Source organism: Caulobacter sp. HMWF025 (assembly GCF_003060965.1).
Lineage (GTDB): Bacteria > Pseudomonadota > Alphaproteobacteria > Caulobacterales > Caulobacteraceae > Caulobacter.
Window position 1 is genome coordinate 1 of record NZ_QAII01000052.1, and the last position, 52,945, is coordinate 52,945.

Consider the following 52,945-nt stretch of genomic DNA (forward strand, 5'->3'; position numbering starts at 1 on the left):
GGACGCGAATCCCGATGTCTCCCGCGAGGGTTGGGGCTCAATGCTGGAGGGGGGCGCGGGAGTCAAGCGCGGGGCCGGATTTGCGGTCCAAAGCCAGGCCGTGTTGCCGTCAGAGGCCCCGCCGCTACGCCCCCCTGAGACAGATGGCCGCAGGGCAGGTTTCAGGCCCGTTAATCCTGTTTCCTTGAACTGCGAATTCCAGAGCTGCGGATTCGGCCATGAAACTCAGACTTCGAGATGCCTTGAATCTCTTTGCGGGTGCCTTGCTGCTGGGCTTTATCCTGGCCTCAGCAACTGCCGTATTCTCGCTGCTGGAGCTCCGGGTCGGTGGGCCGTTGTCGAAGAAGCAGGCCCACGCCTATGAGCTGCTGGCCGACATTCTGCCACCGCCGCTCTATCTGGTTGAGGCCATGCTGTCCGTGCACCATGGGGTCGAGGACCTTGGTCAGGCCAAGGTGACCCTGGACACCCTGGCTACCCTCAAGGCCCAGGATGAGCAGCGGCGGGACTATTGGCAGACGGTGGGTTTGCCGAAGGAAATCCTGGCGACGCTTGAACAATCCCAGGCTGAAGCCGACGCGTTCTGGAGCGTCGTGGATCAGAAGTACGCGCCGGCCCTGAAATCCGGCGACATAATTGCCGCCAACAGGTCCATTTCCGAACTCGAGCCGATCTATGTCCGGCACCGCAAGATCATCGACGGCCTCGCCATCATGGCCAACAAGGCCGCAGCCGATTCCGTTCTCGAAGCTGAACGCACCACGAAGATCGCCTTTGCTCTCCTGGCGGCGACGACCCTGATGATGCTGGTCCTCGTCGTGGCGGGCTCCAATGCCCTGCGCAATTTCGTTGTGATCCCTCTGTCGAAGGTGTCCGCCTATATGGGCCAGCTGGCTGCGGGGGACTTCAGCCAGGAAGTCCCGATGCAGGGGCGCGCCGACGAGGTGGGCGAAATGGCTAGATCGGTTGCAAACTTCAGAACGGCCTCGCTGGAACGCCAGGCCGCCAAACAGGCCGAGCAGTTGAAGCAGTTCCAGGATCAGGACTGGGCGGCCGAAATGGCCAGAACCGAGGAGCGCAACCTGCGTCAACAGGTCGTCAAACTCCTGGGGGGCGGGCTCCAGCAATTGGCAGAAGGCAATCTGACTCAGCGGATAACCGCAAAATTTCCTCGAGAATTCGAATGTTTGCGCGACGACTTCAACAGCTCGCTGGAAATACTTGAAGAGACGATGGGGCGGGTCCTGGACAGCACCAGCGCTGTTGACAGCGGCTCACGCGAGATTTCCTCGGCGTCTGATGATCTGGCCCGACGCACAGAGCAACAGGCCGCCAGCCTTGAGGAAACTGCCGCAGCACTGGACCAGGTCACCGCCACCGTCAGGCAGACCGCTGAAAACGCGGCTGAGGCCCAGAAGGCTACCTCAGTCAGTCGCACCATGGTCGGCAAGTCCAGCGCTGTCGCCAATGAGGCCATGACTGCGATGGAGCGGATCGATGCCTCTTCACGCCAGATCGGCCAGATCATCACCGTGATCGATGAGATCGCGTTCCAGACCAATCTTCTGGCGCTTAATGCCGGGGTCGAAGCCGCCCGGGCCGGTGAGGCGGGCCGCGGCTTTGCGGTCGTCGCCCAGGAAGTGCGCGCCCTGGCCCAGCGCTCGGCGGATGCGGCCAAGGAGATCAAGACCCTGGTCACCGAGTCCTCGGACAGTGTCCAGAGCGGCGTCGGGCTGGTGGTCCGGGTCGGCGAGGAACTCTCCGGGGTCGTCGATCATTTCGGACGGATCGAGGATCTGGTGAACACCATCGCTTCGGCCGCTCGGCACCAGGCGGTCGGCCTGGCCGAAATCAACAATGCTGTCGGCCAGATGGACCAGGTTACCCAGCAGAATGCCGCGATGGTCGAGCAAACGACCGCCGCCAGCCACAACCTCACCCGTGAAGCCAGTGAGCTCGGGGCCCTGATCCAGCGGTTCACGGTCAGCGACAGTGCCACTCATGACCGGGCAGCCTGACAGGTCTTCGACCCTGAGCGGCTTAGGCGCGGCCTGGCTGGCGTCTGCCGGCTACATCCGTTCCGGTGCCTCGATCCCCAGCAGGTCGAGGACCTGCTCGAGCTGCCGCAGCGTCGTCTGGGCAAGGTTCAGGCGCGAGGCGCGCATGGCCTCATCGTCGGCCCCCATGATCGGGCAGGCCGCATAGAACTTTGAGAAGGTCTGGGCCAGCTTGTAGGCGTGCTCGGCCAGGAAGTTGGGAGCCTTCTTGTCATAGGCCTCCGACAGCGCGCCTTCGAAGGCGTCCAGTAGCATGGCCAGATCCCGCTCGGCGGGTTCGCCGATGACGATCCGCCCGGCCTGTACCCCGGCCTCGGCCGCCCGGCGCAGGACGCTTTTGATGCGCACCGACTGGTACAGCAGATAGGGGCCCGTCTTGCCCTCGAAGCTGGTGAAGCGGTCGAGATCGAAGACATAGGAGGTGCCACGGAAGTTCTGCAGATCCGCAAACTTAAGCGCCGCGACCCCCACCTTGTGGGCGGTGTCCTCGAAGGCCTCCACCGACAGCTCTGTGCCGAGACCGGCTTCGCGCAGGCGCTCGCGGGCCTTTTCGCGGGCCATCTCGATGAGATCGTGCAGCTTCAGAACGCCGCCGGCGCGGGTTTTGAACGGCTTTCCGTCACTGCCGTTCATGGTGCCGAAGCCGATATGCTCCAGGCTGCCTGGCGTGGCATAGTCGGCCAGATAGGCGGCGCGGAACACCGTTTCGAAGTGATCGGCCTGGCGCTGGTCAACGCAGTACAGGATCAGGTGCGGGTCGAACGAACTGCGGCGATCCAGGATGGTCGCCAGATCGGTCGTGCCATACATGGCCGAGCCTTCCGACGAGACGACGAGCAGCGGCAGGACATCGCGTTTGTCATCTTCGCGGGCCACGCGGACGATCCGGGCACCCTGGTCCTCGACCAGCAGGCCCTTGGCCTCCAGCTGGTAGACCATCGGCGCAATCAGGTCCTGCACGTCGCTCTCGCCCTTCCAGAGGTCGAAATCGACGCCGAGGGCATGGAATTCGCGCTCGAGGGCCACCCGGCTGATGTTCACGAAGTGACGCCAAAGCAGGCGGTAGCCGAACCGGCCGTTCTGGAGTTCCGCCGTGGCCTTGCGAGCCCGTTCCTTGAACTCGGGGTCTTCCTTCTGCCGGGCCGAGGCTATCGGATAGATTCGGTCGAGGTCGGCCAGGCTTACCCGCTGGCCGAACTCGGCCATGACCTTGGCCTCGTCGGCCGTCGAGAAACCGCGCGGGGCTTCGATCAGGCGATCCAGCAGGGCACCGATGAAGGCGTCTTCTTCCATGATGGCACTGATCAGCAGGCCCATCTGAAAGCCCCAGTCACCGAAGTGGGCGTCGCCCACCACGTCGTCACCCCGGAAGCGATAGAGGCGCTTGATCGACTCGCCGATGATCGAAGCCCGCAGGTGGCCCACATGCATGGGCTTGGCCACATTGGGGCCGGCATAGTCGATCAGCACGCGGCGCGGCTCGTCGAGAAGCACCGCACCGGTGCGGGGATCGGCGGCGATTTCCCGCGTTCGGGCCGACAGGGCCTCGGCGCTGACACGCATGTTGATGAAGCCGACGCCGGCAATATCGACCGATGCCAGGCGCGGGTCGCCCTTCAGGTGCTCGACCACCTGGACAGCGATCTCGCGGGGATTGCGCTTGGCGCTCTTGGCGGCTGCAAGCGCCCCATTGCACTGGAAATCAGCCAGATCAGGCCGGTCGGACGCCGTCACGCGCCCGAACTCGGGAGACAGTCCGGCGGCCTGGAAAGCGGCCGCGGCCGCTTCACTCAGGGACCGCTTCAAATCGCTCATTGCTTGGTGGTAGTCCCTGGTTGGCCGGCCTGGGCGGTCTGGCCGGCGTTGACGCGGAAGCGCTTGCCGTCGCGATTGAAGGCCGCCATTTCCGGCGTCACGTCAAAGCCGACGAGCACTTCGAAATTGCCGCCGCTGACCTTGGCGTCGGCGCGCGGAATGGTGATGGTGTTGAGGACCTCGGTCGCGAAGACGCGGTCCTGACCGGCCGGAAAGGTGATCGGCAGGTCGAAATACTCCTTGGCGATCACGGCCTGGTTCCGCTCGGTCACTGCGACCCAGTAGCGGTAGGTGCGGTGGCTGTCGGTGGCCTGCGGACCCCGGCCCAGCTGGAACAGGATTTCCATGCGCATGCTGATCGGGTCGTCGCTCTTGTAGGCGCAGCCCGAGGAGATGCCCTGGATCTCGCCCGTATAGCCGACGGTCGTCGGGCTCTCGCGGCCGTCCTTGAATTCGACATAGCGGCTGGCGTCGTACAGCACCTTTACATAGGGGCAGGGGCCGGCATTGCGCAGTTGGGGCAGCGGAGCCTTGGGCTGGTTCCACTCTTCGTCGCGCTTCTTCTTCTTGCCAGCCTGTTCCTCATCCCCGCCGGCACCGCCGCCCTGGTCGCCGCGACCGCGCGATTGGGCATTGGCGCTCATCGCCGTTGCGGCGAGCGAGACGGCCATCAGGGCGCTGAGGGCAAGCGTGAGATTACGGCGCATGAAACGTCCGGTCAGAAAATGAAGAGCCAGTCGGGGCGCGTGCCCCAGGCGGCGTCATGCAGCCTGATAAAGGCATATGCGTGACGTCGCAATGTACAGACTGGGCGCGCTGACTCTGGCGCAGCGATCCCCGAACGCCTAGGTTCGGCCCATGAACGCTCCCGCTCCGGTCCGTCCCGCCCTCACCATCCTGCTGGCCAGCCCTCGAGGCTTCTGTGCCGGCGTGGATCGCGCCATCCAGATCGTCGAGCGCGCCATCGAAAAATTCGGTGCGCCGGTCTATGTGCGGCACGAGATCGTCCATAACCGCCATGTGGTTGACCGGCTGAAGGCCCTGGGCGCGATCTTCATCGAGGAGCTCAGCGAAGCCCCCGACGACCGCCCCATCGTCTTTTCAGCCCACGGCGTGCCCAAGTCGGTGCCGGCCGAGGCCAAGGCCCGGCAGATGATCTATCTGGATGCCACCTGCCCGCTGGTCTCCAAGGTGCATGTCGAGGCCCAGAAGCATTTCGACGCGGGGCGCGAGATTGTGCTGATCGGCCATGAGGGCCACCCGGAGGTCGTCGGCACCATGGGCCAGCTGCCGGAGGGGTCGGTGACTCTGATCGAGGACATTGACGATGCCCGCGTCTGGCAGCCGAAGGACGCCGCCAATGTGGCCTTCCTGACCCAGACCACCCTTTCGGTCGATGATACCGCCGAGATGGTCGATACCTTGAAGGCCCGCTTCCCCGGCATCGCCGCGCCGCATAAGGAAGACATCTGCTACGCCACGACCAACCGCCAGGACGCGGTCAAGAGCCTGGCCCGGGCTTCCGAGCTGGTGCTGGTGGTGGGTTCGCGCAACTCGTCCAACTCGGTGCGCCTGGCCGAGGTCGGCCTGAAGGCCGGGGCCCGCGACGCCCGCCTGATCGACGATGCGACCGGGCTGGACTGGTCTTGGTTTGAAGGCGTCTCCCGGGTCGGTCTGACCGCCGGGGCCTCGGCCCCCGAGGATCTGGTGCAAGGCGTCATCGACGCCATCGCCGCGCGGTTCGACGTCACGGTCGTGGACCTCGTCGAGGCCCGTGAGACCGTGACCTTCAAGCTGCCGAGGCTGCTGACGGCCTAGGACCTTCAGTGCCCTGCCTCGCCCCTGGTCAGAGGCAGGAGCGAACGGTGGGCTGCAGCGCTTGACTTTCTTCCAAATCGGTCGCTTATTTCCGTCATGACAGAAATTACTGACAGGTCTCTGCCTCTTGCGGTCGAGCAGATTGTCCTCCGCTGGGGAGACCTCGGCGGTCAATGGGGAGTCAATCGCTCGGTCGCCCAGATCCAGGCGCTGCTGTTTCTGAGCGAGAAGCCGCTCACGGCCGAGGATATTGCCACGACCCTGGGACTGGCCCGCTCCAATGTCTCGAACAGCCTCAAGGAATTGCTGGCCTGGAAACTGATCCACAGGGTTCCGGTCCTGGGCGACCGCCGGGATCACTATGAGGCGGAGACGGATCTCTGGCAGATGGCCTCAAGGGTCGCGCAAGGTCGCAAGGCCCGTGAAATCGACCCCATGGTGGCTGCCATCAACGACGCCGTGGCAGGCGTCGATGCGCAAGGCCCGGCGATCAGCCCTGAGGTCAAGGCGCGACTGAAGCGGATGCATGCCTTCGTCAACACGGTCGACCATTGGTACGAGCAGATGCTTGACGTCCCGCCTGAGACGCTGATGCGACTGATCCGGATGGGCTCAAAGGTCGTTGGCCTGCTGAAGTTTGTGAGCGGCAAGGACCGCAGCGACTAAAAATTTGTCCGCAAATTTCTTTCAATACGGAAATAACTGACGGAAACGAAGGAGTGCTGGGTGAAGTCGCAATCGCCATGGGCCGAAAGGCCTCGCAAACGTCTCAAGCACCGGGTTCTGTCCGGGTTTGCCCTCGCGCTCATCATCGCCTTGAGTGCCTTCCTGCTGCTCTCAGCCTCCCACGCCGGGTCTGTCTGGTTTGCCAGTCTCTGGTTCCTCGCCCTGCTGCCGGCTGTGCTTTGCGCCCTGATCTGCTACATCGGTGACCCGGACCAGACGCGTTCAGCGACCTTCTACTGGAATGTCCCCCTCGTCCTTTGCGCCCTGGTCTGTGTAGCCTCTGTTTTCGTCCTGCATGAGGGCGTCATCTGCCTCGTGATGCTCTCGCCGGTCTGGCTGGGCAGCGGCTGGGCAGGTGCATTTGTAATGCGTGCCCAACGGGGGCGCCGGGTCCGAGCGCTTGAGTCCAGCTTTTTGATCATTCCGCTGGTCGCGGCCATGGTCGAGGCGCAGATTCCCTTTCCACATGAGACGGTTACGCTCACCCGCAGCGTCCTGATCAACGCGCCGCCCGAGGCGATCTGGCCCTACGCCGTCTCCAGTCGCGACATCGATGTTCATGAAGGGCGCTGGACGGTTACGCATAACCTCATCGGCATGCCGAGGCCGCGGGAGTCCGTGATGGCTGGCACCGGTGTAGGGGCTGTGCGGACGGCCTACTGGGGCGAGCACGTCAATTTCCAGGAACGCATTGTCGCCTGGGAGCCGGGTCAGAAGCTGGGCTGGCGTTTCAACTTCACCAACAGCTCTGTCCAGGAATACACCGACAAGCATATCTCGCCGGACGGCCAGTTCCTGACGGTCGATTCCGGCGACTATCGCCTTCGTCCCGTCAATGCCGGTACGACTGAACTCACCCTGACGACCCGGTACATCGCCAAGACCCACGTCAATCCCTACGCCAAGCTGTGGGGTGAACTGATGATGGGCGACGTGCAGGAGAACGTGCTGACGATCATCAAGGACCGGGCAGAGCGTGCTTCGGAGGGGCAAACCTAGCCTCGCTCGCGGCTCCCGTCGCCCTCACCCTCTTGACCGCCAGCGCCCGCTCCCGCATCCCCCGGGCATGGCCGTCTATACCGACATCACCGACGAAGAACTGTCCGCCTTCCTGGCCGATTTCGACCTGGGGCAGGCGCTGGCGTTCAAGGGCATTGCCGAGGGGGTGGAGAACTCCAACTTCCTGCTGGAGACCGAGGGCGGCCGGTTCATCCTGACGGTCTATGAAAAGCGCGCCCGGCCCGAGGATCTGCCCTATTTCCTCAATCTGATGACCTGGCTGGCCCAGCGCGGCTATCCCAGCGCCCGGGCGATCGCCGACCGCAAGGGGGCGACCCTGAAGACCATTCGCGGCAAGCCCGCCGCCCTGGTCGAGTTCTTGCCCGGTCTGTCGATCCGCAAGCCCACCGCCGCCCATTGCCGCGAAGCCGGTGAGGGCCTGGCGCATCTGCATCTGGCCGGCGAAGGCTATGCGGGGCGCAGGGCCAACGACCTGGGCCAGGCGGCCTGGTCGCCGCTGTTTGCCAAACATCGTCAGGCCGCCGAGGGGCTAAAGCCCGGCCTTGCTGCCACAATCGACAAGGATCTGGCGCAACTGGCCCTGATGTGGCCGCGCAACCTGCCGTCGGGCACGATCCACGCCGACTATTTTCCCGACAATGTCTTCTTCAGGCCAGACGGCAAGTTCGCCGCCGCGATCGACTTCTATTTCGCCTGCGACGACGCCTATGCCTATGACATCGCGGTGATGCTGAATGCCTGGTGCTTCGAGACCGACGGCAGTTTCAACGTCACGGCCGCCCAGGCCCTGCTGGCCGGCTACCAGCGCCGTCGGCCGCTCAGCCCGGCCGAGAAGGACGCGCTGCCGATCCTGGCGCGGGGCGCGGCGATGCGCTTCTTCCTGACCCGTCTAGCGGACTGGGGCGCGACCCCGGCCGGTGCGCTGGTCAAGCCGAAGGATCCGCTGGAGTACGAGCGCAAGCTGGCCGTGCACCGTGAGGGCCTGGTGCTGTTCGCATGACGCCCAAGGTGACGGTCTTCACCGACGGGGCCTGCAAGGGCAATCCCGGCCCAGGTGGCTGGGGCGCGATCCTGATGTATGGCGACAAGAGCAAGGAAATCTGTGGCGGCGAAGGCCACACGACCAATAACCGCATGGAACTGATGGGGGCCATCATGGCCCTTGAGGCTCTGACCAAGCCCTGCAAGGTCGAGCTGCACACCGACAGCCAGTATGTGATGAAGGGCGTCACCCAGTGGATCCATGGCTGGAAGGACCGGGGCTGGAGAACCGCTGACAAGAGCCCCGTCAAGAATGACGACCTCTGGAAGCGTCTGGACACCGCCCGCAACCGGCACGAGGTCGACTGGCGCTGGGTCAAGGGCCATGCCGGTCACCCTCTTAATGAACGTGCCGACGAACTGGCCAACAAGGGCCTGCGCGACGCCAATTCAGGGACGCGCTGAGCTTTCCGGCCTGTCGCTATCCGGCGCTACAGGGGACTCCCAGTGCTGCAGGATCCGGTCGAGGCTGACCTCGATCCAGTCGGCCAGGCTACGGACCTTGGCGGCGACCTCAATCCCCAGCGGCGTCAGGCTGTACTCGACATGTGGCGGCACCACCTGGAAGGCGACGCGGCGGACAAAGCCGTCGCCTTCGAGTTGCTGCAGGGTCTGGGCCAGCATCCGCTCGCTGACCCCTGCGATACGCCGACGCAGAACGCTGAAGCGACAGGTGCCGCTCTCGAGCGTCATCAGCACCAGCACGCCCCAGCGGCTGGTCACATGATTCAGGACCTGCCGCGACGGGCAGGCGGCCGACATCAGATCCCCACGCGCCAGCTTGGACGACAACGGAACGGCCTCGGTCAGGGCAGGATTGGGAGAATTCTTCATACTTACATTTATGTACGTACTTACTAAAAGTAATCAATAGGCCCAGATGTCCTCCGTCACACTCACGGAGATCAAACATGACCATCGCCATTACCGGGGCCACCGGCCACCTGGGCCGCCGCGTCGTTGAGCATCTGAAGGCCCTGGTTCCCGCGGACCAGATCATTGCCCTGGTCCGGGACCCGGCCAAGGCGACCGACCTTGGCGTTGCCGTCCGCGCGGCGGACTATGGTCAGGCAGGCACGCTTCCGGCCGCCCTGGCCGGGGTTGAGACCCTGCTGCTGATCTCGGGCAGCGAGGTGGGGCAGCGCCTGCCGCAGCATCGCAATGTCATCGAGGCCGCCAAGGCCGCCGGTGTCGCCCGCATCGTCTATACGAGCATCCTGCGAGCCGACACCACGCCACTGATCCTCGGCGAAGAGCACCGCGCGACCGAGGCCCTGATCAAGGCCTCGGGCCTGACCTACACCCTACTGCGCAACGGCTGGTACACCGAGAACTATACGGCTTCGATCCCGGCCGCTCTCGGGGCCGGTGCCTTGATCGGCAGCGCCGGCGAAGGCCGAATTTCTGCCGCCACCCGGGATGACTATGCCGAGGCCGCTGCCCGGGTCGTTGCCAGCCCGGGGCATGAGAACCGGACCTATGAACTGGCCGGCGACGTTGCCTTCACCCTGGCCGACCTGGCCGCCGAGGTATCCCGCCAGACCGGCAAGGCGGTCCCCTATCAGAACCTGCCGGAGGCCGACTATGCCGGCATCCTGGCCGGCTTTGGCCTGCCCGCGGCCTTCGCCGATATCCTGGCCCAGTCTGATCTCTGCGCTTCGCGGGGCGCGCTGTTTGATGACGGCCGTCAACTGGCTGCCCTGATCGGCCGCCCGACGACGCCGCTGGCCCAGGCCGTGGCGGCGGCGCTCGCCTAGCGGGGGAGCCGCCCCACGAAGTTGTGGGCGGCCGACCGGCGCGCGTGAAAACTGCTCGCCAACCGGTGACCGGTTTGCAAAGTGGCCCGATGAACTTTGTCGGCTACTACCGCCTGCCGCCCGTGCGCGGGGTCTTCTTCAGTCCGGCCCAGGAGGAGCGTCTGCTGCTCCTGGGCTGTCAGGAGGTCTTCAGCGACCGGTGCCTGGCCGGCGGCGTCGTCCGCAGCGGTCTCGACCGGGCGCTGACGGCGCTCGAGCCAGGCGGGGTGCTGGCCGTGCCCAGCCTGCACGCCCTGGCGGGGGCGATGGTCGATCTGCTTGACGTGGTCCGGAGGCTGAGGGCGCTGAACCTCGATCTCGTCGTCGTACAACCGCCAATCGACACCCGCAGCGACGCCGGCTTCTTCGAGGCCTGTCAGATCCTGGCGACCTTCAACGGCGAGCGCAGTCTCGTACGCAACGCCGAGGCCACGATGATCGCCCGGGGTGCGCCCCGGGAAGAGCGCCGGGCGGTGGCGAACTCCGGCGAGACGGTCGCCGAGCCTGACCTCAGCTCTTCAGACGATAGCCTGTCCTGAAGATCCACCACACCGCCGTCAGACAGAGGGCCAGGAACAGGGCCGTCATGCCCAGGCTGATGCCGACTCCGACGTCGGAGACGCCGTAGAAGCTCCAGCGGAAACCGCTGACCAGATAGACCACCGGGTTGAACAGGGTGATCTTCTGCCAGATCGGCGGCAGCATGTTGATCGAATAGAAGCTGCCGCCCAGGAAGGTCAGGGGCGTGATGATCAGGGCCGGTACGATCTGCAGCTTCTGGAAGTTGTCGGCCCAGACCCCGATCACGAAGCCGAACAGGCTGAAGGACACCGCCGTCAGGACGAGGAACAGCGCCATCACGAACGGGTGGGCGATCTCGAACGGCACGAAGATCCGCGCCGTGGCCAGGATCAGCAGGCCCAGCAGCACCGACTTGGTGGCCGCGGCTCCGACATAGCCGATCACGGTCTCGATCCACGAGACCGGCGCGCTGAGCAGCTCATAGATCGTGCCGGCCCATTTGGGCATGTAGATGCCGAACGCGGCGTTGGAGATGCTCTCGCTCAGCAGGGACAGCATCACCAGACCCGGAATGATGAAGGCCCCGTAGCTGACGCCGTCGATGGCCTGCATGCGCGAGCCGATGGCCGAGCCGAACACGACGAAATAGAGCGAGGTCGAGATTACCGGGGCCAGGATGCTCTGGGCCAGGGTCCGGAACCAGCGGGCCAGCTCGAACCGGTAGATGGCGGAAATGGCATAGAGGTTCATGCGGCGTCCCTCACCAGGCTCACGAAGATGTCTTCCAGCGAGCTCTGGCTGGTGTGCAGGTCCTTGAAGTCGATCCCTTCAGCCCCGAGGCGGCGCAGCAGGTCGGCGATTCCGGTCTCTTCGGCCTGGGCGTCGAAGGTATAGATCAGCTCCTGGCCACCGGCGGCCAGCTCCAGCGGATAGCCAGCCAGGGCCTCGGGGATCGCCGCCAGCGGGGCCTGCAATTGCAGGGTCAGCTGCTTCTTGCCCAGCTTGCGCATCAGCACCGCCTTGTCCTCGACCAGGATGATCTCGCCCTTGCTGATCACCCCGATGCGGTCGGCCATCTCCTCGGCCTCCTCGATATAGTGGGTGGTCAGGATGATGGTGACGCCGCTGTCGCGCAGCGCCCGGACCATCTCCCACATGTCGCGGCGCAACTCGACATCGACCCCGGCGGTGGGCTCGTCGAGGAACAGGATGGCCGGCTCGTGGCTGAGCGCCTTGGCGATCATCACCCGGCGCTTCATGCCGCCCGACAGGGCTAGGATCTTGCTGTCCTTCTTGTCCCAGAGAGACAGGTCGCGAAGGATCTTCTCGATATGGGCGTCGTTCGGGGCCTTGCCGAACAGGCCGCGCGAAAAGCGTACCGTGGCCCAGACGGTCTCGAAGGCGTCGGTGTGCAGTTCCTGTGGCACGAGGCCGATCTTGCTGCGGGCGGCGCGATAGTCCTTCACCACGTCATGGCCGTCGGCCAGGATCGTGCCGGTGCTGGGGTTGACGATGCCGCAGATGATGCTGATCAGCGTGGTCTTTCCGGCACCATTAGGGCCCAGCAGGGCGAAGATCTCGCCCGGGCGGATCTCCAGATCCACCGTCTTCAGGGCCTGATGCCCGGACGCATAGGTCTTGGTCAGACCCGACACAGAGATGATGGACGTCACGAAGCCCCCTCGCATCGCCGCAGGCGAGTGACGCACGGCGTTCGCAGCCAATAGGCTCCTGGCGCTTGCAGCGCCAGTGACCTTCAGCAGGCGCGGACTGTCACGGTGGTACCGTCCAGAGCGGTCACGGCGATCCGCTGCCCCGGTGATGGTGGCGGGCCCTCGAGCCGGGCCTGCCATTCCTTACCGTCGACGAACACCCGGCCCCGATCGCCCTCGAAGGGAGCCAGGAGCTCACCCTCGCGGCCGATCAACTGGGCCAGGGGGTCATTGAGGTCCGGCGTGCCGCTGTCGAGCACCGGCTTCAGGAAGCGTCGGCTGAGCACGGTACTGGCGATGGTGCTGAGGGCAAACAGGATCACCTCGACCGGCGCGCCCATGGGCAGGAGCAGGGTCAGGACCCCGACCACGGCTGCGCAGGCTGCGGGCCAGAGCAGCCAGCCGCTGCCCGTGGCCAGCTCGATCGCCAGCAGGCCGGCTGCGATGATCAGCCAGACCCAGAAGGGATGGCTGGCATGGAACATCGCGAGGCTGTCCACCGTCTAGGCTCCCTTTGTGCCGCCGGTCGGCGTGTTGGTTCGCGCCGGAGTAGCGGGCTTGGGCTTCTCGGAGTCGGTGCCCAGGGTCTTGATCAGCTGGGCAACCCCGGCGACCGTCCCCGTCAGGCCGGCGAAATCGGCCGGGACAATCACGGTCTTGGCGTTGGGCGAGCGCGCGAGGTCGCCGAAGGCTTCGACGTACTTCTGGGCGATGAAATAGTTGATGGCGTTGACGTCGCCCTTTGAAATGGCTTCCGACACGAAGGCGGTGGCCTTCGCCTCGGCCTCGGCTTCGCGTTCGCGAGCCTCAGCGTCCCTGAAGGCGGCTTCCCGACGGCCTTCGGCCTGAAGGATGGCCGACTGCTTCTGACCTTCCGCCCGCGCGATTTGCGACTGCTTTTCGCCTTCGGCTTCAGTGATGACCGCACGCTTCTCGCGTTCGGCCTTCATCTGCCGGGCCATGGCATTGGTGATGTCCGGCGGCGGCGTCAGATCCTTGATCTCGATGCGGGCGACCTTCACGCCCCACGGGCCGGTCGCGTGATCGATGGTCGACAGCAGGCGGGTATTGATCGCGTCACGCTGGCTGAGCACCTCGTCCAGTTCCATCGAGCCGACGACGGTGCGCAGGTTGGTCTGGGCCAGCTGGGTGATGGCGTACATCAGGTTGTCGACCTTGTAGGCCGCCTGGGCGGCGTCCATCACCTGGATGAAGACGATGGCATCGACCTTCACCGACACGTTGTCCTTGGTGATGACCTCCTGCTGGGGCACGTCGAGGACCTGCTCCATCATATTCACCCGCCGACCGATGGCCTCGACAAAGGGCGTCAGGACGCTGATGCCCGGCTTCAGGGTGCGCGTGTAGCGACCGAAGCGCTCGACGGTGAATTCCCGGCCCTGCGGCACGATCTTGATGACGCTGATGACGAGAAAGCCCGCCAGGACCAGCAGGGCCAGCGGCACGAAAAACGAGGTCAAGAGACAGCTCCCTGTACAACCAACAAGCGCAGCCTAGTGCATAATGCCACCCGGCTGAAAGGGCTATCGGACAGGGGGCTGCCTCAGTGCGGGTCGGGTGACTCCGGAGGCGGGACGGCCGGAGTCGTCGGGCGCATCGAACGCGACAGGGTCAGCGCCAGGGCCTGTCCCTTGCGGGCCGCCACCTGTTCGGCCTTGCGGCTGGCGGCGTCGCAGACCGGGAACTCGCCCTGGCCCGCCGCAAAGCCGACATTGAAGCGGTCGCGCAGGAGAACATCGAAGGCCTGTTCGGCTTGCTCGACATCGGTCAGCCGGACCATACGCGAGCGCCAGAACTGGTCATCCGGGCCGCGGCAGGCCTGACGCAGGGCGTGGCTCTCGCCGAGTGTATAGGCCAGGTCCAGCAGCCGCTGACGGTCGTCCGGTGCGCGGTCCTGGGCCAGGACCGGCGTGACCGAGCAGGCAAGGATCAGAGAGAGGGCAACCAGGCGAAACATGGACCTGATCATCTCCTGCGGAGCACAGCTTGTCACGGCTTCGCGCGTCGAACGCGAAATCCAGGCGGCACCAGGGCCTGTTTCGCCTTGTGATCGCCCCCGATCGGCGCAAGGGTGGTGGTGTTGCAAGGAGGTCGATCATGACTGAAGTGCATTATGGCGTCGTTCGTTTCGGCGATCACTGGTCGATCGTCGGCGACAATCTCCGCTTTGGCCACTACGCCACCCGCTTTGAAGCCAGCGATGCGGCCCTGCGGCTGGCCGAACAATCCACTGGTATGGGCGTTCCCGTGCGGCTGCACGTGCAGGAGGACGATTTCATCCTGCCCAGCCCTACACTGCTCTACTGACCGGCACAGACCGCGCGCCTGTGCCGGTGCGAGACTTCAGTGATCGAGGGCTGCCATTCGACGGATCGAGACCTGGGCCTCGCTGACCAGCCGCGCGACGATCTCGGCGGCGGGAAGGACTTCATGGATGCCGCCGGCGCTCTGGCCCATGGCGAAGCAGGACTTGTCATTGTCCAGGCCCTCGATCTGGCCGCCGATGCCGCCCATCGCCCCGTTACGGATCGAGACCATGGCCTGCTGCGGGAACGACTGGATGTCGGAGGGACGGGATTCCCAGTCCTCGACATAGGGGTTCTTTTTCACGCGCATCGGCTTGCCCGAATAGCAGCGGGTACGGACGGTATCTTCGTCGGCCGCCGCGACCACGGCCTGGCGATAGAGGTCGCCGGCATGGGCCTCGTGGCTGGCGATGAAGCGGGTACCCATCCAGACGCCCTGAGCCCCGAGCGCCAGGGCGGCGGCGAGGCCGCGTCCGTCATGCAGGCCACCGGCCGCAACGACCGGGATCTTCACCGCCTCAACGGCCTGGGCCACCAGCGGCAGCGTGCCGACCAGCCCTGTATGGCCGCCGCCTTCGCCGCCCTGGCAGATCACGGCATCGCAGCCGGCCTGCTCGGCCTTGACCGCATGCTTTACGGCACCGCAGACCACCATGACCTTCAGGCCTGCGGCCTTGAGGCGGGCGATGATGGGCATGGGAACGCCGAGTCCGGCGATGAAGGCGCTGGCCCCCTCGGCGATGATGACCTCGACACTGTCGGTCAGGGCGTCGGGCGTGGCTGCCAGCAGGTCGACACCGAAGGGTCGGTCGGTCAGGGCCCGGACCTGACGCATCTGGTCGCGGATGAAGTCCGGCGTGGTGCCGGCCATGCCCAGCACGCCATAACCGCCGGCGTTAGAGACGGCGGCGGCCAGCGGCGCATAGGAGACCCCGCCCATACCGGCCAGCAGGATCGGATGCTCGATGTTCAGTAGATCGCAAAGCGGCGTATGCAGCGCCATGGAACCGTCCTCCCGTTATTTTTCAGGAGGTTGTGCGTCGGGCCCGGCGGCTGGCAAGCGTGCCGCGAGGGCAGGGGCGCTCAGACCCGGTCTGTGCGGACCGCCTCGGTGGTCGCTTCGGTCGTGAAGAAGCAGGCGGCCATAGCCGTCAGCATCATGGCGATCAGCGCCAGCATGCCGCGGGGGGGAGTCAGGCTGACGACGTCTTGCGGGGTCATCGGGTTCGTTTCCTCGAGAGGTGCCCGGATCTGACGTCCAGGCTACCTTCGAGGAAAGCTTCTCACCGGCCCTGCAAATGCGCAAGGCCCTTATTTCAATAGGGTTTTCTTCGACGATTGAGTCCAGAAATCAATCCGGACCCGTCGCGCCTAGAAGATCGAGTAGCCGCCGTCGATGACGATCGTGGTGCCCGAGTGATAGCTGGAGGCGTCCGAGGCCAGATAGACGGCCATGCCCCCAAAATCAGCGGGCTCGCCCCACCGCCGGGCTGGAACCCGCGGGATAACCTTCTCGGCAAAGGCCGAGTTGCCCTGGGCCCCGGCCGTCATGTCGGTGGCGATCCAGCCGGGCAGGATGGCGTTGGCCCGTACGCCGTAGCGGGCATGCTCGACCGCCACCGACTTGATCATCGAGATCACCGCGCCCTTGGTCGCCGCATAGGCCTCGTTGCGCGCTGCGCCCTCGATGGCGGCCAGCGACGCCACGCCGACCAGCGAGCCGCCCGGATCGCCGCTTTTGGCGCGATCGACCATGTGGCGGCAGGCTTCGCGCAGGGTGAAGAACACGCCGTCGAGATTGACCGCCAGAACCTTGCGGTAGGTTTCGGTGCTCATGTCGACGAACGAGGGCGAGCCGAAGCCGACGCCGGCATTGGCGAACACGCTGTCGACCCGCCCCATGGCGGCGACGGCCTCCTCCATGCCCTCGCGGACCTGGGCCTCGTCTGAGACGTCGACGGTCTGGGCCTTCACGCGAACGCCCAGGGCGGTCAGTTCGCCCTCTGCAGCCAGGTTGCGCTCGGGATTGGAGCCCCAGATGACGATGTCGGCCCCGGCCTGCGCCATCGCCTTGGCCATGCCCAGGCCGATGCCGCGATTGCCGCCGGTGACCAGGGCCACCTTGCCGGCCAGATTGAAGGGCGCGAATGCCATGACGTGTCTCCCCTGGACTTTGAACGCTTGTTTGAAGGAGAGGCGGTCAGGCGCGGAAGGTCAAGGGCGCCCGTGCGTCACTTCCAGAAGTGGAAGCTGGCCCAACCGGCCTGCATGGCATCCGGAGACACGCCCAGCAGGGCGGCAATCAGGGCGGCGAGGCCGAAGATCACATCGCTGACCCCTGGCACGAAGAAGATCACTCCAAACAGAACCAGGAAGCTGATGGCCTCGAACTTGGCCAGGCGCTCGGCAAGGGCGGTGGGCAGGAAAGGCCGGATCACGCCGTAGCCGTCGAGACCCGGAACCGGCAGAAGGTTCAGGACCAGGGCGCTGGCCTGCAGGAAGGCCAGCAGCGCGAGGGCCTGGTGCAGGGCCGGGGCGCCGGCCGTGAGCGGCATCAGGACCGCAATCGCGATCAGGACGACGAGGGTGCCCGCCGGCCCTGCCAGCGAGGCCAGGGCGCGCCAGCCTGGACTGCGCATCAGATCATTTCGCAGATAGACCGCGCCGCCCGGAAAGCCGATTCCCCCGAGCGCCAGAGCGACTAGCGGCAGGATCAGGGTCGTCGACAGGTCGGTGTATTTCAGGGGATCGAGGGTCAGGTAGCCCTTGTCGATGATCGTCGTATCTCCGGCCTTCCAGGCGACAAAGGCATGGCCAAATTCATGGATCCCGACGCTGAGCACCCAGGCGAGAGCCACAAAGGCGAAGGTCAGAAAGCCCGTCAGGCCGGTTGGGATGGTCAGTGTCCCGCCGAGGGCAATGACGGCCCCGATCAGGATCATGGCGTTGGGGCTGAGGCCCGCGCGGGGCTTGGGGGTGTCGAGTAGGGTCATGCGGCGAACCGGTCATAGGCTTGCTGGATCATCCGGCGGGTCTCGTCCCAGTCGACTAGGGCCATGGCCTCGTCGCGCGTCACGAAGCGGGCCTCGGCGGCATCGTCTCCGGCCACGGGGTCGCCCGAGATCCACCGGGCCGCATAGTCGATCAGCACGTAATGGCGGGTGATCTCGCCGGGCTTGCCATCCGGACCCGGGCGGGCTGGAAAAATGCCGTCGATCACGTCCAGCAGTCCGAGGAGTTCGGCCTCGACCCCGGTCTCTTCTTTCAGCTCTCGCAGGGCTGCGGCCGCGGTGGTTTCGCCCCATTCCATGCGGCCGCCCGGCAGGCTCCATTGCCCCAGTCGCGGCGGTGTTCCGCGCTTGATTAGTAGCACCTCGTCGCCGCGCAGGCAGACGACACCAACGGTCGGCACGGGAACGGGTGGGTTCGGGATAACCGGAGCAGCGAGCGTTTGGATCATGCCCCCAGATACCCTGAGGCCAAGGGTCAGGGGAAGCCGACCTTGAGATCAAGGGAGGATTTGACGCCGACGCTGTCGCCGCAATCGGCCAGCCAGGCCTCCGCCGCCTTGCGGCCCCGGTCCTTGAGGTCGGACAGAAAGCTCCACTCGGTATTGAACTTGCTCGACAGCGATAGATCGGCCAACGGCCCGTCGGCGGTGATGGCGTGCACCAGCATCCGGCGATACCGGCCCTTGGCGTTGTCCTTCAGGAGGCCCTCGTCGAGCAATTTCTGGACAAAGCCGATCGCCCGCAGTTCCGAGGCGAGGGAGGCGTTGAAGGTGATTTCGTTGAGCCGGTCCATGATCTCGCCCGGCGATTTGGGCGTTTCGTCCCGGACGAACGGATTGAGGCTGACCACGAGAATGTCGTCGGGGGTGTCGTCATAAAACAGGGGCCACAGGGGCGGATTGGCGAGAAAGCCGCCGTCCCAGTAGGGCTCGCCGTCGATCTCTACCGCCTGAAACACTTGCGGCAGGCAGGCTGAGGCCATGATGTGCTTTGCGGTCAGCTCGGTCTCGCGGAAGATCCTGGCCTTGCTCAGCCGGACCGCCGTGGCCGCGATATAGAGTTTCACCGGCGAGCGTTTACGGATGGCCGCAAAGTCTACAGTCGCCTCCAGGACGTCATGCAGGGGGTTCAGGTTGAACGGATTGAACTCGTAGGGGCTGAGGCTCATGGCCAGGGTCTCGGCCATCCGCCAGCCGGGTGTATTCTTCAGCCAGTCAGGGCCGGCGAAGGCCTTGGTCCAAATGCCGGAATCGCCGAACACATTCTGGCCGCCTGCCTGGTTTGTGGCACGCCAGAAGTCGTCCAGCGCCTTGCGCGCGCCGTCCCGACCGCCCTCAATCAGGCCATGGGCCAGGCAGACGGCGTTCATCGCGCCGGCCGAAGCGGCCGTGACGGCCTTGATCTCGAGGCTTTCGTCCTCCAGAAGCCGGTCGAGAATGCCCCATTCGAACGCGCCGTGAGCACCGCCGCCCTGCAAGGCGAGGCTGATGCCGCGCGGGCCGGCGGGCTTCTTCTTCAACGGGCCGATGGGCATGACCCGCTCCCTGGTTACTGGGCGGTCCAGCCGCCGTCGACCTGGAAGGCCGAGCCGTTGGCCGAGGCCCCGGCGTCGGAAACCAGATAGAGCAACAGTCCCGAAAGCTGGTCGAAGGTCACGAACTGCTTGGTCGGCTGGCTGGCCAGGATGACGTCCTTCATCACGGCTTCCTCGCTGATGCCGCGGGCCTTGGCCTGGTCGGCGATCTGGGCCTCGACCAGCGGCGTCTTCACGAAGCCCGGGCAGATGGCGTTGCAGGTGATGCCATGCTGGGCGACCTCGAGGGCCACGGTCTTGGTCAGGCCCAGAACGCCGTGCTTGGCGGCGACATAGGCGGACTTGAACGGCGAGGCGACCAGGGCATGGGCCGAGGCGATGTTGACGATCCGTCCCCGTCCCTGTGCCTTCATGATCGGCACGGCGGCCTTGGTGGCATGGAAGGCCGAGGTCAGGTTGATGGCGATGATCTGGTCCCACTTGTCGGTGGGAAAGTCCTCGATCGGCGCGACATGCTGGATGCCGGCATTATTGATCAGGATGTCCAGTTCACCGAACTCGGCCTTCGCGGCCAGGACCATGGCAGCGATCTGGTCCGGCTTGGTCATGTCGGCCCCGTTGTACAGGACCTCTACGCCGTGCTTCTCGGCCAGTTCGGAGCGAGTCCGCTCGATGGCGGTCATTTCGCCGAGGCCGTTCAGGACGATATTGACGCCCTGGGCCGCGAGCGCGTCGGCGAGGGCATGACCGATCCCGCTGGTCGAGCCCGTCACAATGGCAACCTGCCCCTGCAAACCGAAATCCACGGCCATGCGGCACGCTCCCTGATGATCCGACCCTGTCGATGCTGCAATGCAACATACAGCCCGCTCCGACGAAGGGCGAGCTTTTATAAATTCATCGATAGATGAATTCAGGGTTGCGGGCGAGCGAAAACCCAGTCGCTGCCCGTCGAGAGCTCGGGTCGGAACCGGTATCCGTCCAGATCGAAGCTCTTCATGTCTCCGGACCGCTCAAGCCGGTTGTCGATGATGAAGCGGGCCATGCGGCCGCGGGCCTTCTTGGCGAAGAAGCCCAGCACCTTGAGTGCACCGGCCTTCTCCTCCTTGAAGTGGCAGGTGATGACCGGAAGCTTCAGGGCCCGGGCGTCGACCGCGCCGAAATACTCCTGGCTCGCCAGGTTGATCAGGGCAGGATCGGCATGACCTTCGGCTGCGGCGTTCAGGGTCTTGGCGATGGTCTCGCCCCAGAAGTCATAGAGGTTGGCTCCGCGCTTGGTCTTGAGGCGCGTACCCATCTCCAGACGGTAAGGCTGCATCGCATCCAGGGGGCGCAGGACGCCATAGAGGCCCGAAAGGATCCGCAGGTGGTCTTGGGCCCAGTCCAGGGCGGGCCGGTCCAGTTCACGGGCCGCAAGCCCGGCATAGACGTCGCCATTGAAGGCGATGACGGCCTGCAGGCCTTCTTCCACTTCGGGGTCGAAGTGCTGGAACCGCTCCCGGTTCAGGACCGCCAGCTTCTCCGAGATGTGCATCAACCGGCGCAAATCGGCGACCGTCAGCTTGTGCGTCACCTTGGCCAGCTCGGCGATCCGGCCCTTGAGCTCCGGCGTCGTCAGCGGCAGCACCTGTTCGGGCGCGGTGAAGTCCAGAGACTTGGCGGGGGAGATGACCATCAGCATGGTCGGGGAGATAGAGCCTCGCGCGGGGCTTCGCCAGTGCGGGCGTCGCGAAACCCGCCCTCGCGGCCCCTGGGATCAGGCCTGCTCCAGGAAGCGGCCGATCCAGCCGGCGACGCGGTGACGGTCATTGGGGGCCTGCAGGCTGGCGATCGCGGCATCGGCCTGCGGATCGGTGTAGCGGCTCCCGCGCCGGGCCTCGATCAGGGCAGCGGCATAGGCCGGATCGAATTCGGGATGAACCTGCATGGAAATCGCGGCAGCCTGCCCGGCCGGAGCGTCATAGGCCAGAACCCCGAAAGGCGTGAAATCACTTCCGGCCAGCACGCGGGCCCCGGCCGGGAGCGCGACCACCTGGTCCTGGTGCGAAGCAGGAATGGCGATCGACCGATTGTCGTCCATCCAGGGGGCGGTCGTTGCGATGTCATATTGGTGCAGACCTACACCCCAGCCCTTGTCAGACTTGACCACCTGGCCGCCGAACGCCTGGGCCATGATCTGGTGTCCGAAACAGACCCCGACCAGCGGAACCCGCCCGCAGGCTGCGCGCAGAAGATCTGAAAGGGGCTCGATCCAGGGCAGGGGGTCATAGACCCCCGCCGAGGAGCCGGTGATGATCCAGGCGTCCTGCTCGCCGGGTGATTGCGGAAGCTGGCCGGCCTGGACGTCATAGGTGGCATAGGCATGGCCGGGACCCAGCAGGGTCTGGAACATGCCGCCGTAGCGGCCGAATTCGGGCTGCAGGGCGACGGGCGGTTCGCCGGTCTCGAGAAGGCCGATCCGCATTCCTAGTAGACCATGCCCTGGGCGACAGCCTTGAGGCGCTCGATAGCGCTGAACTTGTCCATGATGAAGTCCTGGTCGATCCACCAGATCTCGATCTCGCGCATCACCTCGCCAACCAGAGGACCCTTGGGCACACCGGCCTTCATCACTTCTTCGCCGGTCAGCGGGAAGGCCGGCGGCGTCCAGGTCTCGGCCTGGGCCAATAGAGCCCGCCATTGCGGCGCGGTCACAGGCCGACCCGAGCCGGCCCAGGCCAGCTTCACGCGGTCGCAGAAGGTCCGCAGACCCAGGGCGTAGACAGCCCGGCGGGCCTCGCGCGGGCTCATCCAGCTGACGATCCGGGGTGATGAGCCGACGGCATCCACCAGGCGGTCGCGGACATTGTTGGGCAGGCGCAGGCGCTCGGCCATCTGGCCGGCGACGGCCGGGTCAGCCGGGATCAGAGCTGCCAGCCGCAAGTCGGGATCGCTCTCGAAAAGCTGTTCGGTTTCGATGCCGACCAGACTGTCGAAACAGGCGAGCGACTTAACAAAGGGCAGGGCTGAGCCGAGCACGCCCGTGGCGGCCATCAGCCGCAGGGCAGGGCGGGGATCTTCGGCCGCCAGCAGCTTCATCAGCTCTTTCTGGGTGCGCTCGGCGGCACGCCCCGCGACCATGCCCTTCAGTGCCTTGCACGCTGTAAGGGCCTTCTGGTCGGGTTCGCCCCGGCCATACCAGGCATAGAAGCGGAAGAAGCGCAGTATCCGCAGATAGTCCTCACGAATCCGCGTCATCGGATCGCCGACGAAGACCACCCGCCCGGCCCGCGCGTCGGCCAGGCCCTCGCCGGTCGGATCATAGATCCGGCCTTCGGGGTCGGCATAGAGTGCGTTGAAACGGAAGTCGCGGCGCTGGGCGTCCTGTTCCCAGTCCTGGCTGAAGGCTACGACCGCCCGGCGTCCATCTGTCGACACGTCGCGTCGCAGCGTGGTGATCTCGTAGGGCTTGCCGCCGGCCAGGGCGGTTACCGTTCCGTGATCCACGCCGGTGGGGATCGCGCGCAGCCCGGCTTTCGACAGGGCGTCAATTACGGCGTCGGGCGTGAGGGTCGTCGCGATGTCGATATCGTCGATCGGCTTGCCCATGATGGTATTGCGCACACAGCCCCCCACAAAGCGGGCACAGCCGGGAAAGCCCTGGGCTTCGAGGGCGGCGATCACGGCTCGGGTTTCGGGCCACGCCATCCAGGGCGTCACGCCGATCGACTCACCCTGCAACGTCAAGCTTCACCCCCGGAACCGACCGCCCCGCAGGGCGGTCGGTATTGTTAGGCCATGATCAAGCCCTGTCGCCAGCCTCTTTTAAAGTCTTGTTCCCCCCTGATTGGGGGCTTGCGACACTGTCGAGCGTAGTACCGCTAGCATCATTCCCTTCCCTGGCCGGCGACCGGGAGGTCAGGATGCGGGGGCCGGATGAAGGCGGTCGTAGAGGGCCCGCAGCATGCCGGCCGTAGCCCCCCAGATGAAGCGGTCGTTCCAGGGCATGGCATAGAAATGCCGGCGCTCGCCGCTGGGCGTGTCCCTGTGCTGGCGCTGGTGATTCTGCGGGTTCATCAGGAAATCGAAAGGCGTCTCGAACACGTCGGCGACTTCTTCCGGACTGGGGACCAGGCTTGCCGCAGGATCGATGAAGCCCACCACCGGCGTCACGTGAAACCCGGTCACCGTCTGGTAGCCCTGTAACAGGCCCGCCAGGCTGACGAAGCCGGGATCCAGTCCGACCTCTTCCTCAGCCTCGCGCAGGGCGGTCACCCAGGGGGTCTCTCCCGGATCGCAGCGCCCGCCCGGAAAGGCGATCTGGCCGGTGTGGCTGCGCAGGGTGTCCGCACGACGGGTGAGCAGCACCGTCAGGCCTTCCTCCCGCTCGACCAGGCCCACCAGAACGGCGGCCGGTCGCAGGGCGTGGGGGTTCTCCATTCTGAGGCCCGGATTGAGGTCGAAGTCGGAGCGCACCGGGTCAGCGAGGCTCGGGTCATAGAGGTCGATCGGATCAAGCCGAGCCGTAATCCAGTCCCGGCGCGCCTGCGGGGTCACGCGACGACGGCCCCGGCTTCGGCGACGGGAAACCAGACGCCGTGCGAACTGACGCCGAATTCCTCGCCGGACGCCGTCTGGCGCGGCTCGGCCATTTCGACCAGCTCATAGAAGACCGGGCGGGCGATCAAGGCTTCGAGGCCCCGGCGGACATGCACATAGGGCCGCGGCTCGCCGGTCACCGGGTCGGTCTCGACCCGGATCCGGTCGTCCGGCCCCGCCTCGACCTCGTCACCGACATTGGTCGTGAAGCGCAGGACATCGCCGTCCCGATCCACCCGCACGGCGATGAACGGGGCATCCTCGACGCTGATCTTCATCTTCTCGACGGGTGTGACCAGGTGATAGCCGTCTGGGTCAAGCCGCAGCACGGTCGAGAACAGCCGCACCAGGGCCTCGCGGCCGATCGGTGAGCCTTCATGGAGCCAGACCCCGTCCTTGCGGATGCGGATGTCGATCTCGCCGCAATGGGGCGGGTTCCACAGATGTACCGGCGGCAGGCCACGCGCGCCGGCCACCCTGGCGGCGGCCATGACGCCATCCAGCCCGCTACGTGCGGAGTCTGAAATGGATGGATCTGCCTTGGGGGGAACGGCGGTCATGGCCTTCAGGTAGGCCATGCCACCGCCCTACTCAAGGCACCGATCGCCTCAGGGGATAGCGACCAGGCCCGAAAGGCCAAGGTCGCCGCCCTCGACGAGCGGCTTCAGCAGCACCCGGCGCGGGTCGACCGGTCCGGGCATCGTCACGCCTGCCGTGTGGGCGGCGGAAAAGCCGGCGCGGGTGAAATAGGGCGCATCACCGACCAGCAGCACGGCCTTCCAGCCCTCGGCATGGGCGGCGGCACAAGCGCTTTCCACCAGGGTCTGGCCGAGGCCCGCGCTGCGCTCATCAGGATCGACGGCCAGGGGGCCGAGGAAGGCTACAGGCGTGCCGCCGACCGTCACGGGCCACAGACGCACGCAGCCGACCGGGCGGCTCTCGCGCATGGCGACAAAAGAGCAGTCGTCAAGCAGGGTGTTGCCCTCGCGCAGGCGCTCGGAAACCTTGGCGAAGCGACCGGGACCGAAGACCCGGTCGATCAGGGTGGTGACGGCCCGCTCCATGGCCGGGGTCTCAAGGACCAGCACGGGCGCAGATAGGGGCAGGGCGGAGAGTCTGGAACTGGAGGTCATCGGCCTTCGGAGTGCGAAAGGGCATCGGGGGCTCCCGACGCGAAGGCGCGGGAGAGCGTCAGATCGTGGCGCGTTCGCGCGTCATTCGTCGTTGGCGTCGCATCGCCGAACCTCCAGAAGCTCGCGGGCCCTGTAGGGCCAAGGCTTGAAGAGGTCAACACCGTTGCGCACGCGGGACTGGTCTCTATGGTGCGACGCAATGTCTGATCTCCCCACAACGCCCGCCGAGCCCGTCCCGGACACCTCTAGCCGCGCCCTGTTGCGGGAGCGTGACTTCGTGCTGTTCTGGATCGAGCGGTTTGTCTCGACACTCGGAGTCCAGATCCAGTCGGTAGCGCTGGGCTGGCAGGTCTATGCCATCGCCCGGTTGACCCATTCGGTCGGCGAGTCGGCTTTCCTGGTCAGCATGATCGGTCTGGCCCAGTTCCTGCCGATGCTGCTTCTGACCCTGGTAGCCGGCGAGACGGCCGACCGCCGCAGCCGCAAGATCATCGTGGCGGTGACGTTGATCCTTGATGCAGTATGCGCCGGCGTGCTGCTGACCCTGGCCCTGACAGGATCTCATGCCCTGTGGCCGGTCTTTGCCGTCTCGGTGCTGTTCGGGGCCAGTCGGGCGTTCCTGTCGCCGGCCAGCAGCGCGATGGGTCCGATGCTGGTGCCGAGGGCCCTGCTGCCGCGGGCCATCGCCTGGAACTCCCTGTCCTGGCAGACCGGTTCGATCATCGGCCCGGCGATCGGCGGTCTGCTGCTGATCCATTCGCCGGGCCTGGCCTTCGGCGTATCGGCCGTGCTGTTCCTGGCAGCGGCCGTGATGGCCCTGGCCATCCGTCACTCCACCCGTCCCGAAACCCAGCCGGGTTCACGCCTCGAACTGATCCGCGAGGGCCTGGCCTATGTCTGGAACAACAAGATCGTCTTCGGCTCGATCTCGCTGGACCTGTTTGCCGTGATCCTCGGCGGGGCCACCGCCCTGCTGCCGGTCTTTGCCAAGGACGTGCTGCATGTTGGACCGGCGGGGTTCGGCATCCTGCGCGCCGCGCCGGCCGTCGGAGCCAGTCTGGTGGCTCTTTATCTGGCGGCTAATCCGATCCGCCGTCATGCCGGGCGGGTCATGTTCTTGGGGGTGGCAGCCTTCGGCGCAGCGACGGTAGTGTTCGGACTCTCGCAACTGATGTGGTTGTCGGTGGGGGCCCTGGCCCTGCTCGGCGGGGCCGACATGCTGAGTGTCTATGTCCGCCAGACCCTGGTCCAGATCGTCACGCCGGATGCCATGCGGGGGCGCGTCTCGGCCGTTTCCGGCGTCTTTATCAGCGCGTCCAACGAACTGGGCGAGGCCGAAAGTGGGGTGGCGGCCTGGTTCCTCGGTCCCGTCGGGGCCGTGGTGTTCGGCGGCATCGGCGCGCTCGGGGTCACCGGCCTGTGGGCCTGGCTGTTCCCCGAACTGCGCAAGGCGGACCGGCTGGACTAGAGGCTGGCCAGCCGCCGCAGGGGCTTGCCCGTCATCCGCCGGATGATCCACTCGTCCATCGCAGCGGCACCGAGGCTGTCATAGAAGGCGATGGACGGGGCATTCCAGTCCAGCACGCTCCATTCCAGCCGGCCCAGATTCTCGTCGATGCAGCGCCTTGCCAGGGCGGCCAGCAGGGCCTTGCCGGCCCCGGCACCCCGCGCCGACGGCCGAACAAACAGGTCTTCCAGATAGATGCCGTGGCGTCCCACAAAGGTGGAGTAGTTGTAGAACCACAGGGCAAATCCGACCGGCTCGCCGTCCAGTTCGGCGATATCGGCAAAGGCGCGCGGAGACTCGCCAAATAGCGCCGTCGCCAGATCCGCCTCGGTCGCCTCCACACTGTCGAGCAGCTTTTCATACTCGGCCAGATCGCGGATGAACTGGTAGACGAGGCCGGCGTCGGACGGCGTGGCAGGACGGACGGTGACGGACATGGCGGTCTCTGCGGACTATCGGGACTTTGTTCTGGAGCAACTGGCCCCGCTGGGCCAGATCACCGCCCGCCGTATGTTCGGGGGAGTCGGGGTCTATGCGAACGGCCTTTTCTTCGCGCTGATCGACGACGACATGCTCTACCTGAAGGGGGATGAGACCCTGAAGCCCCTGTTCGAGGCGGCCGGGTCCCAGGCCTTCGACCCGGCAGGCGCGGGCAAGCCCATGGCCTACTGGTCAGCCCCGGTCGAGGCGCTGGATGACCAGGATAGCCTGCTGGAGTGGGCCCGCCGGGCGCTGGAGGTTGCGGCCCGGGCAAGCTCCGGCAAGAGGGCCGGACCCCGCCCGGGCTGACGCGCTCAGCCGATGGTCACGCCGGGCGGCGGCACGCTGTCGGCGGGAACGAAGAAGTCGGGCATCAGGGTCGCGTCCGGATCGACCTTGTACTGATCGAAGTCGCGAACGCCTTCGCCGTATAGGAAGGTGTCGTCGATCAGGAAGTTGCCGGAAAAGCTGCGCGCGGGCTTTTCGAAGATCGCATGGGCCGCATCGGCCATGATCTCTACCGTCCGGCAGTGGCGCAGGCCTTCCTCGCCGGCCAGGGCGAACTGGATGGCGGCTGTGGCGATGCCGGTGCGCGGCCACAGGGCGTTGAAGGCGATGCCGTCGGCCTTGAATTCCTCGGCCATGCCCAGCACGCACATCGACATGCCGAACTTGGCCATGGTGTAGGCCACGTGCGAGCCGAACCAGTGCGGCTTCATGTCCAGGGGCGGCGACAGCATCAGGACGTGCGGGTTCTCCGCCTGCTTCAGGTGCGGGATGCAGGCCTTGGACGTCAGGAAGGTGCCGCGCGTATTGATCTGGTGCATCAGGTCGTAGCGCTTCATGTCGGTCGAAAGCGTGCCAGTCAGCGAGATGGCCGAGGCATTGTTCACGCAGATATCGATGCCGCCGAAGGTGGCGACGGCCTTTTCGACCGCCTCATGGACGCTGGCCTCCTCGCGCACGTCGACGACCAAGGGCAGGGCCTTGCCGCCGGCGGCCTCGATCTCGGCGGCAGCCGAATAGATGGTACCGGGCAGTTTGGGATGGGCCTCGGCGGTCTTGGCCGCGATCACCACATTGGCTCCGTCACGCGCAGCCCGCAGGGCGATGGCCAGGCCGATGCCGCGCGAGGCACCGGTGACGAACAGGGTCTTGTTCTTGAGGCTCACGGATTGTCTCCCGGAATGGAACGGCCCTGGCGGACGAGCTGGACGCCCAGGGCGATCCAGGCGAGGGCGAAGCAGCTGGTGGCCAAGCGGTGTGCCAGACCCTGCTCTTTCAGGATCAGACCCGCAAGGCCGATGCCGAGGGCGGCGATCCAAAGGAAAGCCGGCGTGCGAAAGGGAGCCCTGGAGAGAAGAAGGCAAGCAGACATCATGACCATCCCAGCCGACCAGAGGCTTGCGGCGATCAAGTAGGTCTGCGGACCCAGAAACTGGGTCGCCGACGAGCGCACCAGCAACACAGCCGTAACCGCCACCACGAAGCCCGCAAGCCCTGGCCAGCCAAGTTGCCGCCCGGCCGCCGACTGCAGGCCCAGCAGGCCAAACAGCAGCAGCACGTCGATCAGGACATAGACGCCCTGCCGGGCCGGTTCGACCAGATGCGGATAGAGCAGCGGACCGACCAGATCGATCAGTCCGCCGACCACGGCCGCGATCCCCGCCAGGACCCAGAGCGTCTGGCGCGACATCAGGCCCCCGTCGTCTCGACGGACAGGGCCCAAAGGCGTTCGGCGGCTTCCGGATCCAGGGCATGAGGCATCACCCCGCTCCAGGGCTTGTCCTTGGTCCAGGGTTCGGCCTGGGCGAGATCTTCGAGATAGAGACCGCCGACCCCTTCCAGCTCGTCACCGACGGCGGCCCAGACGCTGGTCGAGGCCCCTTCTTCCGTCGTCTTGAAGCCGTCGCGAACCTTACCGTTCTCGTCGATCCAGCCCATGGCCCGCTGTTCGTCGAGGCTCATGTGGCGCTGCAGCGGCGTCATGATCCCGCCCGGCATCACGGCGTTGGCGAACACGCCCTGGTCCTTGAAGCGCGCATTGAAGCCGACGGCGAACAGGGCGTTGGCGGACTTGGCCTGACCGTAGCTTTCCCACTTGTCGTAGTCGCGGGCCCGGTAATGCGGGTCCTCGAAGTTTACCCCGGCGCGGCGATGGCCGATCGAGGACAGCGACACCAGCCGCGAGCTCTTGCCTGAGGCCTTGGCACCGGCGACCAGGCTGGGGGCCAGCAGGACCGACAGCAGGTAGTGGCCGAAATGGTTGGTGCCGATCTGCATCTCCAGCCCGTCCTCGGTATAGGCGAGCGGGCAGGCCATGACGCCGGCATTGTTGATCAGGATATTCAGGGGGCGATTGGCCCAGCGCTCGGCAAAGGCCCGGATGGAGCTGAAGCTGGACAGGTCCAGCATCGACCATGAGGCCTTGGCTCCTTTGGCGGTCTTGTTGACCTCGACCACGGCCGCGTCACCGAGATCGGGCTTGCGCACGGCGATGATCACCTCGGCCCCGGCTTCCGCGAGCGCCCTGGCGGTCTCGATGCCGATCCCGGTCGCAGCCCCGGTGACGATGGCGACCTTGCCGGTCAGGTCATGGCCGGCGACCACGTCGCGGGCCGGAGTCATCGGCTTGAAGCCGGAGGTGATGCGGTCAGTCATGGCGTTTCTCCCGATGTTTTTGTTATGTATTCAAGGTTTTACGCAACGCGAACAGCGACAGTCCTTCCGGATGCCTCGCAAGCGGAGGCGTCCGGAATGAGCGGCCGGGCAGGTCTAGCCCACCTTGCTGAAGTCGGCCGGACGCCGCTCGGCGAAGGCCATGAAGGCTTCGCGGGCCTCGGCGGTCTGCAGGCGCTCGGCGAACAGGGCCCCTTCGGTATCCATCAGGGCAGCGATCTTTTCGGCATCGCGCATCAGGGTCTTGGTGACGGTCAGGGCCCCCAGCGGTCGCCGGGCCAACTGGTCGGCGGCGGATCGTGCACGGGTGCGCAGCTCGTCCAGCGGAACAACGGCGTTTGAGAGGCCCCAGGCCGCTGCAGTCGTGCCATCGACGGCTTCGCCCAGGGCGAACATGGCATAGGCGCGGGCATGGCCGATCCGGGCCGGCAGCAGCCAGCTGGAGGCCGCTTCAGGGACCAGGGCCAGGTTGACGAACGGCGTGGTCAGGCGCGCGTCGGGGCTGGTGAACACCAGGTCACAATGCAGCAGCATGGTTGTTCCCACGCCCACCGCCTGGCCGTGCACGGCGGCGATCAGCGGCCGCGTGGCGTTGGCCAGCGCCTTGAGGAACCGGGTCACATGGCGTTCACCCGAGAAGGCCCCGGTCGCCTGGGCCGTAAAGTCACCCAGATCGTTGCCGGCCGTGAAGCTGTCGCCGTCGGCCTGGAAGACGATCACCCGGATCGACGGATCCTTTTCGGCCGCTTCCATGCTGTCGGCCAGCACACCGTACATGGCGTTGGACAAGGCATTCTTCTTCTCGGGCCGGGCCAGGGTGATTGTCATCACGCCGGCGTCGATCGCGACCTTCACGTGGTCGGTCATGCGGGGTCTCCTTTGGGGAACTTGGTCTGCAGGCTGAGCAGCCAGCGGGCGACCACGGCAATCTCCTGCTCAGAGAAGCCGTCGGTCAGATTGGCGTTGATGCCGTCGAGGCCGCCCTTGGCGTAGTCGCGGGCGGCGCGGCCCTTGTCGGTCAGATAGAGGCGCATGGCCCGACCGTCAGCCGGATCGGCGCGCCGTTCGACGAGGTCCACCCGGGTCATGCGGTCGATGAGGCCGGTCATGGCCGACGGAGCCAGATCAAGGGCTTCGGCGGCCTCGCCGATCAGGGCCCCGTCACGCTGGCCGAGGAAAAACAGCACGCCGGACTGGGCCGACGTCAGGCCGCCCTTGGCCGCCATGGCCGCCTCGATCCAGCGCTGGACGCGCCGGTTGCCGGCGTTCAGCAGGAAGACAAGGCGGCGATCGGGCGGGACGGACATCGCCTGACGCTAATACTTCGCGCACGAAATATCAAACGGATGTTTCGGCGTTCGTCCCTGCGCGGTACCAAGCGACGCCTGTGTCATCCACATGCCGCGAGATCCTGCCCCGACCGATCAGGCAGTTGAGATGCGACAGGGCCTCGCCCGTGGCCATGCCCAGCAGGTCGGGTCCGATGGGCCGGGCAAACAGCGCGCCGAACGTGTCGATGACCCGCTTGGGCTCGGCCAGCTTCTCTTCCAGACGCGAAAGACCCCGCTCATGGCCGGCGATCAGGTTGTCGATCCGCGAATGCAGGCCGTGGAACGGATCATTGTGCGCCGGCAGGACCAGCACGCTGTCGGGCACGACCGACTTGACCTTGGCCAGGGAGGTCAGCCAGTCGCTCAGGGGATCGGCTTCGGGCTCGGTCGGGAATACCGAGACATTGGATGAAATGCGCGGCAGCACCTGGTCGCCACTGATCAGCAGGCCGAGCTCGGGGCACCACAGGCAGGCGTGGTCGGGTGAGTGGCCCTGGCCGGTAACGACCCGCCAGGTCTTGCCGCCGATGTCGAAGTCCTCGCCGTCGGACAGCCGCCGGTAGCTGTCGGGCAGGGCATAGATCGCCTTGCCGAAGCCGCCGAAGCGGGCCTTGTAGTTCTCGATGGCATCCTCGTCCCAGCCGGCGGCCGTGAAGAAGCGCACGCCGTCTTCCGGGGCCTCCCGGCCGGTGTCGGCCACCAGCATCCTGCACTGGAAGTACTCCAGTCGCGTCATCCACAGCCGGCAATCGAACTTGCGCACGATCCAGCCGGCCAGGCCGACATGGTCGGGATGCAGGTGGGTGCAGATCACCCGGGTGATCGGCTTGCCCTCCAGGGCACCGGCGAAGGCGGCCCGCCAGGCCTGGCTCGTTTCCTTGGTCTGGACGCCGGTATCGACGATCGCCCAGCCCTCGCCGTCGGCGATGGCCCAGACATTGATAAACTGAAGTGAGCCCCCGAGCGGCTGGCGCAGCCACAGAACACCCGGGGCAACCTCGACCGCTTCGCCGGTGCCCTGCTCCGGTACGGTTTCAAAAGGATAGATCAGCTTGGGGCGGCGGGGTTCCGGTGCCTCGTCTTCGATACCGTCTCGCATGGACTGGCTCCCTTCGTTCAGGCTGTCGCCATGTTTTCGCTCATCTCGGAGGACATCTTGACCCCTAACGCAAGGGCGCGCTTATGTCCGCGCGAGGAATCGACCCAGGAGATGTTTCCCATGAGGCCACTCGCGATCGGCTTGGCCGCCGCCCTCGCGCTCGGCGCGCTTATCCCTGCCGCCGTCATTTCGGCGCCGAAGGAGGACAAGGCGAAGGCTGCCATTGACGCCAAGGCCCGCACGGCGGGCATGGCGGCCGCCCCGGCTTTGATGCAAAGCCTGAACGCCGGTTGCACCGTTTCTGACGCCCGCCTGATCGGCGAGGACAAGAAGACGGCGACCGGCTATTACGAGGTAGCTTGTGCCGAAGGGATGGGCTTTGCGCTCATCGCCAAGAAAGACACTCCGCCGCAGGCCTTCAGCTGCCTGGAATCGAGCCAGCCGGCTGCTGACGGCAAGCCCAGCGCCCTGGCCTGTATCCTGCCCGGCAATGCCGACCAGAAGGCCATGCTGAAGCCCTTCATGGCCAAGGCCGGAACGGCCTGTGACATCATCAACGCCCGCGCAATCGGCTCGGGGGCCAAGAATTCCTACTTCGAAGTGGCCTGCGGCAATGCCGGCTACATCGTCCAGACCACCAACCCGGCCAACCCGGCCGCCGAGGTCGTGGCCAACAACTGTCTTCTGTACGAAGAGGGTGCCAACATCAGCTGCAAGCTGACCGACAAGGCCACCCAGCTGGCCGTCGTCGATACCCTGACCGCCGCCTCGGGCAAGAACTGCACGGTCAAGGACAAGCGCTACATTCTCAGCACCAAGGTCGACAACTATTTCGAAGTCGCCTGCGCTGACGGCAAGGGCTACGTCTTGCAGCAAGCAGCCGCTGGCGGAGCCCTGACCCGCACCATCGACTGCGCCCAGGCCGGCTTCGTCGGCGGTGGTTGTACCCTCACCGATGCGGTTGCGGCCCAGACCGAACAGGCCGGCCTCTACACCAAGCTGGCCACCAAGGGCGGCTTTGACTGCCAGGTGGAAAAGTACGGCATGCTGCCGACCGACGACAACCGCAAGGAAGTCGTCGAGCTGAAGTGCAAGAACCGTCCGGACGGCGCCATCGCGATCTTCTCGACGGGCCCGGCGGTGATCTATGACTGCCTGACCTCGGAGATTAACGGCTATCGCTGCAGCTTCTCCAAGTCGGACACCTCGTTCCCGCGCCTGTCGGCCGACCTGAAGGCCTATGGCAAGGGCTCGTGCGAAGTGTCGGGCGTTCGCCTGGTGGGTCGCAACGACACCGAGGGCTATGTGGAAGTCGCTTGCGCTGACGGCCTGCCGGGCTGGGTGATGAGCTATCCGGTCAACACCCCGAACCCGAAGTCGAAGGAAATCCTGTCCTGCGCTCAGGCCAAGGGGATCGGTGGCGGTTGCAAGCTTCCGACCAACGCCTCCAAGAAGAGCTGATCTGGCCTTCAGGCTGAAACAGCAAGCCCGCCGGGAGGGATCCCGGCGGGCTTTTTTGTCGCCGAAGGTCAGGCTGAGCCGCTCAGCGTAGGCTCATGACCTCGTTGAGGGGCAGTTTGCGCTTGGCGTGGGCCGGGACGGTGGCGTCCTGCGCCGGGTGGCCAACCACCAGCAGGATATAGGGTTTTTCGTGGTCCGGCCGCCCGAGGGCCGTGTTGAGAAAGCCCATCGGGCTCGGCGTATGGGTCAGGGTCGCCAGGCCCGCCTCGTTGAGCGCCGCGATCAGGAACCCCGTCGCAATGCCGACCGATTCGGGCACGTAGTAGTGTTTGATCTTGTCGCCTTCGGCATCGAAGCCATGTCGCTGGCCAAAGATGGCGATCAGCCAGGGGGCGGTTTCCAGGAAGGGCTTGTCGGCGTCGGTGCCCAGGGGCGCGAGCGCGTCGAGCCAGGCTTCTCCGGCCCGGCCGGCGTAGAATTCCCGCTCTTCGGCCTCGGCCGCGGCCCGAAGTTCTGTCCGCAAGGGGCCAGGGCCGATCAGCACAAATCGCCAGGGCTGCTGGTTGGCCCCGCTGGGGGCTGTTGCCGCTGCCTCGATACAGCGCTCCACCACCGCCTGGGGCACCGGCCGGTCGCTGAAGTCGCGAATGGTATGTCGGCGGCGAAGGCGGGCCAGGGCTGCCTCTGCACGCTCCAGCATCTGCTCGTCGGTCAGATCCCAGCGATCCGGCAGGGGCAGATGGGAGGGCTCGCTCGACATGGTGGGGCCCGCTATCGCATCGCCGCTTCAATGAAATGCGGCCCTGGCGTCGTCATGGCCCGTTCCATGGCCGCGTCGAAGGCTTCTGCCGTATCGACCCGCTCGGCGGGCATGCCCAGGCCGGTGGCCAGGGCGACCCAGTCGATCTTTGGGTCGCCGAGATCCAGCAGTCGAGAGGCCTTGGGTCCAGGCTCGCCACCGCCCGTGCGCCCCATCTCAATGCCGAGGATGCGATAGGCCCCGTTGGCGAAGATGACGACGGTGACGTCCAGCTTTTCACGAACAATCGTCCAGAGGCCCTGCACGGTATACATGCCTGCGCCGTCGCCGTTCAGGCTGAGGACCTTGCGGCCTGGGCAGGCCACGGCCGCGCCGATGGCGACTGGGATGCCCTGGCCGATGGCTCCGCCGGTCAGGCTCAGCCAGTCATGGGCCCGGGCGTTGCGGGTCTGGGTGAAGATCGGCAGGCCGGCGGTCACCGCGTCGTCCGAAATGATCGCGTCCGTCGGCATATGGCGGGCAATCGAAGCCCCCATGGCCCAGGCGTCGAACTTCCCGGCTGGTGAAGCCGGCGGCGCATAGGCCTCGACGGTGCCGTTGGCCGGAGCGCCCAGGGCATCGGCCAGGGCGTTCAGGGCTGCCGGGGCATCGATCTCGCGACCGCACAGCGTCGCCGTCGCGCAGCCCTCCGGAACCAGGACGCTGGGCCGGTCCGGATAGGCGAAGAAGGCCACAGGCTGGCTCGTACCGGCCAGGACGATCAGATCAACGCCGGCCAGATCCTTCAGGGCCTGTTCGCCGAAATACATCATCTTGTCAGGCCGGAACCGGCCTTCGCCTCGTGACTGGCGAGCGGTGAAGGTGTCGGTCAGCACCCGCACACCTACGGCAGCGAGGCGGCCGGCTGCGGCGATGCCTGCCTCGCAGCAGCCGCTGGAGCCCAGTAGAATCGTGGGCTTGACGGCAGTCTTGATCGCAGTAGCAACGGCGGCGACCGCCGCAGCGTCGGGCGCGGTGGGCCGCGGAATCTCGATCACTGGTCCAGCGGTATTGGTCTCGTTCCAGGCGCTGTCAGCCGGCAGGATCAGGCAGGCATTGCCGCCGGGTGCGCCATAGCTGGCGGCCACGGCCTCGGCGGTCAGCGGGCCGACCGTATCGGCGCTGTCCGCAGACTTGACCCAGATCGAGTTGGGCGCAGCCAGGGCGGCGATGTCGGAATTGAGCGGCGCGTCATACTGGCGGTGGTCGGTGGCATGGTCACCGATCACATTGACCACCGGCGTATAGGCCCGACGCGCATTGTGCAGGTTGGCTGCGCCGTTCGCATAGCCGGGGCCCAGGTGCAGCAGGGTACAGGCGGGCTTGCCGGCCATCCGGCCATATCCGTCGGCCGCGCCGGTCGCCACGCCTTCGAACAGGCACAGGACGCTGCGCATCCGGGGCTCGCGGTCCAGGGCGGCGACGAACTGCATCTCGCTGGTGCCGGGGTTGGCGAAACAGGCAGTGACGCCGTTGTCGGCCAGGGTCGTGATCAGGGCGTCGGCGCCGTTCATTCTGCTGTCTTTCCCTACTGTCCTGTTGTTCCGGGCGCGTGCCGGCAACTCCGGTTCGGTGCCCCGGATTGTATGGTCTCAGAAAACGAGGATGTCCCCGTCCGGAGCCTCGGCGAACAGTCGCGCCAGTTCACGGGGACGTCGCTCCCGGGCCAGGGCCTGGTTGATATAGCCCTTGTCCGTCAGTTCGCCGCTGGCTGCGTCCGGCAGACCGTCGAGGATCAGCGCCCGGGTCACCCGACCACCACCCTTGGCCGTAATGTTCATGCGTGTAAGGCCGTCGACAACGGCAGCTCGCACGGCGGATGCGTCCCCCAGTCGCGTCGCAGCAGTAGGATCAATGAACAGCATCAGGCCGACCCCGTCCTCGCCCTCGCCACAGACCACGGCGTCAGAGACTACCCCGCCGATGGCCGAAACGGCCGCCACGCGCAGGGCCCCGGCGGCCACGAAGGTGCCGCTGGCCAGCTTGAAGTTCTCGACGAGACGCCCGTCGAAGACCAGGCCCGCGGTCGGGTCCTCGGAGTCGGCCAGTCGTGCCGCATCGCCCAAGCGGTAGAAGCCGTCTTCGTCAAAGGCGTCGCGGGTGGCGTCGGGCTGGTCGAGATAGCCGGGCGAGACCTGAGGACCCCTGACCCGGATCTCGAACTTGTCGCCCGCCGGAACCAGTTTAACTGCGGTGCCGGGGGTCGGCAGGCCGACCATCCCTGAGCGGGCGTTCAGCCAGTGGATGTTGCAGGCGGTCGGCCCGGTCTCGGTGGCCCCATAGCCGGCGGCGAAGGTCACCCGCTCGCCGATGGTGCGCACGGCTACGGCCTGGACGCGGTCAAGGATCGACTGGGCCATGGAGGCACCGCCGTACTGCAGTACCCGCACCTTTTCGAAGAAGGTCCGGGCCAGGGCCTCGTCGCGCTCCAGTTCGCCGATCAGCAGGCCCCAGCCGGCCGGGACCATGTTGTGATAGGTCGGCGAAACCTCGCGCAGGTTGCGGATCGTCTCGGCAAAGCGGGCCGGAGTCGGCTGGCCGGCGTCGATATAGAGGGTGCCGCCCCGGTGCAGCACCATGTGCAGGATGGCATTGGCCCCCAGGCTGTGGCTCCAGGGCGCAGAATTGACCAGCACCGGCGGCTCGGGATCGGCGTAGCAGGCTTCGATCTGGGCGGCATTGAGCGCGATATTGGCGTGGGTGCAGATCACCGCCTTGGGCTTGCCGGTCGAGCCCGAGGTCAGCAACAGCTTTGCCACGTCGCCGGGTTCGCAAAGTGGCGCGACCGGTGGTGCGTCGAGCAACTCGCTGAAGGTGAGGTCGCCGTCCCGGGCGTTGTGGCTGACGATCACCGGCAGGCCGGCCAGGAAAGGCGCGGCCAGGGCTCCGGCGAATGCTGCCGCGTCGTCGACATAGACGGCCGCCGGCTTCAGACGCTGAACAGCAAAGTCCAGTCGCGACAGGTCTGCGCCCGCGAGACCGTATTGCGGCGAGACCGGTGAGATCGGTGCGCCCAGGCTCATGGCTGCATAGCCGATCAGGGCATGATCGATGGTGTTGCGCGCCAGGATCAACAGAGGCCTGCCAGGGCCCAGGTCGAGTGCCTTAAGCCCCCCGGCCAGGGCCTCGATCCGGATCCGCGCTTCGGCAAAGCTGACGGTTCGCCAGCCGTCACCGTTTCGCTCGGCCAACCAGATACGGTCCGGGGCCTCGACGGCCCAGCGGGCCAGTGGCGCGGTCACAGTCTGGACAGCGTCGGAATAGGGCATGGGATTGCGCAGGATCAGCGCGTCTCCACGCTGTTCGACCTCGAGGGCGCGAGGCGCGTAGCGGGCGTCGCGGAAGGGCGCGGGGCTGCGGGTTGATCCGTCCATGCCCCCTTATCCCGCGCCTCATACGGTTGTTCAATCCGTAGCGAGTGATGTTCTTTGGCGCTCCAGCCACATCCGCTCGGCGGGGCCGGGGTCCAGGGCCAGGGCACAATCATACGCCGCGTGGGCCTCGCCGGTCCGCCCCAGCCGCGCCAGCAGGTCGGCGCGGACCGCATGGAAGGGCGCGAACCCCGTCAGACCGGCCGGTTCGAGCCCTTCGACCTGGGCCAGGGCCGCCTGCGGCCCGGCCACCTCGGCGAGGGCGACCGCCCTGTTCAGTCGCACCACCGCATCGTCGCGCCAGACCAGAAGGGCGTCATAGAGGGCCAGTACCGCTCCCCAGCGCGGCGGCTCGGCCAGGCACTTTCGACCGCACCAGACCGCATGGATCGCTGCATGCAGCTGGCGCGGGCCGGGCCGGCCCAGGTCGGCGGCGCGGCGCAGCAGCCGCTCGGCCTCGGCGATCAGGGGCCTGCGCCACAGGTCGGGATCCTGCTCCGACAGGGGAACCATGGCCCCGGTCTCGTCCAGCCGGGCTGGACGTCGCGCCTCGGCGTAGCGGACCAGTGACGCAAAGGCGAGGCCCTCGGGCTCGTCCGGCAAGAGGGCGACCAGCACCGCCGTCAGGTCGAGCATCTCACGGGCGAAGCTGGCATGGGCCCCCGCCCCGGCCGCATCCTCATGGGCCTTGCCATAGGCCACTTCCAGGGTCGAGAGCACCGCCGAGACCCGCTCGCCCCAGGCCTCGGGGCCGGGGATCTCGAATGGCTCGCCGGACTGGGCGATCCTGCGCTTGGCGCGGGTCAGGCGCTGGAACATGGCCGGCTCGGCCACCAGGAAGGCGCGGGCGATCTCGCGCACGCTGAGCCCGCAGACCAGCCGCAGGGTCAGGGGCGCACGGGCCTCGACCGGCACGACCGGGTGGCAGCAGACGAAGATCAGCCGCAGCCGCTCGTCTGGGATCAGGGCCTCATCGGAGGTCATGGCCTCCTCCACGCTCGGCGGCAGGTCGGGCGGCTCGGGTGCGTGGCGCTGCCGCACGCCGCGCCGCCGCACGGCGTCCAGGGCCGCGCGGCGGGCCGTGGCGTACAGCCAGGCGGCTGGGTCGGTCGGCGGGCGCGACGGCCAGACGGCTGCCGCGCGGGCGCAGGCCTCGGCAAAGGCCTCCTCGGCCAGATCCAGGTCGCGGAAGCTGGCCGCCAGGGCGGCGATGATCCGGCCGCTGTTTTCGCGAGCGGCCCGGTCGAGGAGGCCCGGCTCCGGCATCAGCGCCTAGCCGTGGCCACCGGTCGGTCGGATCTCGACCTTGCCGCCGGGCGAGAGGGGAATCTTGCGCGCCCAGGCGATGGCCGCCTCGCGGTCCGGAACCTCGACCATGTAGTAGCCGCCGAGTTGCTCGTGGGTCTCGGCAAACGGGCCGTCATGGACGATGCCGTCCTTGGAGATGGTCGCCGCCGTGAAGGTCGGGGCCAGCTCCGAGCCGCTCCAGCCAATCCCGGATGCCGCAAGCTCGGCCCCCAGTTTCATGTGCTGGGCGATGATGTCGGCCAGCAGCTTTTCGCCCGCCTCGCCCGCATAGTTGGTCTCGTTCTCGTAGATCAGCAGCATGTACTTCACGGCAGGTCTCCCATCCGGCTGGCGCACGCCGCGCCGCCTTCAAGGCAGAGACGCGCGAGGTCGACCGGATTCGACAGTCAGACCGGAAAAAAGTCGAGGGGCTACCGACGAGACGTGTTCGGGTCACATCTTCAGGGCCTGCTCCGAGGTCCCATCTGCCTTCGGTCGCGAACTCGCCCTCGTAGGTCTGGACCGGCTATGCCGCTTTAAAGCTCTCCCGACCAGACTAGCTCCGGTCGTCGCTTTGACTGACGTCGCCAACAGGGTCCAGTGGAGATGCGGTTGAGCGCGCGGTGGTTTCGGGATCAGCCAGGGCTTCCGGTTCGGAGGTGTCCCTTTCAGAGTCGATGTCCGGCCTTGCGGTGGGAAGGATGATCTCCGGCCCTGCGGCTTCGGCGTCAGTTTCGCCTGCGGGCACTGCTTCTGGCAGGGGAGGCGCTGCCAGGGCTATACGCACGTCTGCCAGCAAGCTCTTGGCCGCCCTGACCACGGTCGTCACAGGCAGGTCGCTCATGTGGCGAATGGCCTGCGAGAAGTCGGGATCGACCTCCCGGAACTGTTCCAGTGAGCGCGGGCCGCGCACGGCGCGGGTCAGAGGACCCCAAGGGGCGTAACGTCGCTCGTCCGAGGGGCCGAACAGGCCGACCGTCGGGGTGCCGGCAGCGGCGGCGATGTGCATCAGGCCGCTGTCATTGCCGATGAACAGGTCGGCGCGCTTCAGACAGGCATAGGCGGTCAGCAGATCAACCTTGCCTGTGAGGTCGATGCAACGGCCGCGCGCGCTGGCCATGCGGAGCTCCTCGACCATGCGGCTGTCGCCCGGGCCGCCCAGAATCAGCAGACGGCCGCCGGCCATCGGGCCGTCAGGCCCCAAAAGCTGACCGGCCGTCTGGGCGAAACGCTCGATCGGCCAGACCTTGCCGACCCAGTTGGCGGCCGGGCCCATGGCCAGTAGCGGACCGGCGGTCTCGCCCTTCTTCGGGGCCAGCATCTGGTCAGCCAGGGCCTGGACCTCGGGCGTGATATAGAGGTGCGGCGAAGGCGGATCGCCGTCCAGCTGCAACACCCGCGCCGCCTCGATGACCTTGTGGGTGATCTCGCCCGGCGTCTTCTTCCAGATGGCCCGGCGATCGCGTCGCAGGAAATAGGCCGTGGCGCTGCCGCGCAGGTCGACAACCAGGCCCCATTTCTGATGCCGTACCTGGTTCCACAGCCGGAACCAGTGACCCTTGCCCTTGCCCTTCTCCATGACAATGACCCGTTCAAGTCCGGGTACATGGGCAAACAGGGGCGCGGCGAGGGGGCCGGCTACGATGGTGAAGCGCGCGTTGGGGATTTCGTCGGCCAGCATATGGATCAGGCCGGACGAGAGCACGGCATCGCCGATCCGCGTGGCGGTGATGAAAAGAATCGGGAAGGCCCGCTGTGTCATCCGTCCTTGTATAGGGCAGGTGTCCGGTCGGCGCATCCCACGATGACTGCTCAAGTTTCCGTAAACTTCCCCTCTGGCGCGACACGCTGTCGCACGCCACATGTAACGCATGAGCCAGACCCAGTTCGCCCCGCTGAAAAGTCGCGCCGTGATCACCGTCGGCGGGCCCGACTGGCGGTCCTTCCTGCAGGGCCTGATCACCCAGGACGTTGAGACCCTGGCGGTGGGCGAGCTGCGCCTGGGTGCGATCCTCACGCCCCAGGGGCGGCTGCTCTATGACCTGTTCATCGCCGGGATCGAGGGCGGGGCCTTGCTCGATGTCGAGGCGGCGCATCGCGAGGCCATCCTGGCGCGGCTGACCATGTATCGGCTGCGGGCCAAGGTTGACCTGGCCATCAGCGACCTGTCGGTCACCGCTGCCTTTCCCGCAGGAGAGGCGCTCAAGATCAGCGAGGGCTTTTTGCGCGATCCCCGCCTCCCGGCGCTGGGTGCGCGGGCTTATGGCCTGGTGGATGTTACGACCGCCGACGAAGACGCCTATGACGCGCATCGTCTGGCGCTGGGCGTGCCGGGCCCGTCGGACTGGCTCAGCGACAAGACCTATCCGATCGAAGCCGATTTCGATCTGCTGAACGGCATCGACTTCAAGAAGGGCTGCTTTGTCGGCCAGGAAACCACCAGCCGCATGAAGCGGCGCGGCACGATCAAGAACCGCATGCTGCCGGTCACCTTCGATGGTCGGCCGCCGCCCTTCGGATCCGAGATCCTGACGGGTGAGCTTCGGGCCGGCGAGGTGCTGTCGGGCCGCGACGGCCGCGCCATGGCGATGCTGCGGCTGGACCGGATCGAGGGCGCGGCACTGACGGTCGAGGGCCGGCCGGTCGCCGTTGAACGGCCGGACTGGCTGGACGTTTCTTAGGCATTGCCAAGGCCTCAAAGTTCAATGTACTTTGATAAACAAAGTCGATGATCGGATCGACGGGCTTTGGGGACACTTCTGCGCATGAACCGACGTCAGATTCTGGGTTACGGGGCGGGCCTGGCCGCCCTGATCACCGCCGGTCCCGTCTTTGCCGCCGCCGCGCCGGAGGCCGAACGCTTCACCGTTGAGACACGGGGCAAGGGTCGGGACGTCATCCTGATTCCGGGTCTGTCGTCCTCGCGCGCCATCTGGGAGCCGACGGCCAAGGCGCTGGAAGGCCGATATCGCGTTCACCTCGTGCAGGTGGCCGGCTTTGCCGGCGCGCCGGTGGCCGGCAATGCCGCAGGTGCCGTGGTCGCCGGCGTCACCGAGGGTCTGGCCGGTTATATCCAGGCCAAGGGCCTGAAGGCCCCGGCCGTGATCGGCCACTCGATGGGGGGAACGATCGGCATGGAACTGGCCGCCCGTCATCCGGACCGGGTCGGTCGGCTGATGGTGGTCGACATGTTCCCCAAGCTGGCCGTGGCCTTCTTCGGCCCGACCGTGACGGCGGAGCAGATCGCCAAGAACGCCGCAATGATCCGCGACGGCATGGTCAACACCTCCGCCGAGCAGGCCGCCGCCCAGCAGCGCCAGACCATTGCCGGCATGGTCAAGACCGAAAGCGCCCGCGAGGCCATCACCCAGCAGGCCCTGGCCAGCGATCGCGACGTCTCGGGCCGGGCCATGGAAGAACTGCTGCTGACCGACCTAACGCCGGAGCTGGGCAGGATCACGGCCCCGACTACCGTGCTGCACGCCTTCGACAAGGCCGGCCCCTTCCCGGCCGCGACCGTGGATGGCTGGTACGCCGGTGCCTATGCTCCGCTGAAGGGGGCCAAGCTGATCCGTATTGATGACACAGCCCACTTCATCATGGTCGATCAGCCGGACAGGTTCCAGGCCGAGGTCGAGGCGTTCCTGAAGGGCTAGGGCAGGCTCCGGAGAGGGCCATGTTCACGAAAAGTTCTGGAAATCGCCGCGCTTTTCAGTCAAGCTTGCGGTCATGAACGAGATCCAACGTTGCACCTGGCGGGGCATGGCGGGTGACCCCGTCTATGAGGCCTATCACGACACCGAATGGGGCGTGCCGGAGTACGACTCGCGCGCGCTGTGGGAAAAGCTGGTGCTGGACGGTTTCCAGGCCGGCCTGTCGTGGATCACCATCCTGCGCAAGCGCGACGGCTTCCGGGCAGCCTTTGCCGATTTCGATCCCGAGAAAGTCGCCCGCTTCGACGAGGCCGACCGCGCCCGGCTGATGGCCGATGCCGGCATCATCCGCTCGAACGGCAAGATCGACGCGGCCATCAACGGGGCGCGGATCTATCTGGACATGCGCGAGCGCGGCGAGGATTTCGCCACCCTGCTCTGGGACATGGTCGGCGGCGCACCCATCCAGAATCAGTGGGAGGTGGGCGCCCAGGTCCCGGCCCAGACGCCGCTTGCCGTCGACATGGCCAAGGCCCTGAAGGCCCGGGGCTTCAAGTTCTGCGGCCCGGTGATCGTCTATGCCTTCATGCAGGCCACCGGCTTCGTCAACGACCACCTGACAACCTGTTTCAGGCACGAAGCCTGCCGGGCCATGGCGGCGAGGGCTTAGAGACAGCTCAGGGCAGATCGACCTTGGGCAGACTGTCGCGGGTCTCGCAGGCCAGCTTCCCGGCCCCGCCGACCGCACCGCTGATGTCCTCGATCTTCTCCTCGTTGCGCCAGTTCCTGCCGAGGCCCTTGTCGCCGGTGAAGTCCATGCCCAGGTCCATCCAGCGATTGGCGGCACAGTCCAGGGCGAAGATCATGATTGGGCCCTTGCTGGCGGGCCACCCCCTGTAGGGGCCGTTGGGCTTGCCTTCGGCGATACGCAAAACTACCAGGCCGGACTTGGTGTCCATCCGCAGGAAGTCCGCGTCATAGAAGGTCTTGGCTTCGCCCGGGGCGGGCTTCCAGTCTTCGGCCCGGACGGCAGACGCCGTCGCTAAGGCCGCTACGCTAAGCACACACAGCACGAGTCGATGGATCATCGCGTCGCCTCCCGTCTCTTATCGTTAGGGCGACGCTATGCCCGTCCCGACGGGCTCGCAACAGGCGACTTAGCCTGCCCGGGCGGCCAGGCCTGAGGCGATGGCGGCATTCAGTTCGGCCACCGCCGCGTCGGGTCCCTGCGGATGGGCCCAGACCCCGGCCGAGACGGCGATGAAGTCGGCACCGGCCGTCACCAGGGGTGCAGCGTTGGCGGACGTGATTCCGCCGATGGCAACCGACGGGATCTCCATCGTCTCCTGCCAGATCGACAGGATCTCCGGATCGGCGGTGGTCGGGGCATCCTTGGTCGTGGTCGGGAAGAAGGCCCCGAAGGCCACATAGTCGGCTCCGGCCTCTGCGGCCTCCATGGCGAGGTGGCGGCTGTCATGGCAGGTGACGCCGATCATCCGGTCCTTGCCCATCAGCTTGCGGGCCGCCGCGCAGGCCATGTCGCCCTGGCCGACATGGACGCCGTCGCAGTCGAGGCGGGCGGCGAGATCGGGGCGGTCATTGAGGATCAGCGCCACGTCACGCGCTCGCGCAACGGGGGCCAGGGCGGTGACAGCGGCGGCGATGGCGTCATCGGACACGTCCTTGAGCCGAACCTGCAGCGCCGCCACATCACCGCCCGCGAGGGCGCGGCTCAGGGTGGCGACGAAGGCGTCGAGGTCGCCCAGGACCGGCGGGGTGATCAGATAGAGACGGCATTCGAGTGTCATGACCCCGGCCTTACGCCAATTTCCCGATCTGCCCAAGCGGGGGCGATCCCGTCCGCGCTAACCATAATGAGAGTCAGTTGCAAAAGGTGCCGACTTCGGGTTAGATGCGAATGACACTCATTCATTGAGGGCGTGACCTCGTGTACGTCTGTAACTGCAACGGTATCCGCGAGCGCGAGGTTCGTGCGGCCATCGAGGCCGGTGCCCGCCGGCCGGCCGATGTCTTCCGCCACAAGGGCTGTCAGGCCCAGTGCGCCAAGTGCGTGTGCGAGATGCGCGAGATGATCATCGAGCGTCGCCAGGCCCTGGCCTACGCGGCAGAGTAGCTGTCGCTCCCACGGAGCGATCCGGTTTTCCGCGCCTGTAGTGCCAGGCCGCTGACATTGCGGTTGAAGCGATCACGGCCTTGCCGCACGGTCGGGCGACTCAGTTTTCCAGGAGGCGCGCCATGAAAGGCGATCCGGGTATCGTTCGGCTGCTGAATGCGGTGCTCACCAACGAGCTGACCGCCGTGAACCAGTATTTCCTTCATGCGCGGATGTACGACAACTGGGGCTTCAAGCGGCTCGGCAAGATCACTTATGACGAGTCGATCGGCGAGATGAAGCACGCCGACAAGCTGATCAACCGCATCCTGTTCCTGGAAGGCCTGCCCAACCTGCAGGACCTGCACAAGTTGAAGATCGGCGAGACGGTGCCGGAATGCCTGGGCAGCGACCTTGCCGTTGAGCTGGGCGGACGCGAAGCCCTTATTCCGGGCATCATCCAGTGCGAGCAGGCGCGCGACTTCGTCAGCCGTGAACTGCTGCGCGAGATCCTCAGCGATACCGAGTCGCATATCGACTTCCTCGAAATGCAGATCGGTCTGGTCAAGTCGCTGGGCGAGCAGAACTACCTGCAGAGCGCCATGGGCGAACTGCCGGCCGGAGCGTGACCGCTCAGGCGGCTGCCCGTCCCGGCCGGTTCTGATTTGTCAGGGTGAACTGGCCGACCAGTTGAGCCAGGCGACCGGCCTCGCTCTTCAGTGAGTGAGCGGCGGCGGTCGTTTCTTCAACCATGGCCGCATTCTGCTGGGTCATCTGATCCATATGGTTGACGGCAGTATTGACCTCGTTGAGGCCTGTGGACTGTTCCTGGGCCGAGGCCGAGATGTCTGATACCAGGGCGGCGATCTCGTTGACCCGCTCGAGGATGCTACCGAGCGCATGGCCGGTCTGGCCGACCAGGCCCACGCCTTCGCTGACCTTGCCGGAGGCCGCACCGATCAGGATCTTGATCTCCTTGGCCGCGTCGGCCGAGCGTTGGGCCAGGGCCCGGACTTCCTGGGCGACGACGGCGAAGCCGCGACCGGCCTCACCGGCCCGGGCCGCTTCAACCCCGGCGTTCAAGGCCAGAAGATTGGTCTGGAAGGCGATTTCGTCAATGACGCCGATGATCTGGCTGATCTGGGCCGAGGAGGTCTCGATCTCGCCGACGGCGCGTACCGCCTTGCCGACGGCGGTCTCGGTGGCCTGGGCCTGACGCCGGGTGTCGGCCACGATTTCGTTGGCCTTGCGCGCGCCCTCGGCGGTCTGGCGCACGGTACTGGTGATCTCGTCCAGGGCAGCAGCGGTTTCTTCCAGGCTGGCGGCCTGCTGCTCGGTCCGGCGTGACAGGTCGTCCGCAGCCTGGGCGATCTGGATCGCACCAGCCCCGACGCCACCGGACGACTGCTCGATGAGGCCGAGCGTGCGGGTCAATTTTTCAGCGGCCCCGTTGAAGTCGCCGCGCAGGCGCTCGTATTCCGGCGCGAAGGCGGACTCCAGACGGAAGGCCACGTCGCCTGATGACAGGTGGTCCAGGGCTTCGGCCAGGCTGCGCATGGCGTGATCACGCTTCTGCTCGGCTGTCCGCCGTTCGGCTTCGTTGGATTCCCGTTCGGCTTCGGTTTCCCACCGTGCCGCTTCCTGTGCTTCGCGCAGGGTGCGGCGTTCAAGCACGCCTTCGCGGAACACGGCGACCGACTTGGCCATCTCGCCCAGTTCGTCATGGCGGCCAGCAAACGGAACCGCCTTCTCGTAGTCGCCAGCGGCCAGATTGCCCATATAGCGGGTGATGGCCTCGATCGGCCGGACCACGGAGCGGCGCAGCATGAACATGCCGCCGCCGATGACCATGCCCAGCAAACCACAGACAATGGCCATCAGGCTGAGTTGCGTGACCTCCTTCGCCTGGGCTTCGGCCTCGATCGTGGCATTGTCGGCGGCGATCAGGGGAACGATTTTCTCGATCGCGGCGCGGTGGGTCTCGAAGGCCACCGTCATGCGCTGTTCCTGCGTTGCGGCGGTGGCCAGGTCGCCGCTCTCCATCGCGGCCAGCATGGCCTCGGCCGAACTCCAGAAGATCTTGGCCTGGGTGTCGGACTCGCCCAGCAGCACCGATTTCACCTCGGGATCAAAATCGATTGCTCGCCAGAACGCTGCCCGCGTCTCATATTCGGCGTGATGCTTTTCCAGTTCGGCGCGGGCATACTTGATGTCGGCTGTGGCTCCCTTGGCGAAGGCGAGCTTGGCGTCCAGATAGCCATCGATCACATAGAGGGGGGGCGGCAGGATATCGGCGGTCAGATCCTTGCCGGAGACGATCTTGCCGTAAAGCGGGCCGCCGATGCGGACAGTCTGTATCGCTGACCAGGAGACGGCAGCCAGCACGAGAAGGCCGCCGGCCAGCAGGGTACCAAAAAGATTCATGGCACCGGACAACCGCAAACGCATTTCTACTCCCCACCCTATGCAAGAGCAGATAGCTTGCGCCGAGAAGTATCAACGGCAGTTTAACCAGTCCGATGCCGACTGCCCAAATTGGGCAGGCTATGTCTTGAGAATGTTGATGAACTCGCAACTTAAAAGCGCATGAAGCGTCGGAAAACGCCTTTCATTGCGCGACACCACCTGAATCTTGGTGCCGACTACGCCCTAAGGCTGATCCGGGTGTTCACGGATCTGTTCGACGGCGATGTCGGGCTGGCTCTGGTGTTCATTGCCGCAGCCCAGGCGGGCACGGAACACCTTCGTCAGAGTGCTGATTATCTGGAAAGTTTTGCGGGCGAATTCTTCCCCGACGACTTGCGTCGCCCGATCAGCGTTTCAGCCCTGGCCCGGTCCCTGGGCCTGCCTGTCGAAACCACCCGCCGGCACGTGGTCAAGCTGGCGGCAGGGGGCTATGTGCGGCGCACAACCAACGGCGGCGTGATCATCACCTCGGACATTCTGGTTCGCGACGATATCCAGAAGGTCGCCGGCCTCAACGCCAGCAACATGGAACGCCTGATCGACGGCCTCATGCGAGCACCGAAGGGTCGGTAACCCCAAAGGGACCTGCCGGATTCGGCTGGCCTGGCCATTGATCTGCATGGCGTGGCTGGCAAGAATGTCACCACTTTGCGCTTGTTCACAGGTGAGCCGGAACCAAGGCCACCTGGATCGGTTTGAAGCCTGACGTCCAATGGAGTCCAGCCATGTCCCTGCTAAACGGCAGACAGCGTGCCCCGGCAAAGCCCGGTCGGGAGGCTTTCGAAGCCGACGACTGTGCGGAACTGCATCCCGCCAGCCAGATTGCTCTGGGGGTCCTGCTGGCCGGTGGAGCCATTCTGGCCTCCATGGCCATGGGTCGGCGCCATGAGGCCCTCCTGGATGATGCCATGTACGCGGCGGATTTCGCCGAGATGCATGAGCCGGTTGCGCATCAGCCCAAACCGCTGACCAGCCTCATCCTGCCGCCCCTGTTCATCGCCATGACCCTGTCGGGCCTGAGGACGTGGAACGCGCCCGCCAGTCCGGCCCGGACCCGCGCCCTGACGCTTTGGAGCCTGACCCAGGGTTTCAACGCACTCTGGCTGGGACTGGGAGCTCGCCGTCTTGGCGGACAGGCCGCTGCCGCCACCGCCTCGCTCGCAGCCTCAACGGCCTATGCGGTCGAGGCGGGCAGGGTGGGCGGTGGAAAGGGCCCGGACCTGGGCTGGCTGGGTGTGGCCAATGCGCTCACCGCCCAACTCTGGAGGCGACCCCCTGGACCGGCCCAGACCCTTCACTAGTCCCGTCGTTCGGGGTTCCAGAGGGGCCTGCGGGCCTTTTCGGCGCTCCAGGCCATGTTCATCGACCATTCAGGCGGCCAAGGCTTAGCTCCAGGCAAGGTTCTGGAGGGTTTTCTGTGATGCGGTCGTTCCTGTTGATTCCTCTTGTCGCCGGCGGCCTTGCCCTGGCGGGCTGCGCCACCATCAGCCAGGAGGCCTGCCTGCAGGGCGACTGGACCGGCATCGGATTCAAGGATGGTCAGGCCGGCTATCCGCAGAGTCGTCTGGACGACCATGCCAAGGCTTGTGCCAAGAGCGGTGTGTCGCCTGACCCCGCGCCCTATTTCGCCGCGAGGGCCCAGGGCCTGAGGCTCTACTGCACGCCGGACCGGGGATTTCAGGAAGGTCGCCTGGGTCACAGCTATGCCGGGGTTTGCCCTGAGCCTGCGGCCGGCGACTTCGTTGTGGCCTATGCTGACGGCCGCCTGCTCCATGATGCCGAGTCCCGGTTGCGGCAGGCAGAGTCGGATCGGGCGAGCGCGGACCGCCGCGCCGAAAAGCGGGATCGCGAGGCGCGCGGCGTCGAGGACGAGTTGCGTAATCCAGCGCTGAACGATGAGCAGAAGCGGGAACTGCGCGACCGTCTGAACCGGCTGCGTAGCGAACGGCGTGACGCCATTGAGGACGGTCGACGGGCCGACTGGGCCATGCGTGACGCCGAGCGTGAGGTCAGCACCCTCGAGTACCGGTTCCGGCCCATCTATCGCGGCTGGTGACGCCAGTCGCGTCCCGACCGGGAGGGTCGACTAGCCAAGCCCCTGGACCTTGCGGGCGGCGAGTCGATCCAGGCCGGCCAGCAGTTGGGCGATGTCCTGGGTCCCGGCCCTGGTCCGGATCAAGCGCAGGGCGGCGATGTGCACGTCAATGGTGGTCTGTTCCCAGGCCCGCGAGACGACCATGCCGCGCACCGTCTCGCAGAGGCGCTTGGCGGCATGGGTCACACCGTCTTCACCAAACATGCCTGCAAGCGCGGCTATACTGTCAGCGAGCCGTTCGATTTCTTCATGGGGCGCTGATGCCGCACCTTCTGCAAGATCGGCAATGGCCTTGTCGACCAGGGCCAGGGCGGTCTCCCGGTAGGCTTCCAGATTTGCATCTGCCGCTGCGAGCGCCTGGGCCGGGTTAATGCCGTCAGGCCGACCCATGAACGGGGTCAGACGACTTGCCGCACTCATTGCAGAAGGGCCGAGGCTGCGGCGGCGAGGGGATCGCGCACGGGTGTCTCACCCGGAGCTTCCTTGGTCGTACCGGTGCTCCAGAGGATGCGATCCAGCAGGGTGGCCGGCGAGAAGGGCTTGGCGACCACATAGTTGGCTCCGACATCCCTTGCCTTCTGGATCAGTTCGCGGGGCGTATGACCGGTCATGATGATGACGACCCTCGGCGCTGATCCGGGGGCCTGTCGCGCCCTCAGGTCCTGGATCAGGGTCAGCCCGTCGTCAGCCCGGGGGAAGGGATCCACCAGAATGAGGTCCGCTTCGTGGGACTGGGCGAAAGTCTTGCTTTCGCTCAGTCGGTTGCAGCGATGGAACTTCCGGAAGCCGAAACCGGAGAGCATCTGGGTGGCGATGTCCATGAAGCCGTTGTTCTCATCGACGATGAGAACGCTGGCCTCGCCAAAGTTGAACGACTGGTCCGTCTCGATACACAAGTCCGCCATTTCAGAGCGCCTCGATCCGTTGAACGTCGGTATCGGACGCTCCCACGCGCACGATAAGACAAGTTTAACGTGAGTTGTTCGCTTCTGTTATCGCGTGAGACGTATTGTCGCAGAACGACGGTTTCAGCCTCAGGGAATCTTCAGCATGCGGTCGAGGCTGAAACGGCCACCGCCCTTGGCGAGGATCAGCAGCAGCAGTCCGGCCCAGGATAGATGGGTGCTCCAGGCGTCAGGATAGACGAAGATCTCGATGACCAGGGTCATGCCCAGGAAGGCCAGGGCGGATAGCCGGGTGAACAGGCCGAGGACGAGCAGGACCGAGAAGAGGTGCTCGCTGTAGGTGGCCAGATGGGCGGCTATGTCCGACGGGACCAGCGGCAGGGCATACTCGTCGGCAAATAGAGAATAGGTGCTGTCGGTGATGTGCAGCAGGCCGTCGACCTTGGTGCGCCCAGACAGGAAGAATACCCCTGCCACGCCGAGACGGGCCACGAGACTGAGCACGTCGTCGGTAAGAACCTTTCCCGAGACATCGGCGAGGCGAGCGAAGGGTTTCAGGAGCAGGGCGGTCATGTCGGGGTTCCGTTGTCGAGTGGCCTGAACACACCGTCGGCGATCAGGGTGGCGAAGAGGGTTTGCAGGTCGGCTGCCGGATCGGCCTCCGCAGCAAGGCCTATGGCCTCTGCGAGCGGCAGTCCGGCCCGACAGGCGGTGAGGAAGGCGGCATCGGCCGGTCCGATCACGCGGAACGCGACCGAGCTCCCGGGGCGGCAAAGCAGCAGGCCTTCGGGAGAGCCGGAAAGCTCAAGGGATTCGCTGCCGCGTCGGGCGGCGACCCAGAGGCTGGGCAGCCCAGCCTCGAAGACGGCGACTCTTACGGCGGGATGCAGGGTCACCCGGGTACCGGCGAGATCTTCAGGCGACAGGGCGGTGAAGGCACCTGCCACCAGCACAGGAGCCTCGGCTTCAAACAGGGCCTCGGTCCAGAGGCGATCCAGATGGGCCACGCCGGCCAGATAGGGCAGGTCGTGAGCCGGCGGGAAGCGATCCAGCCAGGCGGGGAAATCCTCACCATAGTCCAGCAGCGCCGCCTGGGTCGGCGGCACCTCACGGGCAAAACGGGCGGCGGCGGCCCGGAACCAGTCCTCGCCGACCAGGCTGAGGACCGTCGGGAAATTGGCGGCGAGCGCGTCAACGCAGCCCCGGGCGATGGTGTTGCGGTAGACGGTCAGCCCCGCCAGGCCATCGGGTTCTTGGGCAAGCCACGGCGACAGTCTCGAGCCATCGCCCGCCATGGCCGCGACAAAGGCGTCCTGGAAATCCAGCAGCTCAGACATGGATCGCCTCGCAGGCCATGAGTAACGCCTGGGCACGATTGCGCTCGACCATCAGTACGCTGAAGGCCGGAATGGAGTCGTCCCGTTCGATCAGGGTCGGACGGGGCCCAATGCGGTCGATCAGGCGCTGGTACAGCGCCCAGACCGGTTCGGCCACGGGGGCGGCATGGGTGTCGATCAGCAGGCCGGATCCGCCGTCATCGGGGCTGTGGCCGGCCAGATGGATCTCTCCGATCGCCCGGGCGGGCAGGGCGTCCAGATAGGCCTCGGCCGCATAGCCGAGGTTGAAAGCGCTGATATGGACATTGTTGACGTCGACCAGCAGGCCGCATCCGGTCCGCGCGACAAGGGCGGCCAGGAAGTCGGTCTCGTCGAATGCGTGACCGGTCAGCGGCAAGTAGAGCGAGGGATTCTCGATCAGGACGGTACGGCCCAGGGCGTCCTGCATCCGGGCGATATTGCCGGCAATGCGGTCGAGGGCGGTGCGGGTGCGGGGGAAGGGCAGGAGGTCTGGCTGGTGAAGACCCCGATGGGTCGACCAGGCCAGATGTTCTGACACCACGAACGGCTCGAAGCGGTCGACCAATCCCTTCAGGGCGTCCAGATGGGTGGGGTCAGGATCAGTATCGGCCGCCAGGGACAGGCCGACGCCGTGCAGGGATAGCGGACGCCGTTCCCGTACAGCCGTCAGGGCGGCCAGCCGGGGCCCGCCGGCCGACATGTAGTTCTCGGGGTGCACTTCGAACCAGAGACCGGCGGCCGACTCGGCCAGGGCCTCTGCGAGATGATCGAGTTTCAGGCCGAGGCCGGCGGTCGGAGACATGGGGCGTTCCTGGGATCAGTGACATCCCGGCCCGGTGCCGCAAGGCACCTGACCGGGATGGCCGAGCAGATGAATTACATCGTCTTCGGCGTCAGCGAGCCCATGCCCTTGGGGGTCTTGACGGTGACGCAGCTGCCCTTGGCGACGTGCTTCCAGGCATCGCCCTGGTAGTCGACCTTCGAAGTGCCGGCGCACGAGGTGCCTGCGCCGGCCTTGCAGTCATTCTGGCCGGCCTTGGAGATGCCGTAGCACTTTTCCATCTCGGCCTTCTTGCCGTGCATGTCGTCAGCGAGGGCGGCACCGGCCGAAAGGGCGAAGATGGCGGCGAGGGCGGCGGAAGCGGTGCGGTTCATGGTGTGGCTCCTTGGGTGTGTCTGGCGACCGGCCCGCTCGGCTCGGTCAGGGGGGAATACGGGCCGCCGCAGGCAAAGGTTACATCGGTCGCCGAA

General features: G+C 66.1%; 64 protein-coding genes. 20 read left to right on the forward strand and 44 right to left on the reverse strand.

The annotated features are described in order from the left end of the window. Positions 1–218 precede the first annotated feature (218 nt). Entirely contained in the window at positions 219–2,018 is a 1,800-nt protein-coding gene (locus DBR10_RS06900; protein ID WP_108504021.1) for a methyl-accepting chemotaxis protein, read from the forward strand. 51 nt (positions 2,019–2,069) lie between these two features. Here DBR10_RS06900 and DBR10_RS06905 read toward each other — a convergent pair whose 3' ends face one another. After that, a complete protein-coding gene (locus DBR10_RS06905) occupies positions 2,070–3,872 on the reverse strand; it encodes an arginine--tRNA ligase (RefSeq protein WP_108504020.1) in 1,803 nt (600 codons plus the stop codon). Next, positions 3,869–4,579: a Tat pathway signal sequence domain protein gene (locus DBR10_RS06910; protein ID WP_108504019.1), complete on the reverse strand. Its 711-nt coding sequence runs from the start codon at positions 4,577–4,579 to the stop codon at positions 3,869–3,871. The genes DBR10_RS06905 and DBR10_RS06910 overlap by 4 nt, the downstream gene beginning before the upstream one ends. A gap of 151 nt (positions 4,580–4,730) precedes the next feature. Between DBR10_RS06910 and ispH the strand changes: the two genes are divergently transcribed. From ispH to rnhA, 5 genes are all read left to right on the forward strand, one after another. Continuing rightward, positions 4,731–5,690 carry a 4-hydroxy-3-methylbut-2-enyl diphosphate reductase gene (gene ispH, locus DBR10_RS06915; RefSeq protein ID WP_108489532.1) on the forward strand — a complete coding sequence of 320 codons (960 nt, stop codon included), beginning with the start codon at positions 4,731–4,733 and terminating at the stop codon, positions 5,688–5,690. A 96-nt stretch (positions 5,691–5,786) separates the two neighbouring features. After that, a complete protein-coding gene (locus DBR10_RS06920; protein WP_108489531.1) occupies positions 5,787–6,356 on the forward strand; it encodes a GbsR/MarR family transcriptional regulator in 570 nt (189 codons plus the stop codon). A gap of 60 nt (positions 6,357–6,416) precedes the next feature. Continuing rightward, a complete protein-coding gene (locus DBR10_RS06925) occupies positions 6,417–7,415 on the forward strand; it encodes a hypothetical protein (RefSeq protein ID WP_108489530.1) in 999 nt (332 codons plus the stop codon). 67 nt (positions 7,416–7,482) lie between these two features. Beyond that, on the forward strand, positions 7,483–8,436 hold the full coding sequence (gene thrB / locus DBR10_RS06930) for a homoserine kinase (protein WP_108504018.1): 954 nt from the start codon (positions 7,483–7,485) through the stop codon (positions 8,434–8,436). Continuing rightward, a complete protein-coding gene (gene rnhA / locus DBR10_RS06935) occupies positions 8,433–8,882 on the forward strand; it encodes a ribonuclease HI (protein ID WP_108504017.1) in 450 nt (149 codons plus the stop codon). The genes thrB and rnhA overlap by 4 nt, the downstream gene beginning before the upstream one ends. Here rnhA and DBR10_RS06940 read toward each other — a convergent pair. Beyond that, entirely contained in the window at positions 8,868–9,311 is a 444-nt protein-coding gene (locus DBR10_RS06940) for a winged helix-turn-helix transcriptional regulator (RefSeq protein ID WP_108504016.1), read from the reverse strand. The two genes, rnhA and DBR10_RS06940, sit on opposite strands and share 15 nt — an antisense overlap. A gap of 77 nt (positions 9,312–9,388) precedes the next feature. Here DBR10_RS06940 and DBR10_RS06945 point away from each other — a divergent pair, with 77 nt between their 5' ends. Beyond that, complete coding sequence (locus DBR10_RS06945) at positions 9,389–10,234, forward strand: SDR family oxidoreductase (protein ID WP_108504015.1); 846 nt, start codon at positions 9,389–9,391, stop codon at positions 10,232–10,234. Positions 10,235–10,323: 89 nt separating this feature from the next. Then, positions 10,324–10,812, forward strand: a complete 489-nt coding sequence (locus DBR10_RS06950; RefSeq protein ID WP_108556227.1) for a recombinase family protein — start codon at positions 10,324–10,326, stop codon at positions 10,810–10,812. Here the strand turns inward: DBR10_RS06950 and DBR10_RS06955 are convergent. From DBR10_RS06955 to DBR10_RS06975, 5 genes are all read right to left on the reverse strand, one after another. Further along, complete coding sequence (locus DBR10_RS06955; RefSeq protein WP_108505875.1) at positions 10,784–11,545, reverse strand: ABC transporter permease; 762 nt, start codon at positions 11,543–11,545, stop codon at positions 10,784–10,786. The genes DBR10_RS06950 and DBR10_RS06955 overlap by 29 nt on opposite strands. Further along, the gene (locus tag DBR10_RS06960; RefSeq protein ID WP_108489985.1) at positions 11,542–12,483 is read right to left on the reverse strand and encodes an ABC transporter ATP-binding protein; all 942 of its coding nucleotides are present in this window, start codon (positions 12,481–12,483) and stop codon (positions 11,542–11,544) included. The genes DBR10_RS06955 and DBR10_RS06960 overlap by 4 nt, the downstream gene beginning before the upstream one ends. Positions 12,484–12,551: 68 nt before the next feature. Beyond that, a complete protein-coding gene (locus tag DBR10_RS06965) occupies positions 12,552–13,007 on the reverse strand; it encodes an NfeD family protein (protein WP_233243308.1) in 456 nt (151 codons plus the stop codon). Between the two features lie 3 nt (positions 13,008–13,010). After that, a complete protein-coding gene (locus DBR10_RS06970; RefSeq protein WP_108504950.1) occupies positions 13,011–13,973 on the reverse strand; it encodes an SPFH domain-containing protein in 963 nt (320 codons plus the stop codon). Positions 13,974–14,071: 98 nt separating this feature from the next. Further along, entirely contained in the window at positions 14,072–14,485 is a 414-nt protein-coding gene (locus DBR10_RS06975) for a TIGR02301 family protein (RefSeq protein WP_108504947.1), read from the reverse strand. Positions 14,486–14,625: 140 nt separating this feature from the next. Here DBR10_RS06975 and DBR10_RS06980 point away from each other — a divergent pair, with 140 nt between their 5' ends. Further along, complete coding sequence (locus DBR10_RS06980; RefSeq protein WP_108504946.1) at positions 14,626–14,835, forward strand: hypothetical protein; 210 nt, start codon at positions 14,626–14,628, stop codon at positions 14,833–14,835. 36 nt (positions 14,836–14,871) lie between these two features. Here DBR10_RS06980 and DBR10_RS06985 read toward each other — a convergent pair whose 3' ends face one another. The 14 genes from DBR10_RS06985 to DBR10_RS19280 all read right to left on the reverse strand — a co-directional run bounded on the left by DBR10_RS06985 (position 14,872) and on the right by DBR10_RS19280 (position 25,193). Continuing rightward, positions 14,872–15,837, reverse strand: a complete 966-nt coding sequence (locus DBR10_RS06985) for an NAD(P)H-dependent flavin oxidoreductase (RefSeq protein ID WP_108504945.1) — start codon at positions 15,835–15,837, stop codon at positions 14,872–14,874. An 80-nt stretch (positions 15,838–15,917) separates the two neighbouring features. Beyond that, the gene (locus DBR10_RS19275) at positions 15,918–16,055 is read right to left on the reverse strand and encodes a hypothetical protein (protein WP_199223527.1); all 138 of its coding nucleotides are present in this window, start codon (positions 16,053–16,055) and stop codon (positions 15,918–15,920) included. 150 nt (positions 16,056–16,205) lie between these two features. After that, positions 16,206–16,988, reverse strand: a complete 783-nt coding sequence (locus DBR10_RS06990; RefSeq protein ID WP_108504944.1) for an SDR family NAD(P)-dependent oxidoreductase — start codon at positions 16,986–16,988, stop codon at positions 16,206–16,208. Positions 16,989–17,065: 77 nt separating this feature from the next. Further along, positions 17,066–17,827, reverse strand: coding sequence for a site-2 protease family protein (locus tag DBR10_RS06995; RefSeq protein WP_108504943.1), 762 nt, complete (start codon positions 17,825–17,827; stop codon positions 17,066–17,068). Then, complete coding sequence (locus DBR10_RS07000) at positions 17,824–18,294, reverse strand: NUDIX hydrolase (protein ID WP_108556228.1); 471 nt, start codon at positions 18,292–18,294, stop codon at positions 17,824–17,826. The genes DBR10_RS06995 and DBR10_RS07000 overlap by 4 nt, the downstream gene beginning before the upstream one ends. Positions 18,295–18,320: 26 nt before the next feature. Further along, on the reverse strand, positions 18,321–19,379 hold the full coding sequence (locus tag DBR10_RS07005) for a patatin-like phospholipase family protein (protein WP_108488753.1): 1,059 nt from the start codon (positions 19,377–19,379) through the stop codon (positions 18,321–18,323). A gap of 14 nt (positions 19,380–19,393) precedes the next feature. Further along, positions 19,394–20,191, reverse strand: a complete 798-nt coding sequence (locus tag DBR10_RS07010; RefSeq protein WP_108488754.1) for a 3-hydroxybutyrate dehydrogenase — start codon at positions 20,189–20,191, stop codon at positions 19,394–19,396. 101 nt (positions 20,192–20,292) lie between these two features. Beyond that, positions 20,293–21,060 carry a peroxide stress protein YaaA gene (yaaA, locus tag DBR10_RS07015; protein ID WP_108488755.1) on the reverse strand — a complete coding sequence of 256 codons (768 nt, stop codon included), beginning with the start codon at positions 21,058–21,060 and terminating at the stop codon, positions 20,293–20,295. Positions 21,061–21,135: 75 nt separating this feature from the next. Further along, positions 21,136–21,843 (reverse strand): glutamine amidotransferase-related protein, encoded by a 708-nt coding sequence (locus DBR10_RS07020; protein ID WP_108488756.1) that lies wholly within the window; start codon positions 21,841–21,843, stop codon positions 21,136–21,138. Between the two features lie 2 nt (positions 21,844–21,845). Then, complete coding sequence (locus tag DBR10_RS07025) at positions 21,846–23,099, reverse strand: CCA tRNA nucleotidyltransferase (RefSeq protein WP_369831691.1); 1,254 nt, start codon at positions 23,097–23,099, stop codon at positions 21,846–21,848. Positions 23,100–23,276: 177 nt separating this feature from the next. Further along, on the reverse strand, positions 23,277–23,915 hold the full coding sequence (locus DBR10_RS07030; protein WP_108485984.1) for a CoA pyrophosphatase: 639 nt from the start codon (positions 23,913–23,915) through the stop codon (positions 23,277–23,279). Next, positions 23,912–24,484 carry a DUF1285 domain-containing protein gene (locus DBR10_RS07035; protein WP_108485985.1) on the reverse strand — a complete coding sequence of 191 codons (573 nt, stop codon included), beginning with the start codon at positions 24,482–24,484 and terminating at the stop codon, positions 23,912–23,914. Before DBR10_RS07035 ends, DBR10_RS07030 begins: the two co-directional genes overlap by 4 nt. Positions 24,485–24,565: 81 nt before the next feature. After that, complete coding sequence (locus tag DBR10_RS07040; RefSeq protein ID WP_108485983.1) at positions 24,566–25,090, reverse strand: GNAT family N-acetyltransferase; 525 nt, start codon at positions 25,088–25,090, stop codon at positions 24,566–24,568. A gap of 58 nt (positions 25,091–25,148) precedes the next feature. After that, positions 25,149–25,193, reverse strand: coding sequence for a hypothetical protein (locus tag DBR10_RS19280; protein WP_199223529.1), 45 nt, complete (start codon positions 25,191–25,193; stop codon positions 25,149–25,151). A gap of 96 nt (positions 25,194–25,289) precedes the next feature. On the opposite strand from DBR10_RS19280, the gene DBR10_RS07045 reads away from it, so the two are divergent. Continuing rightward, the gene (locus DBR10_RS07045) at positions 25,290–26,558 is read left to right on the forward strand and encodes an MFS transporter (protein ID WP_108504941.1); all 1,269 of its coding nucleotides are present in this window, start codon (positions 25,290–25,292) and stop codon (positions 26,556–26,558) included. Here DBR10_RS07045 and DBR10_RS07050 read toward each other — a convergent pair. Next, entirely contained in the window at positions 26,555–27,034 is a 480-nt protein-coding gene (locus DBR10_RS07050; protein ID WP_108488767.1) for a GNAT family N-acetyltransferase, read from the reverse strand. The two genes, DBR10_RS07045 and DBR10_RS07050, sit on opposite strands and share 4 nt — an antisense overlap. Between DBR10_RS07050 and DBR10_RS07055 the strand changes: the two genes are divergently transcribed. Continuing rightward, complete coding sequence (locus DBR10_RS07055) at positions 27,033–27,386, forward strand: TfoX/Sxy family protein (RefSeq protein ID WP_369831690.1); 354 nt, start codon at positions 27,033–27,035, stop codon at positions 27,384–27,386. The two genes, DBR10_RS07050 and DBR10_RS07055, sit on opposite strands and share 2 nt — an antisense overlap. Before the next feature lie 5 nt (positions 27,387–27,391). Here the strand turns inward: DBR10_RS07055 and DBR10_RS07060 are convergent, their stop codons facing one another. The 6 genes from DBR10_RS07060 to DBR10_RS07085 form a co-directional block, all read right to left on the reverse strand. Further along, positions 27,392–28,249: an SDR family oxidoreductase gene (locus DBR10_RS07060; RefSeq protein WP_108489505.1), complete on the reverse strand. Its 858-nt coding sequence runs from the start codon at positions 28,247–28,249 to the stop codon at positions 27,392–27,394. Then, positions 28,246–28,773 carry a hypothetical protein gene (locus tag DBR10_RS07065; protein WP_108489504.1) on the reverse strand — a complete coding sequence of 176 codons (528 nt, stop codon included), beginning with the start codon at positions 28,771–28,773 and terminating at the stop codon, positions 28,246–28,248. Before DBR10_RS07065 ends, DBR10_RS07060 begins: the two co-directional genes overlap by 4 nt. Beyond that, positions 28,773–29,738 carry an SDR family NAD(P)-dependent oxidoreductase gene (locus DBR10_RS07070; protein ID WP_108489503.1) on the reverse strand — a complete coding sequence of 322 codons (966 nt, stop codon included), beginning with the start codon at positions 29,736–29,738 and terminating at the stop codon, positions 28,773–28,775. Before DBR10_RS07070 ends, DBR10_RS07065 begins: the two co-directional genes overlap by 1 nt. 114 nt (positions 29,739–29,852) lie before the next feature. Further along, complete coding sequence (locus DBR10_RS07075) at positions 29,853–30,623, reverse strand: enoyl-CoA hydratase (protein WP_108504940.1); 771 nt, start codon at positions 30,621–30,623, stop codon at positions 29,853–29,855. Next, entirely contained in the window at positions 30,620–31,063 is a 444-nt protein-coding gene (locus DBR10_RS07080) for a MarR family winged helix-turn-helix transcriptional regulator (protein WP_108504939.1), read from the reverse strand. The genes DBR10_RS07075 and DBR10_RS07080 overlap by 4 nt, the downstream gene beginning before the upstream one ends. A 31-nt stretch (positions 31,064–31,094) precedes the next feature. Next, positions 31,095–32,186, reverse strand: coding sequence for an MBL fold metallo-hydrolase (locus DBR10_RS07085; protein ID WP_108504938.1), 1,092 nt, complete (start codon positions 32,184–32,186; stop codon positions 31,095–31,097). Positions 32,187–32,306: 120 nt separating this feature from the next. Between DBR10_RS07085 and DBR10_RS07090 the strand changes: the two genes are divergently transcribed. Beyond that, positions 32,307–33,647 carry a hypothetical protein gene (locus DBR10_RS07090; RefSeq protein ID WP_108504937.1) on the forward strand — a complete coding sequence of 447 codons (1,341 nt, stop codon included), beginning with the start codon at positions 32,307–32,309 and terminating at the stop codon, positions 33,645–33,647. Between the two features lie 82 nt (positions 33,648–33,729). On the opposite strand, the gene DBR10_RS07095 is transcribed toward DBR10_RS07090, so the two are convergent. The 6 genes from DBR10_RS07095 to DBR10_RS07120 all read right to left on the reverse strand — a co-directional run bounded on the left by DBR10_RS07095 (position 33,730) and on the right by DBR10_RS07120 (position 40,866). Further along, entirely contained in the window at positions 33,730–34,407 is a 678-nt protein-coding gene (locus DBR10_RS07095) for a nitroreductase family protein (RefSeq protein WP_108504936.1), read from the reverse strand. An 11-nt stretch (positions 34,408–34,418) separates the two neighbouring features. Beyond that, a complete protein-coding gene (locus DBR10_RS07100; RefSeq protein WP_108504935.1) occupies positions 34,419–35,960 on the reverse strand; it encodes an acetolactate synthase large subunit in 1,542 nt (513 codons plus the stop codon). Positions 35,961–36,038: 78 nt separating this feature from the next. Further along, positions 36,039–37,820 (reverse strand): feruloyl-CoA synthase, encoded by a 1,782-nt coding sequence (locus tag DBR10_RS07105; protein ID WP_108504934.1) that lies wholly within the window; start codon positions 37,818–37,820, stop codon positions 36,039–36,041. Between the two features lie 30 nt (positions 37,821–37,850). Next, positions 37,851–39,083: an RNA polymerase sigma factor gene (locus tag DBR10_RS07110; protein WP_108556229.1), complete on the reverse strand. Its 1,233-nt coding sequence runs from the start codon at positions 39,081–39,083 to the stop codon at positions 37,851–37,853. A 6-nt stretch (positions 39,084–39,089) separates the two neighbouring features. Beyond that, the gene (locus DBR10_RS07115; RefSeq protein WP_233243313.1) at positions 39,090–39,425 is read right to left on the reverse strand and encodes a YciI family protein; all 336 of its coding nucleotides are present in this window, start codon (positions 39,423–39,425) and stop codon (positions 39,090–39,092) included. Positions 39,426–39,660: 235 nt separating this feature from the next. Then, positions 39,661–40,866, reverse strand: coding sequence for a glycosyltransferase family 9 protein (locus DBR10_RS07120; RefSeq protein WP_108504844.1), 1,206 nt, complete (start codon positions 40,864–40,866; stop codon positions 39,661–39,663). Positions 40,867–40,975: 109 nt separating this feature from the next. On the opposite strand from DBR10_RS07120, the gene ygfZ reads away from it, so the two are divergent. From ygfZ to DBR10_RS07135, 3 genes are all read left to right on the forward strand, one after another. Next, positions 40,976–41,785 (forward strand): CAF17-like 4Fe-4S cluster assembly/insertion protein YgfZ, encoded by an 810-nt coding sequence (gene ygfZ, locus DBR10_RS07125; protein ID WP_108489979.1) that lies wholly within the window; start codon positions 40,976–40,978, stop codon positions 41,783–41,785. 84 nt (positions 41,786–41,869) lie between these two features. Continuing rightward, entirely contained in the window at positions 41,870–42,760 is an 891-nt protein-coding gene (locus DBR10_RS07130) for an alpha/beta fold hydrolase (RefSeq protein ID WP_108504843.1), read from the forward strand. 73 nt (positions 42,761–42,833) lie between these two features. Continuing rightward, positions 42,834–43,427, forward strand: coding sequence for a DNA-3-methyladenine glycosylase I (locus DBR10_RS07135; protein WP_108504842.1), 594 nt, complete (start codon positions 42,834–42,836; stop codon positions 43,425–43,427). 7 nt (positions 43,428–43,434) lie between these two features. Here the strand turns inward: DBR10_RS07135 and DBR10_RS07140 are convergent, their stop codons facing one another. Next, the gene (locus DBR10_RS07140; protein WP_233243309.1) at positions 43,435–43,845 is read right to left on the reverse strand and encodes a hypothetical protein; all 411 of its coding nucleotides are present in this window, start codon (positions 43,843–43,845) and stop codon (positions 43,435–43,437) included. A gap of 69 nt (positions 43,846–43,914) precedes the next feature. Continuing rightward, positions 43,915–44,565, reverse strand: coding sequence for a thiamine phosphate synthase (gene thiE, locus DBR10_RS07145; protein ID WP_108504841.1), 651 nt, complete (start codon positions 44,563–44,565; stop codon positions 43,915–43,917). Positions 44,566–44,705: 140 nt separating this feature from the next. Between thiE and DBR10_RS07150 the strand changes: the two genes are divergently transcribed. Beyond that, positions 44,706–44,891 (forward strand): (2Fe-2S)-binding protein, encoded by a 186-nt coding sequence (locus DBR10_RS07150; protein WP_108504840.1) that lies wholly within the window; start codon positions 44,706–44,708, stop codon positions 44,889–44,891. A gap of 122 nt (positions 44,892–45,013) precedes the next feature. Further along, complete coding sequence (bfr, locus tag DBR10_RS07155; RefSeq protein WP_108504839.1) at positions 45,014–45,499, forward strand: bacterioferritin; 486 nt, start codon at positions 45,014–45,016, stop codon at positions 45,497–45,499. A 4-nt stretch (positions 45,500–45,503) separates the two neighbouring features. Here bfr and DBR10_RS19285 read toward each other — a convergent pair whose 3' ends face one another. Next, positions 45,504–47,318: a methyl-accepting chemotaxis protein gene (locus DBR10_RS19285; protein ID WP_108504838.1), complete on the reverse strand. Its 1,815-nt coding sequence runs from the start codon at positions 47,316–47,318 to the stop codon at positions 45,504–45,506. Positions 47,319–47,456: 138 nt separating this feature from the next. Here DBR10_RS19285 and DBR10_RS07165 point away from each other — a divergent pair, with 138 nt between their 5' ends. The 3 genes from DBR10_RS07165 (at position 47,457) to DBR10_RS07175 (ending at position 49,392) form a co-directional block, all read left to right on the forward strand. After that, positions 47,457–47,909, forward strand: a complete 453-nt coding sequence (locus DBR10_RS07165) for a helix-turn-helix domain-containing protein (protein ID WP_108504837.1) — start codon at positions 47,457–47,459, stop codon at positions 47,907–47,909. A gap of 152 nt (positions 47,910–48,061) precedes the next feature. After that, positions 48,062–48,637 carry a tryptophan-rich sensory protein gene (locus DBR10_RS07170; RefSeq protein ID WP_108504836.1) on the forward strand — a complete coding sequence of 192 codons (576 nt, stop codon included), beginning with the start codon at positions 48,062–48,064 and terminating at the stop codon, positions 48,635–48,637. A 119-nt stretch (positions 48,638–48,756) separates the two neighbouring features. After that, positions 48,757–49,392 carry a DUF2799 domain-containing protein gene (locus DBR10_RS07175; protein WP_108504835.1) on the forward strand — a complete coding sequence of 212 codons (636 nt, stop codon included), beginning with the start codon at positions 48,757–48,759 and terminating at the stop codon, positions 49,390–49,392. Positions 49,393–49,422: 30 nt separating this feature from the next. On the opposite strand, the gene DBR10_RS07180 is transcribed toward DBR10_RS07175, so the two are convergent. The 6 genes from DBR10_RS07180 to DBR10_RS07205 form a co-directional block, all read right to left on the reverse strand. Next, positions 49,423–49,821, reverse strand: coding sequence for a hypothetical protein (locus DBR10_RS07180; protein ID WP_108490327.1), 399 nt, complete (start codon positions 49,819–49,821; stop codon positions 49,423–49,425). A 26-nt stretch (positions 49,822–49,847) separates the two neighbouring features. Beyond that, positions 49,848–50,336, reverse strand: coding sequence for a response regulator (locus DBR10_RS07185; RefSeq protein WP_108490326.1), 489 nt, complete (start codon positions 50,334–50,336; stop codon positions 49,848–49,850). A 129-nt stretch (positions 50,337–50,465) separates the two neighbouring features. Then, entirely contained in the window at positions 50,466–50,909 is a 444-nt protein-coding gene (locus tag DBR10_RS07190) for a DoxX family protein (RefSeq protein WP_108504834.1), read from the reverse strand. Continuing rightward, complete coding sequence (locus tag DBR10_RS07195; RefSeq protein ID WP_108504833.1) at positions 50,906–51,673, reverse strand: HvfC/BufC N-terminal domain-containing protein; 768 nt, start codon at positions 51,671–51,673, stop codon at positions 50,906–50,908. The genes DBR10_RS07190 and DBR10_RS07195 overlap by 4 nt, the downstream gene beginning before the upstream one ends. After that, positions 51,666–52,496, reverse strand: coding sequence for an MNIO family bufferin maturase (gene bufB, locus DBR10_RS07200; RefSeq protein WP_108504832.1), 831 nt, complete (start codon positions 52,494–52,496; stop codon positions 51,666–51,668). The genes DBR10_RS07195 and bufB overlap by 8 nt, the downstream gene beginning before the upstream one ends. Before the next feature lie 74 nt (positions 52,497–52,570). Beyond that, a complete protein-coding gene (locus DBR10_RS07205; RefSeq protein WP_108504831.1) occupies positions 52,571–52,849 on the reverse strand; it encodes a BufA1 family periplasmic bufferin-type metallophore in 279 nt (92 codons plus the stop codon). Between the last annotated feature and the right edge of the window lie 96 nt (positions 52,850–52,945).

What these genes read in the sequence shown, in the direction of transcription:
- DBR10_RS06900 (WP_108504021.1), top strand. Translation starts at nt 219, where the DNA reads ATGAAACTCAGACTTCGAGATGCCTTGAATCTCTTTGCGGGTGCCTTG.
- DBR10_RS06905 (WP_108504020.1), bottom strand. Translation starts at nt 3,872, where the DNA reads ATGAGCGATTTGAAGCGGTCCCTGAGTGAAGCGGCCGCGGCCGCTTTC.
- DBR10_RS06910 (WP_108504019.1), bottom strand. Translation starts at nt 4,579, where the DNA reads ATGCGCCGTAATCTCACGCTTGCCCTCAGCGCCCTGATGGCCGTCTCG.
- ispH (WP_108489532.1), top strand. Translation starts at nt 4,731, where the DNA reads ATGAACGCTCCCGCTCCGGTCCGTCCCGCCCTCACCATCCTGCTGGCC.
- DBR10_RS06920 (WP_108489531.1), top strand. Translation starts at nt 5,787, where the DNA reads ATGACAGAAATTACTGACAGGTCTCTGCCTCTTGCGGTCGAGCAGATT.
- thrB (WP_108504018.1), top strand. Translation starts at nt 7,483, where the DNA reads ATGGCCGTCTATACCGACATCACCGACGAAGAACTGTCCGCCTTCCTG.
- rnhA (WP_108504017.1), top strand. Translation starts at nt 8,433, where the DNA reads ATGACGCCCAAGGTGACGGTCTTCACCGACGGGGCCTGCAAGGGCAAT.
- DBR10_RS06940 (WP_108504016.1), bottom strand. Translation starts at nt 9,311, where the DNA reads ATGAAGAATTCTCCCAATCCTGCCCTGACCGAGGCCGTTCCGTTGTCG.
- DBR10_RS06945 (WP_108504015.1), top strand. Translation starts at nt 9,389, where the DNA reads ATGACCATCGCCATTACCGGGGCCACCGGCCACCTGGGCCGCCGCGTC.
- DBR10_RS06950 (WP_108556227.1), top strand. Translation starts at nt 10,324, where the DNA reads ATGAACTTTGTCGGCTACTACCGCCTGCCGCCCGTGCGCGGGGTCTTC.
- DBR10_RS06955 (WP_108505875.1), bottom strand. Translation starts at nt 11,545, where the DNA reads ATGAACCTCTATGCCATTTCCGCCATCTACCGGTTCGAGCTGGCCCGC.
- DBR10_RS06960 (WP_108489985.1), bottom strand. Translation starts at nt 12,483, where the DNA reads ATGCGAGGGGGCTTCGTGACGTCCATCATCTCTGTGTCGGGTCTGACC.
- DBR10_RS06975 (WP_108504947.1), bottom strand. Translation starts at nt 14,485, where the DNA reads ATGTTTCGCCTGGTTGCCCTCTCTCTGATCCTTGCCTGCTCGGTCACG.
- DBR10_RS06980 (WP_108504946.1), top strand. Translation starts at nt 14,626, where the DNA reads ATGACTGAAGTGCATTATGGCGTCGTTCGTTTCGGCGATCACTGGTCG.
- DBR10_RS06985 (WP_108504945.1), bottom strand. Translation starts at nt 15,837, where the DNA reads ATGGCGCTGCATACGCCGCTTTGCGATCTACTGAACATCGAGCATCCG.
- DBR10_RS19275 (WP_199223527.1), bottom strand. Translation starts at nt 16,055, where the DNA reads ATGACCCCGCAAGACGTCGTCAGCCTGACTCCCCCCCGCGGCATGCTG.
- DBR10_RS06990 (WP_108504944.1), bottom strand. Translation starts at nt 16,988, where the DNA reads ATGGCATTCGCGCCCTTCAATCTGGCCGGCAAGGTGGCCCTGGTCACC.
- DBR10_RS06995 (WP_108504943.1), bottom strand. Translation starts at nt 17,827, where the DNA reads ATGACCCTACTCGACACCCCCAAGCCCCGCGCGGGCCTCAGCCCCAAC.
- DBR10_RS07000 (WP_108556228.1), bottom strand. Translation starts at nt 18,294, where the DNA reads ATGATCCAAACGCTCGCTGCTCCGGTTATCCCGAACCCACCCGTTCCC.
- DBR10_RS07005 (WP_108488753.1), bottom strand. Translation starts at nt 19,379, where the DNA reads ATGCCCATCGGCCCGTTGAAGAAGAAGCCCGCCGGCCCGCGCGGCATC.
- DBR10_RS07010 (WP_108488754.1), bottom strand. Translation starts at nt 20,191, where the DNA reads ATGGCCGTGGATTTCGGTTTGCAGGGGCAGGTTGCCATTGTGACGGGC.
- yaaA (WP_108488755.1), bottom strand. Translation starts at nt 21,060, where the DNA reads ATGCTGATGGTCATCTCCCCCGCCAAGTCTCTGGACTTCACCGCGCCC.
- DBR10_RS07020 (WP_108488756.1), bottom strand. Translation starts at nt 21,843, where the DNA reads ATGCGGATCGGCCTTCTCGAGACCGGCGAACCGCCCGTCGCCCTGCAG.
- DBR10_RS07040 (WP_108485983.1), bottom strand. Translation starts at nt 25,090, where the DNA reads ATGACCTCCAGTTCCAGACTCTCCGCCCTGCCCCTATCTGCGCCCGTG.
- DBR10_RS07045 (WP_108504941.1), top strand. Translation starts at nt 25,290, where the DNA reads ATGTCTGATCTCCCCACAACGCCCGCCGAGCCCGTCCCGGACACCTCT.
- DBR10_RS07055 (WP_369831690.1), top strand. Translation starts at nt 27,033, where the DNA reads ATGGCGGTCTCTGCGGACTATCGGGACTTTGTTCTGGAGCAACTGGCC.
- DBR10_RS07050 (WP_108488767.1), bottom strand. Translation starts at nt 27,034, where the DNA reads ATGTCCGTCACCGTCCGTCCTGCCACGCCGTCCGACGCCGGCCTCGTC.
- DBR10_RS07065 (WP_108489504.1), bottom strand. Translation starts at nt 28,773, where the DNA reads ATGTCGCGCCAGACGCTCTGGGTCCTGGCGGGGATCGCGGCCGTGGTC.
- DBR10_RS07070 (WP_108489503.1), bottom strand. Translation starts at nt 29,738, where the DNA reads ATGACTGACCGCATCACCTCCGGCTTCAAGCCGATGACTCCGGCCCGC.
- DBR10_RS07075 (WP_108504940.1), bottom strand. Translation starts at nt 30,623, where the DNA reads ATGACCGACCACGTGAAGGTCGCGATCGACGCCGGCGTGATGACAATC.
- DBR10_RS07080 (WP_108504939.1), bottom strand. Translation starts at nt 31,063, where the DNA reads ATGTCCGTCCCGCCCGATCGCCGCCTTGTCTTCCTGCTGAACGCCGGC.
- DBR10_RS07085 (WP_108504938.1), bottom strand. Translation starts at nt 32,186, where the DNA reads ATGCGAGACGGTATCGAAGACGAGGCACCGGAACCCCGCCGCCCCAAG.
- DBR10_RS07090 (WP_108504937.1), top strand. Translation starts at nt 32,307, where the DNA reads ATGAGGCCACTCGCGATCGGCTTGGCCGCCGCCCTCGCGCTCGGCGCG.
- DBR10_RS07095 (WP_108504936.1), bottom strand. Translation starts at nt 34,407, where the DNA reads ATGTCGAGCGAGCCCTCCCATCTGCCCCTGCCGGATCGCTGGGATCTG.
- DBR10_RS07100 (WP_108504935.1), bottom strand. Translation starts at nt 35,960, where the DNA reads ATGAACGGCGCCGACGCCCTGATCACGACCCTGGCCGACAACGGCGTC.
- DBR10_RS07105 (WP_108504934.1), bottom strand. Translation starts at nt 37,820, where the DNA reads ATGGACGGATCAACCCGCAGCCCCGCGCCCTTCCGCGACGCCCGCTAC.
- DBR10_RS07110 (WP_108556229.1), bottom strand. Translation starts at nt 39,083, where the DNA reads ATGCCGGAGCCGGGCCTCCTCGACCGGGCCGCTCGCGAAAACAGCGGC.
- DBR10_RS07115 (WP_233243313.1), bottom strand. Translation starts at nt 39,425, where the DNA reads ATGCTGCTGATCTACGAGAACGAGACCAACTATGCGGGCGAGGCGGGC.
- DBR10_RS07120 (WP_108504844.1), bottom strand. Translation starts at nt 40,866, where the DNA reads ATGACACAGCGGGCCTTCCCGATTCTTTTCATCACCGCCACGCGGATC.
- ygfZ (WP_108489979.1), top strand. Translation starts at nt 40,976, where the DNA reads ATGAGCCAGACCCAGTTCGCCCCGCTGAAAAGTCGCGCCGTGATCACC.
- DBR10_RS07130 (WP_108504843.1), top strand. Translation starts at nt 41,870, where the DNA reads ATGAACCGACGTCAGATTCTGGGTTACGGGGCGGGCCTGGCCGCCCTG.
- DBR10_RS07135 (WP_108504842.1), top strand. Translation starts at nt 42,834, where the DNA reads ATGAACGAGATCCAACGTTGCACCTGGCGGGGCATGGCGGGTGACCCC.
- DBR10_RS07140 (WP_233243309.1), bottom strand. Translation starts at nt 43,845, where the DNA reads ATGATCCATCGACTCGTGCTGTGTGTGCTTAGCGTAGCGGCCTTAGCG.
- thiE (WP_108504841.1), bottom strand. Translation starts at nt 44,565, where the DNA reads ATGACACTCGAATGCCGTCTCTATCTGATCACCCCGCCGGTCCTGGGC.
- bfr (WP_108504839.1), top strand. Translation starts at nt 45,014, where the DNA reads ATGAAAGGCGATCCGGGTATCGTTCGGCTGCTGAATGCGGTGCTCACC.
- DBR10_RS19285 (WP_108504838.1), bottom strand. Translation starts at nt 47,318, where the DNA reads ATGCGTTTGCGGTTGTCCGGTGCCATGAATCTTTTTGGTACCCTGCTG.
- DBR10_RS07165 (WP_108504837.1), top strand. Translation starts at nt 47,457, where the DNA reads ATGAAGCGTCGGAAAACGCCTTTCATTGCGCGACACCACCTGAATCTT.
- DBR10_RS07170 (WP_108504836.1), top strand. Translation starts at nt 48,062, where the DNA reads ATGTCCCTGCTAAACGGCAGACAGCGTGCCCCGGCAAAGCCCGGTCGG.
- DBR10_RS07175 (WP_108504835.1), top strand. Translation starts at nt 48,757, where the DNA reads ATGCGGTCGTTCCTGTTGATTCCTCTTGTCGCCGGCGGCCTTGCCCTG.
- DBR10_RS07180 (WP_108490327.1), bottom strand. Translation starts at nt 49,821, where the DNA reads ATGGGTCGGCCTGACGGCATTAACCCGGCCCAGGCGCTCGCAGCGGCA.
- DBR10_RS07185 (WP_108490326.1), bottom strand. Translation starts at nt 50,336, where the DNA reads ATGGCGGACTTGTGTATCGAGACGGACCAGTCGTTCAACTTTGGCGAG.
- DBR10_RS07190 (WP_108504834.1), bottom strand. Translation starts at nt 50,909, where the DNA reads ATGACCGCCCTGCTCCTGAAACCCTTCGCTCGCCTCGCCGATGTCTCG.
- DBR10_RS07195 (WP_108504833.1), bottom strand. Translation starts at nt 51,673, where the DNA reads ATGTCTGAGCTGCTGGATTTCCAGGACGCCTTTGTCGCGGCCATGGCG.
- bufB (WP_108504832.1), bottom strand. Translation starts at nt 52,496, where the DNA reads ATGTCTCCGACCGCCGGCCTCGGCCTGAAACTCGATCATCTCGCAGAG.
- DBR10_RS07205 (WP_108504831.1), bottom strand. Translation starts at nt 52,849, where the DNA reads ATGAACCGCACCGCTTCCGCCGCCCTCGCCGCCATCTTCGCCCTTTCG.